The 56,431-nt window shown below is 67.5% G+C and carries 51 protein-coding genes and 1 tRNA gene (2 of these 52 cut by a window edge); 29 read left to right on the top strand and 23 right to left on the bottom strand.

Annotated features, from left to right (window positions below; translation table 11 throughout):
• The 4 genes in view from sctV to FHS28_RS09130 are tightly spaced (at most 5 nt apart) and all read left to right on the top strand, a layout consistent with a single transcriptional unit that may run on beyond the window.
• Positions 1-137 carry the 3' end of a type III secretion system export apparatus subunit SctV gene (sctV, locus tag FHS28_RS09145; protein WP_088450562.1) on the top strand. The gene continues 2,095 nt to the left of window position 1, outside the view, so only the last 137 of its 2,232 coding nucleotides appear in the window; its start codon lies beyond the left edge, outside the window; it ends in the stop codon at positions 135-137.
• Position 138: 1 nt separating this feature from the next.
• A complete protein-coding gene (locus FHS28_RS09140; protein WP_088450560.1) occupies positions 139-1,503 on the top strand; it encodes a hypothetical protein in 1,365 nt (454 codons plus the stop codon).
• A gap of 5 nt (positions 1,504-1,508) precedes the next feature.
• Positions 1,509-2,864 (top strand): FliI/YscN family ATPase, encoded by a 1,356-nt coding sequence (locus FHS28_RS09135; protein ID WP_088450700.1) that lies wholly within the window; start codon positions 1,509-1,511, stop codon positions 2,862-2,864.
• Positions 2,861-3,376, top strand: coding sequence for a hypothetical protein (locus FHS28_RS09130; protein WP_184294434.1), 516 nt, complete (start codon positions 2,861-2,863; stop codon positions 3,374-3,376). Before FHS28_RS09135 ends, FHS28_RS09130 begins: the two co-directional genes overlap by 4 nt.
• Before the next feature lie 82 nt (positions 3,377-3,458).
• Here FHS28_RS09130 and FHS28_RS09125 read toward each other — a convergent pair whose 3' ends face one another.
• The 9 genes from FHS28_RS09125 to FHS28_RS09085 form a co-directional block, all read right to left on the bottom strand.
• Complete coding sequence (locus tag FHS28_RS09125; protein WP_088450556.1) at positions 3,459-4,658, bottom strand: EscU/YscU/HrcU family type III secretion system export apparatus switch protein; 1,200 nt, start codon at positions 4,656-4,658, stop codon at positions 3,459-3,461.
• Positions 4,659-4,671: 13 nt separating this feature from the next.
• Positions 4,672-5,466: an EscT/YscT/HrcT family type III secretion system export apparatus protein gene (locus FHS28_RS09120; RefSeq protein ID WP_088450554.1), complete on the bottom strand. Its 795-nt coding sequence runs from the start codon at positions 5,464-5,466 to the stop codon at positions 4,672-4,674.
• On the bottom strand, positions 5,457-6,074 hold the full coding sequence (locus FHS28_RS09115; RefSeq protein WP_088450552.1) for a GNAT family N-acetyltransferase: 618 nt from the start codon (positions 6,072-6,074) through the stop codon (positions 5,457-5,459). Before FHS28_RS09115 ends, FHS28_RS09120 begins: the two co-directional genes overlap by 10 nt.
• Before the next feature lie 13 nt (positions 6,075-6,087).
• On the bottom strand, positions 6,088-6,819 hold the full coding sequence (locus FHS28_RS09110) for a hypothetical protein (RefSeq protein ID WP_088450550.1): 732 nt from the start codon (positions 6,817-6,819) through the stop codon (positions 6,088-6,090).
• Between the two features lies 1 nt (position 6,820).
• A complete protein-coding gene (sctJ, locus tag FHS28_RS09105) occupies positions 6,821-7,837 on the bottom strand; it encodes a type III secretion system inner membrane ring lipoprotein SctJ (protein ID WP_088450548.1) in 1,017 nt (338 codons plus the stop codon).
• Positions 7,834-8,220, bottom strand: coding sequence for a hypothetical protein (locus tag FHS28_RS09100; RefSeq protein ID WP_088450546.1), 387 nt, complete (start codon positions 8,218-8,220; stop codon positions 7,834-7,836). Before FHS28_RS09100 ends, sctJ begins: the two co-directional genes overlap by 4 nt.
• Positions 8,217-8,789: a hypothetical protein gene (locus FHS28_RS09095; RefSeq protein ID WP_088450544.1), complete on the bottom strand. Its 573-nt coding sequence runs from the start codon at positions 8,787-8,789 to the stop codon at positions 8,217-8,219. The genes FHS28_RS09100 and FHS28_RS09095 overlap by 4 nt, the downstream gene beginning before the upstream one ends.
• A 119-nt stretch (positions 8,790-8,908) precedes the next feature.
• Entirely contained in the window at positions 8,909-9,124 is a 216-nt protein-coding gene (locus FHS28_RS09090) for a hypothetical protein (protein ID WP_184294431.1), read from the bottom strand.
• An 89-nt stretch (positions 9,125-9,213) separates the two neighbouring features.
• Complete coding sequence (locus FHS28_RS09085; protein ID WP_184294429.1) at positions 9,214-9,657, bottom strand: hypothetical protein; 444 nt, start codon at positions 9,655-9,657, stop codon at positions 9,214-9,216.
• Here FHS28_RS09085 and FHS28_RS09080 point away from each other — a divergent pair.
• From FHS28_RS09080 to FHS28_RS09060, 5 genes are all read left to right on the top strand, one after another.
• Positions 9,638-11,071 carry a high affinity choline transporter 1 gene (locus FHS28_RS09080; RefSeq protein ID WP_088450538.1) on the top strand — a complete coding sequence of 478 codons (1,434 nt, stop codon included), beginning with the start codon at positions 9,638-9,640 and terminating at the stop codon, positions 11,069-11,071. The two genes, FHS28_RS09085 and FHS28_RS09080, sit on opposite strands and share 20 nt — an antisense overlap.
• A gap of 119 nt (positions 11,072-11,190) precedes the next feature.
• Positions 11,191-11,568 carry an FmdB family zinc ribbon protein gene (locus tag FHS28_RS09075; RefSeq protein WP_088450536.1) on the top strand — a complete coding sequence of 126 codons (378 nt, stop codon included), beginning with the start codon at positions 11,191-11,193 and terminating at the stop codon, positions 11,566-11,568.
• 21 nt (positions 11,569-11,589) lie between these two features.
• Positions 11,590-12,279 (top strand): DUF502 domain-containing protein, encoded by a 690-nt coding sequence (locus FHS28_RS09070; protein WP_088450534.1) that lies wholly within the window; start codon positions 11,590-11,592, stop codon positions 12,277-12,279.
• 133 nt (positions 12,280-12,412) lie between these two features.
• Positions 12,413-14,206, top strand: a complete 1,794-nt coding sequence (aspS, locus tag FHS28_RS09065) for an aspartate--tRNA ligase (protein ID WP_088450532.1) — start codon at positions 12,413-12,415, stop codon at positions 14,204-14,206.
• An 18-nt stretch (positions 14,207-14,224) separates the two neighbouring features.
• Positions 14,225-15,568 (top strand): hypothetical protein, encoded by a 1,344-nt coding sequence (locus FHS28_RS09060; RefSeq protein ID WP_088450530.1) that lies wholly within the window; start codon positions 14,225-14,227, stop codon positions 15,566-15,568.
• Positions 15,569-15,572: 4 nt separating this feature from the next.
• Here the strand turns inward: FHS28_RS09060 and FHS28_RS09055 are convergent, their stop codons facing one another.
• The 4 genes from FHS28_RS09055 to FHS28_RS09040 form a co-directional block, all read right to left on the bottom strand.
• Positions 15,573-22,217 (bottom strand): Ig-like domain-containing protein, encoded by a 6,645-nt coding sequence (locus tag FHS28_RS09055; protein ID WP_184294427.1) that lies wholly within the window; start codon positions 22,215-22,217, stop codon positions 15,573-15,575.
• A 378-nt stretch (positions 22,218-22,595) separates the two neighbouring features.
• Positions 22,596-23,285, bottom strand: coding sequence for a flagellar basal body L-ring protein FlgH (locus tag FHS28_RS09050; RefSeq protein WP_088450525.1), 690 nt, complete (start codon positions 23,283-23,285; stop codon positions 22,596-22,598).
• A 90-nt stretch (positions 23,286-23,375) separates the two neighbouring features.
• Positions 23,376-24,017, bottom strand: coding sequence for a cell division protein FtsI (locus FHS28_RS09045; RefSeq protein WP_184294425.1), 642 nt, complete (start codon positions 24,015-24,017; stop codon positions 23,376-23,378).
• Positions 24,017-24,556: a hypothetical protein gene (locus tag FHS28_RS09040; protein ID WP_088450521.1), complete on the bottom strand. Its 540-nt coding sequence runs from the start codon at positions 24,554-24,556 to the stop codon at positions 24,017-24,019. Before FHS28_RS09040 ends, FHS28_RS09045 begins: the two co-directional genes overlap by 1 nt.
• Positions 24,557-24,871: 315 nt before the next feature.
• On the opposite strand from FHS28_RS09040, the gene nudB reads away from it, so the two are divergent.
• From nudB to clsB, 3 genes are read left to right on the top strand one after another with little or no spacing between them, the layout of a single operon-like run.
• A complete protein-coding gene (gene nudB, locus FHS28_RS09035; protein WP_246409765.1) occupies positions 24,872-25,405 on the top strand; it encodes a dihydroneopterin triphosphate diphosphatase in 534 nt (177 codons plus the stop codon).
• Complete coding sequence (locus tag FHS28_RS09030; protein ID WP_088450516.1) at positions 25,402-26,229, top strand: endonuclease/exonuclease/phosphatase family protein; 828 nt, start codon at positions 25,402-25,404, stop codon at positions 26,227-26,229. Before nudB ends, FHS28_RS09030 begins: the two co-directional genes overlap by 4 nt.
• Before the next feature lie 16 nt (positions 26,230-26,245).
• Entirely contained in the window at positions 26,246-27,520 is a 1,275-nt protein-coding gene (gene clsB / locus FHS28_RS09025; protein WP_088450514.1) for a cardiolipin synthase ClsB, read from the top strand.
• A gap of 4 nt (positions 27,521-27,524) precedes the next feature.
• On the opposite strand, the gene FHS28_RS09020 is transcribed toward clsB, so the two are convergent.
• From FHS28_RS09020 to hutU, 3 genes are all read right to left on the bottom strand, one after another.
• A complete protein-coding gene (locus tag FHS28_RS09020) occupies positions 27,525-28,904 on the bottom strand; it encodes an alpha/beta hydrolase-fold protein (protein ID WP_088450512.1) in 1,380 nt (459 codons plus the stop codon).
• Positions 28,905-28,922: 18 nt separating this feature from the next.
• The gene (hutH, locus tag FHS28_RS09015) at positions 28,923-30,473 is read right to left on the bottom strand and encodes a histidine ammonia-lyase (RefSeq protein ID WP_088450510.1); all 1,551 of its coding nucleotides are present in this window, start codon (positions 30,471-30,473) and stop codon (positions 28,923-28,925) included.
• A gap of 102 nt (positions 30,474-30,575) precedes the next feature.
• Entirely contained in the window at positions 30,576-32,258 is a 1,683-nt protein-coding gene (hutU, locus tag FHS28_RS09010) for a urocanate hydratase (protein ID WP_088450508.1), read from the bottom strand.
• Between the two features lie 102 nt (positions 32,259-32,360).
• Here hutU and hutC point away from each other — a divergent pair, with 102 nt between their 5' ends.
• The 6 genes from hutC (at position 32,361) to FHS28_RS24595 (ending at position 38,801) form a co-directional block, all read left to right on the top strand.
• Entirely contained in the window at positions 32,361-33,077 is a 717-nt protein-coding gene (hutC, locus tag FHS28_RS09005; RefSeq protein WP_088450506.1) for a histidine utilization transcriptional repressor HutC, read from the top strand.
• The gene (locus FHS28_RS09000) at positions 33,074-33,664 is read left to right on the top strand and encodes a HutD/Ves family protein (RefSeq protein WP_088450505.1); all 591 of its coding nucleotides are present in this window, start codon (positions 33,074-33,076) and stop codon (positions 33,662-33,664) included. Before hutC ends, FHS28_RS09000 begins: the two co-directional genes overlap by 4 nt.
• Positions 33,661-34,878, top strand: coding sequence for an imidazolonepropionase (gene hutI / locus FHS28_RS08995; protein ID WP_088450503.1), 1,218 nt, complete (start codon positions 33,661-33,663; stop codon positions 34,876-34,878). The genes FHS28_RS09000 and hutI overlap by 4 nt, the downstream gene beginning before the upstream one ends.
• Positions 34,868-35,707: an N-formylglutamate deformylase gene (hutG, locus tag FHS28_RS08990; RefSeq protein ID WP_088450501.1), complete on the top strand. Its 840-nt coding sequence runs from the start codon at positions 34,868-34,870 to the stop codon at positions 35,705-35,707. The genes hutI and hutG overlap by 11 nt, the downstream gene beginning before the upstream one ends.
• Positions 35,708-35,720: 13 nt before the next feature.
• On the top strand, positions 35,721-37,082 hold the full coding sequence (gene hutF, locus FHS28_RS08985; RefSeq protein ID WP_088450499.1) for a formimidoylglutamate deiminase: 1,362 nt from the start codon (positions 35,721-35,723) through the stop codon (positions 37,080-37,082).
• A 162-nt stretch (positions 37,083-37,244) separates the two neighbouring features.
• The gene (locus FHS28_RS24595; RefSeq protein WP_088450497.1) at positions 37,245-38,801 is read left to right on the top strand and encodes a methyl-accepting chemotaxis protein; all 1,557 of its coding nucleotides are present in this window, start codon (positions 37,245-37,247) and stop codon (positions 38,799-38,801) included.
• A 6-nt stretch (positions 38,802-38,807) separates the two neighbouring features.
• On the opposite strand, the gene FHS28_RS08975 is transcribed toward FHS28_RS24595, so the two are convergent.
• Complete coding sequence (locus FHS28_RS08975; RefSeq protein WP_088450495.1) at positions 38,808-40,493, bottom strand: GGDEF domain-containing protein; 1,686 nt, start codon at positions 40,491-40,493, stop codon at positions 38,808-38,810.
• 176 nt (positions 40,494-40,669) lie between these two features.
• Entirely contained in the window at positions 40,670-41,920 is a 1,251-nt protein-coding gene (locus FHS28_RS08970) for a sugar MFS transporter (protein ID WP_088450493.1), read from the bottom strand.
• A 403-nt stretch (positions 41,921-42,323) separates the two neighbouring features.
• Between FHS28_RS08970 and FHS28_RS08965 the strand changes: the two genes are divergently transcribed.
• From FHS28_RS08965 to FHS28_RS08950, 4 genes are all read left to right on the top strand, one after another.
• Positions 42,324-43,031 (top strand): response regulator transcription factor, encoded by a 708-nt coding sequence (locus FHS28_RS08965; RefSeq protein ID WP_088450491.1) that lies wholly within the window; start codon positions 42,324-42,326, stop codon positions 43,029-43,031.
• Positions 43,028-44,560: a sensor histidine kinase gene (locus FHS28_RS08960; protein WP_088450489.1), complete on the top strand. Its 1,533-nt coding sequence runs from the start codon at positions 43,028-43,030 to the stop codon at positions 44,558-44,560. Before FHS28_RS08965 ends, FHS28_RS08960 begins: the two co-directional genes overlap by 4 nt.
• On the top strand, positions 44,557-45,408 hold the full coding sequence (locus tag FHS28_RS08955) for a DUF429 domain-containing protein (protein ID WP_088450487.1): 852 nt from the start codon (positions 44,557-44,559) through the stop codon (positions 45,406-45,408). Before FHS28_RS08960 ends, FHS28_RS08955 begins: the two co-directional genes overlap by 4 nt.
• Positions 45,409-45,592: 184 nt before the next feature.
• Positions 45,593-46,504 (top strand): ketopantoate reductase family protein, encoded by a 912-nt coding sequence (locus FHS28_RS08950; protein WP_088450698.1) that lies wholly within the window; start codon positions 45,593-45,595, stop codon positions 46,502-46,504.
• Between the two features lie 197 nt (positions 46,505-46,701).
• Here the strand turns inward: FHS28_RS08950 and rocF are convergent, their stop codons facing one another.
• From rocF to FHS28_RS08935, 3 genes are all read right to left on the bottom strand, one after another.
• Entirely contained in the window at positions 46,702-47,622 is a 921-nt protein-coding gene (gene rocF / locus FHS28_RS08945; RefSeq protein WP_088450485.1) for an arginase, read from the bottom strand.
• A gap of 5 nt (positions 47,623-47,627) precedes the next feature.
• Positions 47,628-48,515, bottom strand: a complete 888-nt coding sequence (locus FHS28_RS08940; RefSeq protein ID WP_088450696.1) for an LOG family protein — start codon at positions 48,513-48,515, stop codon at positions 47,628-47,630.
• An 82-nt stretch (positions 48,516-48,597) separates the two neighbouring features.
• Positions 48,598-49,362: a HesA/MoeB/ThiF family protein gene (locus tag FHS28_RS08935; protein WP_088450483.1), complete on the bottom strand. Its 765-nt coding sequence runs from the start codon at positions 49,360-49,362 to the stop codon at positions 48,598-48,600.
• A gap of 211 nt (positions 49,363-49,573) precedes the next feature.
• Here FHS28_RS08935 and FHS28_RS08930 point away from each other — a divergent pair, with 211 nt between their 5' ends.
• Positions 49,574-50,005 (top strand): hypothetical protein, encoded by a 432-nt coding sequence (locus FHS28_RS08930; protein WP_184294423.1) that lies wholly within the window; start codon positions 49,574-49,576, stop codon positions 50,003-50,005.
• A gap of 11 nt (positions 50,006-50,016) precedes the next feature.
• The gene (locus tag FHS28_RS08925; protein WP_088450480.1) at positions 50,017-50,532 is read left to right on the top strand and encodes a type II TA system antitoxin MqsA family protein; all 516 of its coding nucleotides are present in this window, start codon (positions 50,017-50,019) and stop codon (positions 50,530-50,532) included.
• Between the two features lie 144 nt (positions 50,533-50,676).
• Here FHS28_RS08925 and FHS28_RS08920 read toward each other — a convergent pair whose 3' ends face one another.
• Positions 50,677-52,128 carry a S41 family peptidase gene (locus FHS28_RS08920; RefSeq protein ID WP_088450478.1) on the bottom strand — a complete coding sequence of 484 codons (1,452 nt, stop codon included), beginning with the start codon at positions 52,126-52,128 and terminating at the stop codon, positions 50,677-50,679.
• Positions 52,129-52,422: 294 nt separating this feature from the next.
• Between FHS28_RS08920 and FHS28_RS08915 the strand changes: the two genes are divergently transcribed.
• The 5 genes from FHS28_RS08915 (at position 52,423) to FHS28_RS08895 (ending at position 56,001) form a co-directional block, all read left to right on the top strand.
• Positions 52,423-52,497, top strand: a tRNA-Arg gene (locus tag FHS28_RS08915).
• Positions 52,498-52,534: 37 nt separating this feature from the next.
• Positions 52,535-52,900: a hypothetical protein gene (locus FHS28_RS08910; RefSeq protein WP_088450476.1), complete on the top strand. Its 366-nt coding sequence runs from the start codon at positions 52,535-52,537 to the stop codon at positions 52,898-52,900.
• A gap of 62 nt (positions 52,901-52,962) precedes the next feature.
• Positions 52,963-53,946 (top strand): hypothetical protein, encoded by a 984-nt coding sequence (locus FHS28_RS08905; RefSeq protein ID WP_184294421.1) that lies wholly within the window; start codon positions 52,963-52,965, stop codon positions 53,944-53,946.
• Positions 53,947-54,022: 76 nt separating this feature from the next.
• Positions 54,023-54,724: a YceI family protein gene (locus tag FHS28_RS08900; RefSeq protein ID WP_246409762.1), complete on the top strand. Its 702-nt coding sequence runs from the start codon at positions 54,023-54,025 to the stop codon at positions 54,722-54,724.
• A 344-nt stretch (positions 54,725-55,068) separates the two neighbouring features.
• The gene (locus FHS28_RS08895) at positions 55,069-56,001 is read left to right on the top strand and encodes a DUF2968 domain-containing protein (protein ID WP_184294419.1); all 933 of its coding nucleotides are present in this window, start codon (positions 55,069-55,071) and stop codon (positions 55,999-56,001) included.
• A gap of 52 nt (positions 56,002-56,053) precedes the next feature.
• Here the strand turns inward: FHS28_RS08895 and FHS28_RS08890 are convergent, their stop codons facing one another.
• Positions 56,054-56,431, bottom strand: partial view of a translocation/assembly module TamB domain-containing protein gene (locus tag FHS28_RS08890; protein WP_088450468.1) — the 3' end only. It continues 4,308 nt past the right edge of the window; only the last 378 of its 4,686 coding nucleotides appear in the window; its start codon lies off the right edge, out of view — the gene reads right to left on this strand; it ends in the stop codon at positions 56,054-56,056.

Below are 56,431 nucleotides of genomic sequence, written 5' to 3'. Positions count from 1 at the left end.
TGCGCAAGCTGCTGGCGGAACGTATTCCGGAGATGTCGGTCATCGGCATGTCCGAGCTCCCGCCGGATTACCGGGTGAATGTGCTGAGCGTCGTGTCCGCACCCAACGGTTACTCCGGCTATTCAGATCAGTACTGACATGGAAACCCTTGATGATTCGGAGGTCGCGGTGCTGGACCACGATCCCCCCTCGGACCTGGCCCTGGAACTGCGCGTCCTGACCGGCCTGCAGGCCGGCGCGGCCTTGCCGTTTGACCAGTCGTTGCTGGTGGGTCGTGCGGACGACTGCGACCTGCTGCTGCTGGACGATCGGGCTCCGCCGCATCTGCTGGAGATCACGCCCGGCGAGGGTGGTGAGTTCATTCTGACGCCGATGCATGACGGCCTCATGATGGCGGATGGCATCGCCTTGACCGACCCGGTGTCGCTGCGGCCGGGCGAAGCCTTCGGCATCGACGGTCTGTGGCTGGAAGTGCAGGCGTCCGAGGCGCCCTGGGCGCCGACGTCGGAGCTCGCCGGTCATGCACTGACGCCTCAGGAGGCCGTCGAAGGAGATCGATGGCCAGCCGACAACGACGCTGCGCCGGCCTCGTCGCCGGACGGTGATTTCCCGCTTGGAGAGCCGGACGCGGCGACGAGACACGGAGAGTCCGGGGATGCCGTGATCCCACGACCGGACCCCCGTGCCCGCGCCGCCAGTGATACGCGCGATGGCGCGGTGGACTTCGGCGACTGGATGAAAGACGCCGATGAGGACGACTCCCCCTGGCGCGTGGACCCCTCGGAACGGCGGGCGCCCAAGTCGCCGACCCTCGACTCACGCACAATCGCCAGACGTCAGCGGTGGAAGACCTGGGGCGTCATGGGCGTCGGCGCGCTGCTGACGCTGAGCGGCCTGGCCGCGATGGCGGTGCAATTGGGCATCGGGAAAGGGCGGCTTGAACCGTCGTCCGATGCATCGTCCCCGGGCAACGTAACTCTGGCTGCGACCGAGTTGACTGACAGCGTGGGGGCGTCGATCACCGCCACCATGGACGCCCCGACCGCCGCCGCGACTGCTCCCCCAAGCGCTGCCGCGATCGCCGCACCGTTCGCCTCGCCAAGCAGCGCAGATCTGAACGCCCCGACGGCCAGCCCCGAGGCAGGCAGCCCAGCAGACCTCGTCCCCGGCCTGCCAGGCGACCGAAGTGCCCGCGCGCCGGGCCCCGCCCAGGCGGTGGGCGCCCGCGCCGCCACGGCGCCGGCCCCTGACACGCTCAGCGTGCCACCGGAGCGCCCCGGACGGGTGCGCGTCACCGGTGGTGTCACCATCGTCCGCGCGGACACCGACATCGTTCTGCCGTTTGAAGTCCGCGAGGTGGTGCTCGGCGCCCGCAGTCGCGTGATCCTGTCCACAGGACAGACGCTGCTGCCGGGCGACGCCGTCGGCCGCTGGCGCCTGATGGACATCAAGCCTGGCATCCTTGTTTTTGAAGGACCGCAGCGCGTGCTGCTGCCCTGGTGATCGCCATGGTGCTTGAACCAACCCTTGTGGAATCCCAGGCCAACGTCCTGCGCTCGGCCATGGCCAAGGTGCGCATGACCACCCTGCTGGGCAAGGTCCACCGTGTCACCGGCATGCTCATTGAAGCGCGCATGCCCGGCACCAGCGTGGGCGAGCTGTGCGAGGTCTTCGACCCCGCACGGCCTGCGCGTGTCTGGCGCTGCGAGGTGGTGGGTTTCCAGGGCACCCAGGTGCTGCTGTCGTCGCTGATGCCCTTGGAAGGCATCTCCGCCGGATGTTTCGTCCGTCCGCTCGGGACGACCCATCAGGTGGCCGTCAGCCCGGCACTGCAGGGCCGCATCCTGGATGGCTTCGGCCTGCCGCTCGATGGCAAACCCCCATTGCTGCCGGGCCAGCCGGGCGTCGTCATGCGACCGGTCGTTGCGGACGCTCCGCCGCCGGTCGAGCGCTGGCGCATCAAGGACTGTTTCCCCACCGGAGTGCGCAGCGTGGACGCCCTCATGACGCTCGGCCAAGGCCAGCGGGTCGGCCTGTTCGCCGGTCCGGGCTGTGGCAAGACGACGCTGATGGCCGCGGTGGGCCGCGGCAGTCCGGCGGATGTCATTGTGGTGGGTCTGATCGGCGAACGCGGACGGGAAGTCCGCGAGTTCACCGAACATGAGTTTCCTCCTGACCTGATGGCGCGGACCGTCATGGTCTGCGCGACGTCCGACCGAACTTCCATCGAACGGGTCCGGGCGGCGTTCACGGCCACCGCCATCGCGGAGGCCTTGCGGGACCAGGGTCTGAATGTGCTGCTGATGATCGACTCGCTCACCCGGCTGGCGCGAGCCCAGCGGGAGATTGGTCTGGCAGCCGGTGAAGCACCGGCCCGTGCGGGCTTTCCGCCCTCGGTGTATGCATTGCTGCCGCGCCTGATTGAGCGCGCCGGCAATGCCGCCGGCGGAAGCATCACCGCGCTTTATACGGTGCTGCTGGAAGGTGAGTTGCGCTCCGACCCGATTTCGGAAGAAGCAGTCTCGCTGCTCGACGGCCACATCGTGCTCTCTCGCAAGCTGGCGGAGCAGGGCCAGTATCCCGCGGTGGATGTGCTGGCCAGCCTCAGCCGGGTGATGTCCAACATCGTGCCGCGGGAACACAGTCAGGCGGCCGCGCGGTTGCGCCAGGTGCTCTCCGGCTATCGGGACATGGAACTGATGGTCAAGCTGGGTGAATACCGCAGCGGCCAGGATCCGGAGACCGATCGCATCGTGGCCGACTATCCCAAGGTGATTGACTTCCTGCGCCAGGACACACGCACCCCGGCAGCGATGCCGGACAGCATCGCGCGGATGATGGCGCTGGCGCGCGGGGCGGCATGAGGGCGATGGCTGGCGGGGATGGGCACTCGGGCGAAGGCGCCCTGGGGGACCGCCCGGCGCGCTGGCCGCATGAAATCGCCCCCGATCCGCCGCCCGACGCGCGGCTGGGGCCGCTGCGATCACTGGAGTCCCTGGCCGACCGGCGAGCCCAGCTGGCCGAAGCGGCGCTCGCCCGTGCGCGGCATGCCCGCGCGCAGGCTGAGCTGGCCCTCCAGGAGGCGCATGAGGCATTGGCCGCGCAGGTCAAGTTCGTGGAGGTGGAGCGGATTCGTCTGCGTGAGGCCTGTCAGACGTCTACGGATGGCGCCCAGGCGCTGCGACGTTGGCGGGAGGATGACCAGCGCCTGATCGACAGCATTCCGCCGTGCCGGGAGGCCGTCAAAGCGCGGGAGCGCGGACTGGAGGCGGCCAACGGCGCGCTGCTGCGCGCGCAGCAGGAGCATCGGCAGCGTACCCGCCGACACGAGAAATTCGACATGCTGATTGAGCAGATGGTCGAAGAGGCTGGTTGAGGCACATGGTCACCCGGCGGGTGGGGCACGCCGTCACCGGACGGAGCCGTGGTGCCGGGCGCCCCGTGCTCAGGGAGCCGTCTTACGCCTGTTCAAACATGGCATCACCCAGCTCATCGTCCACCTCCGCCAGCGGGGCAAACGGCAGGGCTTCGCTGTCGTCCGGAATGTGCAGATCGTCCCCGTCGTCGGCAGCCAGCACATCTCCCAGGTCCAGCGGCGGGCACAGCAGCTCCGGCGCGAGCCGCTCGTATTCTTCAATGACCTTGAACAACAGCGCCGCCCCGCGGCAGGTGTGGTCCGGAATCGGTTCGCCGGGCTTGCCGCTCGCCAGCAGGTGCCTCGCCAGCGCCACATACTTGACCATCGGAATGCCCTCCACCCGCGCCCGACGGCGCCAGGCCCGCGCCTCGTCGTCGGTGGCGGCGGCCATCATCACCGGCATCAGCATGTGCTCAGGCTCATACAACAGGGCCACGGCAATGTGCGCCGGGTTCACCACCAGGGCGCTGGGCCGCTGCTGCTCCTTGGCCGGCGGGCCGTCCGCCAGGACAATCTCCTTCGCGGTCTGCTTGCGCATGCCCTTGAGCATCGGGTCGCCTTCCGCCTGCTTGTAGTCCTGCTTCATTTCACTGTGGTCCATGCGCAGCTGCCGCCACACCAGATACCGCTGCAGCAGGATGTCCGCAATCATCAGGATGATCAGCACCACCACACAGCGCATCACCAGCGCGTGCATCAGTTCCATCGTCATGGCCCAGCCCTGCGCGGGACTCGCCCGATAGGCCAGGCCGATCTGCGGAAACTGCTGCTCGATTTCCAGGTAGATCACCCAGATCAGTGCCCCGCCCTTGATCGGGCCCAGCAGCGGAATCAACAACTTCTGGGGTGACACCAACTGCTGCAGGTTGTTGCCAATGTTGAGCTTCTCGAAGCCTTTTTCCAGCGCCTTGGGTGCCACGTTGAACTTGGTCTGGGCCAGGGTGGTGAGGGTCGCCAGCAGCATCGGCATCAGCGCGAGCACGAAAAGCCCGATCACCGCCGGGAACAGCGACTTCAGGCTCAGCGTCAGATGGACGGCGTGGTGGGCCGATGCGGCCTGGATGGCGGCATCCAGGATTTCGGACAGCAGGCGGCGCCAGTGGGGCTCGGTCGCGAAGACGATTTCAGATACCACCAGCAGCTTGATGATGCGGGTGGCCTCCTCGCTGACGCCGAGCTGGCCATCCTCACGCGCCTGCTGCAGGCGCTGCGGGGTCGGGGGTAGGGTCTTTTCTCCCATGTCGGTCCCGGGCTCAGCGGGAGGCGCCCAGGCCCAGCGTTTCCGCGATGCCTTCCTGCCACCATCGCAGCGCTTCCTTGGCGTGGGTGTCCATCACCGGCGCGAGTACCAGCACCAGCATGACGAGCGCCAGCAGGGTCTTCACCGCCATTGCAGACGAATACACATCAAAGCCCTGCACCGCCGTACTGATCAGCGCCAGGCCGAGTTCCACCACCAGCAGCAGCATCAGCACCGGCCCGGCAGCGACCAGCGCCTGGCCCACCATGCCGGCCAGCGCCGAGAAAATCCCGTGCTGTCGCGCGGAGAGGTCCGGCAGCATGTTCAGCACCTGCCAATGGTCGTGGCTGTCGGTCAGCACGGTAAAGACCGTCTGCAACAGGCCCCATTGCACCAGCAGGGCCACAAAGCCTCGCTCCGCAAGCTCACCAATCAGCGTGGCGTCCGCCTGCAGGGACGGGTTGACCTGCTGGGCTGCATTGGCGCCCCGCTGGTTGTCGATCAGCGTGCCCATGCCCCGGATGACCCAGAACGGCACGGCCGTGAGGGCACCCAGCAGGCAGCCCAGCAGCACTTCCTTGACCAGCAGCACCAGATAGAGTTCAGGGGTGGGCGAGGCGGTCACCAGTGGCGCCCACAGCCCGGCGGCCACCGGCAGGCTGAGGCCAAGCGCCAGGGCACCACGAATCATCACGCTGCTGTTGGTGTGGGACAGGAACGGTGTCAGCATCAGCATGCCCAGGGTCCGGGCCATGGACAGCAGCATCGCCTGGATGAACACCAGCACGTCCGACTGCATCAGAGACATGACGGCTCCGCCTGCGCGGCCTCAAGCGCTGCCTTGGCTTCCAGCCGGCGGTAACGCTGGTCCAGACGTCGCATGTAGCGCTGCCATTGCGGGTCATCGGCGCGCACGCCCCAGATCTCCAGGTCATTGACACGGTCCCCGTAGCGCACCACCTGCGGCAGGCAGGCCCAGCGCTGCAGACGGCAGGCCCGCACCAGGGCCAAACTCGCGCGATTGCTTCCCAGGACCCAGCAGGTGACGATGTCAAAACCATGCGGCAGCAGTTCGGGATGCACCCGGCGCAGCATCTGCATCGGGATGCCCTTGCGGTGCCACGCCTTCGCCACATACAGCCAGATGTCACCCACGTTGCCACAGGCCGCGCCGCCCCAGGCGATGCGGCGGACATACGCCCACCCGACCAACTCGTTGCCATGGGCCAGCACCCAGAGGGGCCAGCCGTTGGTGCGGCTTTCCTTCATCAGGTGAGCCAGGCCCTGCTCCGACGCATCGCACAGGGCCGGGCTGTGGCCGCCGCCATCGACGGATTCGTTGTAGATGCGGGTGAGGGCAGGGACGTCTTCGGGGTGGGCGCGTCGCCAGGTGAAAGGGGGCAGGGCCGACATCATGAAACTCTCAGGACTAAGGGGTCGTCGCGGCCGCCCGCCAGATGCGCCAGGCCTGGCGCTGAAGGGCCGGCGAGTACGCTGTCGGGGCAAGCGGGGCCAGGGTGAAACACTGGGGGTCCACGCGCAGGCGCAGACGGGCCCAGGCGCCGGGGACGGCGTCTTCAATCAGACGGGCCATCAACGGCAGTGCCCAGCGCTGCAGGTCCAAGGCGCCCCCCGCGGGGGGCGGCGCATGGGTGTCCGCCACTGTGAGCGGTCGAGCGCGTGCCTGCCTCAGTGCATCGCGCCAGGCGTCGGCATCCCCCGCCGTCTGTGTTTCCTGTGAAAAAAGCCGCGCCAGGCCCTGACGCGAGGAGGTCAGACAATGGCTCGCATAACCGACGCGGCCGAGCGCCGTGGCCGCTGCGACCAGATCGGCGGGCGCGAGCGGCAAGGCCGGCAGCGTCACGCCGGCGGCACCGGGGAAAGGGCGGGGATGGGGCAGGGCGGCGTCGATGCCGAACTGCCGGCAGAACCAGCGATGGCCCAGTCGGCAACCGGGGCCGGGGCTGGCGAAGAGCGACAGCAGCCCTTGTGTACATTCGGCGACGGCGTCGTCCTGTGGCGCCCCCTGCGTCGCTTCGTTCAGGCTGTCGCCGGCCCCTGCTGCAACGGTCCACCACCCTGGATGCGCATCGCGCCAGGGCTCATGCCAGAGCGTCCACCAGGCGTCCATCGCCTGGGGATCCAGGGGCAGGGTGTCCATCTCACACGCCCTCGGCGCGGGCGCTTGAGGCCGCGGCGGCATCGTCGCGCGACGCGGTGCCTGCGGCGGCGGTGGCGGACGATGACACGGCGCGGGCGGCGCGGCGATGCCACCACAGCCAGGCGGACGGGCCGCCGACGCCGATGATCACGGCGGCGAGGCCGATCAGCCATCCCTGCCAGTGTCCGGCGCCTGACGAATTGGCGGCACGAAGACCCGCCGCGCTCGACAGGTTGGCGCCGGCCATCATGGAGGTGGTGGAGGGGGGCGCACCGGTGGCGGCGTTCGCTGCCGATGCCCCGGTGATGATCCCGTGGCTCGCGGCGACGGCGGCGCCCGCGGCCATGCCGCCCTGGCCGCCGCTCGCGATCGCCTCGCGGGTCATCTGACGCAGCGACAAGGCCTCCGAGGGTACGAACACCACCGCGACTTTCTCCGGCGTATCCGCCAGACCGGGAATGCTGGCCAGCACCAGCTTGCGGATGCGGGTCTCATAGGCTGCTGTATCCCAGCCCGGGATGTGTTTGATCAGCACCGAGCACGAACTGGGCAGCACCGGTTCGCCGGGCACAACACGTTCCGGCAGCACCGGATGCACCCGGGCCAGCACCACGCCGTCAATCTGGGAGAGTGTGCTTTCGAGCTCCTGCGACAGCGCATACAGGAAACGGGCGCGCTCCTCGGTCGGCGTGGAGATCATCCCGTCCTTCTTGAAGATGTCGCCCATGCGGGTGAAGGAGCTGTTGGGCAGGCCCACCGCATGCAGCAGCGCCACCGAGCGGCTGAAATCAGACGTCGGCACGCTGACGGAAAACATCTGCTTGCCCTGGGCGGACTTGCTGGCCTGGATGCCGTGGTCGCTCAAGGCGGCCGTGATGTCGTTGGCGTCTCGCTCACTGAGGCCGCCGTACAGCTCGGACGATGAATTGCAGCCGGCCAGCACCAGCACCAGGGCCGTGGTGGACAGCCAGCGGGAGCCGCGCAGCAAGGACCGGCGCTGAGGCGTCAGGGCGTTCACTGCATCTTGACGATCTGGTCAATGCCAGAAGTCGTCTTGGTGAGGACGGTCGCCATCACGTCCTGGCGTGCATTGGCGTCCTGGATGCGCATGACGAGCTTGGGCATCTGCTGCAGGTCGCCGGTATGGACGATGCGCCGCAACTGATGGGCCATGGAGACGCGTTCAGCCGTCATGTCCCGGGCGATGGACGACACGTCGGCCAGCGCTTCCGAGAAGGGGGTGCGACCGGCGCTGCCGCCGATGCCTGCGGCACCACCAAGGCCCGTAGAGCGGCCGGAGACATTGCCGGCCAAACCGGACGACGCGCCGGAAGGCATCCGCGACGGCATCTCGGTCGTCGCGGGCAGGACCAGGCGGGAAGGGAAGTCGAGCGGATTCATGACTGCACACCCAGGGCGTAACGCACATCGATGAGGGTCACTTCCTTGGCGGTGTCCACCAGGCTTTGCATGAAGGGGCTGGTCACCGGCACGTGGGCGAAGCCAGCGTCGATGGCATTGGAGATTTCGTCGCCCTGGGCCACGCCATTGGCCATGCAGTTCTTGTAGAGCGACATCGCACGGGCCATCACCTGCACGTCGTCCGGGGCGGCGTCCGGGGCCGCCAGCGCCTGCACGGCGGTGTCGGGTTCCAGGTCGCCCATGCCTTCCTGTTCCGCACGCTGCAGCATGGCACCCAGGTCGGCGGGCTCGGGAATGCCTTCCTGGGCAATGCGCATCACCTGCACCAGACGGCCGATGGCCATGTTCAGGGTGAGCAACTCCGGCTCGGTCGGCACGCACAGTTGCTCGACGAAGTCGGACCAGGTGGCGGCCGAGGTGGGCCGGCTGAAGGTTTCGGGATGGCGATCCATCAGGGCGGCAATGCACAGACGCTTCTGCGCGTCCGGGCCGTCCAGGGTCGGGCCGTCGGCGTCATGGGCGCCGCGTTCTCGTTCAACGGTGGTCATGGGAACTCCTGGGTGCGCCTGCGGAAGGCGCCAGAGGACGTGTGAGACGTCCTGCAGATCAAGGGAATGAAAAAACCCCGCCCCCGGGGCACATACGGATGGGGGCGGGGTCAGGAGCTTCAGAAGAAGCCGGGATAGCGGCCGAAGCCCATGCCGAAGGGAGGGAAGCCCATCATGCTGCTCATCAGGCCGCTGGCCATGCCGCCGCCGATGCCGGCCATCATGCCGGCCATCATGCTGCGACCGAAGCCGCTGCCCATGCCGCCGCCCATGCACTGCATGTGGGGCTGATGAGATTCCATGTGATAGTGAACTTGAGGGGTGCTTCCAGACATGATGTGCTGTCCTTGTCAGTGAAATGAATGGGAGTGAAAAACGGAAACTTGGAAGAGGAAACCAAGCGGAACAATGAACGCAGGGCCGGTCACTGGCCGAGGTTGATCTTGTCCGGCAGGTGGCTGTAGTACTGCGTCTTCTCGATCATCGCGGTGGTGCGTTTTTGGTTCGCCTCTTCCATCATCTTTTGAACCATGGTCTGCGTGTTTTGAGCGCTGGACATGGCCGAGGCCATGTCCAGTTGCTGCTGGTTCTGCTGTGACTGGAAGGCGGCCATACCGCCGCCTCCGCCCATGCCACCCAAAATTGATCCCGCCATGGGAACTCCTGTTCGATAAAGAATGAATTTGTCAGTGCCCTGAGCGCGCGCCCTGGTCCCGATCAGTGACCTCGGTTTCGTGGCAAGTTCGATGAATTCGGGCAGACCCGAAGGGGGAGGGGCGCCGATCCAGGGATAATCCGCGCGCTTTTTCAAACCCCGCATCCCCGCGAAAGTTCCCAAGGCCGACGCCATGCTTTTGACCCTGGTCATCCTTTACCTGCTTGTCACCATCGCCATCGGCCTTTGGGCCGCCAAGCGGGTGAAAAACACGGCCGACTTCGCGATCGCCGGGCGTCATCTGCCGCTGGTGATGATCATCACCACCACCTTCGCCACCTGGTTTGGCTCTGAAACGGTGCTGGGCATCCCCGCGAAATTTGTCCAAACCGGACTGAACGGGGTGGTGGAAGACCCGTTCGGGGCGGGCTCCTGCCTGATCCTGGTGGGCCTGTTCTTCGCGGCCAAGCTCTACCGCATGACCCTGCTGACCATCAGCGACTACTACCGCGAGCGCTACGGCCGGGTGGTGGAGGTGATCTGCAGTTTCATCATCATCCTGTCCTACCTGGGCTGGGTGTCCGCGCAGGTCACCGCCCTGGGGCTGGTGTTCAACCTGCTGTCCGGCGGGGCCATCTCCATCCCGGTGGGCATGGTCATCGGCACCGCGTCCATCCTGGCCTACACGCTGTTCGGCGGCATGTGGTCGGTGGCGGTGACGGACTTCATCCAGATGATCATCCTGGTGGTGGGACTGTCCATCATTGCGTGGTTCGCCGCCGACAAGGCCGGCGGGGCCGACAAGGTCATTGCGCTGGCCACCAGCCAGGACATGTTCAAGTTCCTGCCCGAGCCCACCTTCCATGATGTGGTGTTTTTCGTGGGCGCCGCCATCACCATGATGCTGGGATCCATCCCCCAGCAGGACGTCTTCCAGCGGGTGATGTCCGCCAAGGACGAGCGTGCCGCCACCCGCGGCCCGGTGATCGGGGGCCTTTGCTACATCCTGTTCGCCTTCGTGCCGATGTTCATCGTGGTCAGCGCGCTGATCATCATGCCGGACGAGGCCAAACAGCTGATTGCCGAAGATCCGCAGAAGGTGATTCCCACGCTGGTGATCGAGCGCATGCCGTTCGTGATGCAGGTGCTGTTCTTCGGGGCCCTGCTGTCCGCGCTGAAGTCCACCGCGTCAGCCACCTTGCTGGCCCCCTCCGTGACCTTTGTGGAAAATATCTGGCGTCAGTTCTTCCCGCGGGTGTCGGATAAGCAGGAATTGCGCACCATGCGGATCGCGGTGCTGATCTTCTCGGTCTGCGTCTGCGGGTATGCGATCGCGCTGCAGGGCACGTCCATTTATGAAATGGTGTCGGCGGCCTACCAGATCACCCTGGTCGGGGCCTTTGTGCCGCTGGTGTTCGGCCTGTACTGGAAGCGGGCCACGACGCAGGGCGCGCTGTTCGCCATCGCTTTGGGGGTGGTGGCCTGGTTGCTGTTCCTGCTGACGCCGGCCGGCGAACAGTTCCCGGCCCAGTTGGCCGGCTTCCTGGCGGCTTTCGCCGGCATGCTGATCGGCTCCCTGGGCCCGCAGGCGATCCGCAACTCGCACGGATCCCACCACAAGATCTGAGGCGAAAGCGCCACGGCGGCACCGCTTTGGCCGGCGCTTCGGGCACTGCAAGCGGCCCCGCCCGAAGGCGGGCCGCCGCTCCTCTATATAATTTCGGGTTTTTGACCCAGGGCGATACCATGCCGATCTACGCTTACCGTTGCGGCATCTGCGGCCACGCGAAGGACGTGCTGCAGAAGCTGTCCGATGCTCCGCTGACCACCTGCCCGGCCTGCGGCGCGGAATCCTTCAGCAAACAGGTCACGGCCGCCGGCTTCCAGCTCAAGGGCTCGGGCTGGTATGTCACTGACTTCCGCGGCGGCTCGGGGGGCACCAGTGCACCCGCGGCCGCCGGTGCTGGTGCTGGTGCCGGTGCCGGTGCCGGTGCCGCGGCGGCCGGATCCACTTCGGCGGACACCGGTTCCTCCACCGCCAGCAACAGTGGCGGCGGCGAATCGTCGTCGGGCTCCTCCGGATCTTCCGGCACCTCCTGTGGCGGCGGCTGCGCCTGCCACTGACCGACAAGGCCGGACCCAGGCATGAGAAAGTACATCATCACCGGCCTGCTGGTCTGGCTGCCCCTGGCGATCACCATCTGGGTGCTGCTGTGGGTGCTGGGCATCATCAACGGCGTCTTCGCCTGGCTGCTCTCGGCGGTGGGCGCGGTGCTGCCGGCATCGGCCAGCGCCTCGGTGCGCGACCTGCACGACGTGCCGGGCCTGGGCGTGGTGGTGCTGGTGGGTGCACTGATGCTCACCGGCATGTTCGTTGCCAACATGTTCGGCCAGTGGTGGCTGCATCAGTGGGATCGGCTGCTCTACAAGATCCCCATCGTCAAGAGCATCTACAGCTCGGTCAAGCAGGTCTCGGACACCCTGTTCTCTTCCAGCGGCAACGCATTCCGCGAAGCCGTGCTGGTGCCCTATCCCCATCCGCATTCCTGGACCATCGCCTTTGTCACCGGCAAGCCGGCCGGCGAAGTGGCGGACCAGCTCGGCACCCTCAGTGGCGCCGCGGCGGACGAGCACGTGAGCCTGTACGTGCCCACCACCCCCAATCCCACGTCCGGTTTCTTCCTGATGATGCCCCGCGCGCAGCTGAGGCCGCTGGCCATGAGCGTGGACGAAGCCCTGAAGTACATCATCTCCATGGGCGTGGTGGCGCCTGCGCCCGGGGAGGGCACCCACCCGGTCACGCTGCCCGCCGCCCCGGAGAGCGCCCGAAATTGACCGGGTTGAGCGCCTCGGCAAGCGCTCAGCCCTGAGGGTCGTCCAGGCCCCGCCAGTGCCCATCAGACCCTTTTTTTAGGGTGCGCGCCCCTGTGAGCGTGCCCCGTCGACACCCGATTTCCGGAGAGTTTCCATGCGTACCTGTTATGCCGGCCAAGTCAGCGAAAAGCTGCTGGATCAAACCGTGACCCTGATGGGCTGGGCCCATCGTCGCCGCGACCACGGCGGTGTGATCTTCATCGACCTGCGCGACCGTGAAGGTCTGGTGCAGATCGTCTGCGACCCCGACCGCCCCGAAATGTTCAAGGTGGCGGAAGGCGTGCGCAACGAGTTCTGCCTGAAGCTGGTGGGCAAGGTGCGCGCGCGTCCGGCCGGTACCGAAAACGGCAACCTGGTCAGCGGCAAGGTGGAAGTGCTGTGCCACGAGCTGGAAGTGCTGAACCCGTCGGTGACGCCCCCGTTCCCGCTGGATGACGAGAACATCTCCGAAACCACCCGCCTGACGCACCGCGTGCTGGACCTGCGCCGTCCGTACATGCAGAACAACCTGATGCTGCGCTATCGCGTGGCGATGGAAGCGCGCAAGTTCCTGGACGAGCATGGCTTTGTCGACATCGAAACCCCGATGCTGACCAAGAGCACGCCCGAGGGCGCGCGCGACTACCTGGTGCCCTCGCGTGTGCATGACGGCATGTTCTTCGCGCTGCCGCAATCGCCCCAGCTGTTCAAGCAGCTGCTGATGGTGGCCGGTTTCGACCGCTACTACCAGATCACCAAGTGCTTCCGGGACGAAGACCTGCGCGCCGACCGCCAGCCCGAATTCACCCAGATCGATATCGAAACCAGCTTCCTGACCGAAGAAGAGATTCGGGCCATGTTCGAAGGCATGATCCGTCATGTCTTCCGCAAGGCACTGAATGTCGAGCTGGGCGACTACCCGGTGATGAAGTATGCCGAGGCGATGTTCCGCTTCGGTTCCGACAAGCCGGACCTGCGGGTGAAGCTCGAATTCACCGAGCTGACCGACGTGATGGGCGATGTGGACTTCAAGGTCTTCTCCGGCCCTGCCACGACCCCCGGTGGCCGTGTGGTCGCGCTGCGCGTGCCGGGCGGTGCCCAGCTGAGCCGAGGCGAGATCGACAGCTACACCGAGTTCGTCAAGATCTACGGTGCCAAGGGCCTGGCCTGGATCAAGGTCAATGAAGTGGCCAAGGGCCGCGAAGGCCTGCAGTCGCCGATCGTCAAGAACCTGCACGACAAGGCCGTGGCCGACATCCTGGCCCGCACCGGCGCGCAGGACGGCGACCTGATCTTCTTCGGTGCCGACAAGGCCAAGGTGGTGAACGATGCCATCGGCGCGCTGCGCCTGAAGGTGGGCCACAGCGAATTCGGCAAGACCAGCGGCCTGTTCGAAGACCGCTGGGCGCCGCTGTGGGTGGTGGACTTCCCGATGTTCGAGCAGGACGAAGAAAACAACCGCTGGGCGGCGGTGCACCATCCGTTCACCGCGCCGAAGGACGGCCATGAGGACCTGATGGTCACCGACCCGGGCGCCTGCATCGCCAAGGCCTACGACATGGTGCTCAACGGCTGGGAACTGGGCGGCGGCTCGGTGCGTATCCACCGCGCCGATGTGCAGGCCAAGGTCTTCGAGGCCCTGAACATCAGCCCCGAAGAGCAGCGCATCAAGTTCGGCTTCCTGCTGGACGCCCTGCAATACGGCGCGCCTCCGCACGGTGGCCTGGCCTTCGGCCTGGACCGTCTGGTGACGCTGATGACCAAGGCGGAATCCATCCGCGACGTCATCGCCTTCCCCAAGACCCAGCGTGCCCAGTGCCTGCTGACCGGTGCACCGTCGTTCGTGGATGAAAAGCAGCTGCGCGAGCTGCACATCCGCCTGCGCAACCCGGCAGCGGCGGCTGAGTAAGCCCGTCGGCGGGCCTGCATGCCGGTGCCATCGCCGTCCCTGAAGGTGGGTGCGTCCGTCGCATCCACCGGCCGGGACGCGGCCCGGTGGGAGCGCCTGCTGATGCGCCGCCCCGCGCTGGCCCTGCCAGTGCTGCAGCGGGTGGTGAACCACGGCGGGGAAGACCCGCCGGATCAGGCCCTGCTGGGCCTGTTTTTCATTCTGGAACGCTGCGGCCGCGGGCCCGAGCTGCAAGGGGCGCTGGAAGCAGCCCTCGCATCGGCGCTCGACCGGGCGCAGCATCGGGCGGACGTTGCCGCGCGGGAACAGGCGGCGGAACTCAGTGAAGCGCTGGGCCGGCTGCATTACCAGCGCGGCGACTACCTGCAGGCCTGCAATGCCTGGAGCCAGACGCTGGAGCTGACCCGCGACGACACCCGATGGGCGTGTCTGGCCCGCATCGGTCTGGCCCATCTGTGTTTTGCGGTCGGCGACTGGGCGCGCGGCGGCCGGGTGCTGGACCAGGCAGAGCGCCACTATCCGGGTTTGAGCGGTGACGCCTACCTGCGCGCCAAGATCGGCCTGAACCGGGCGGCGGCCAGTCGTGCCACGGTGGGGCCTGAAGCAGCCATTCCCTTGCTGGACCAGGCGCAGCGCGCAGCCCGTCAAGCCGGACATCGCGATTACGAGGCCGAGACCGGCTGGCACCGCGCCCGGGGCGCCCGTGACAGCGGCGATCCCGGCCAGGCGCTGCTGCTTGCCCGCGCGTCTTTGCAACTGGCGCGTCGCTGTGACTATCGCTGGCTGCAGGCGCAGTGCCTGCTGCTGCTGAGCGAGCTGCAGGACGAAGAGTCCCTGGTCCATGCGCAGGAAGCGCTGGCGCTGGGCGAAGCGCTGCAGTCGCGCGCCGTCCAGGCGGCGGCGCATGCGCGGCTCAGCCAGCTGATGGCCGACCGTGGCGCGCTGGGCCCGAGCTGGCATCACCAGCAGCAGCGGCAACGGCTCGAGGCGGTGCTGGGCCAGTCGGCGTTGCCGGCGCGCCTGGAACAGCTGGCCCGATTTGATCAGCCCCTGCCGTCGGGCAGCATGCCGGGGGATATGACCCAACTGGCGCAGGATGCGTCGGCGCTCAGTGACGCACTGGCGGCGCTGTCAGCGCGGGCGCAGTCGGGAGCGACCCCGGAGGCCATTCGCCGGGATCTTCAGCGGCTGTCCGCTGTCGCCGCGGCGCTGGCACAAGCTGCGCAGTCAGCGCAATCAGCTCCATCTGTTGCCTCGGCGGCCTCGTCGCAGCCGGCAACAGCGGCAACGGCGGCAACAGCGGCACCACCAACGCAGCCGTCATCACCGACCGCGCCACCCCGCCGTCCCGCCGCCCGCTGACGGATCAGAGCGTCGCCACCCCGTACTGGGTGACGATGGAGATCGAATCCGCCGGATGGGCCGAGCCGAGCAGGATCACCAGGTCCGGAGCCTGGAAGTGTCCGCGGCCGTCACGGTCCACCAGCAGCATCACTTGCCCGTTGGCATCGAGCTGGCGGTTGAGGTAGAGATCTTCCCGCCCCGCCGTCATGCGCTGCAGCAGCAGGCTCAGGTCCAGACGGTCGCCCTGGGCGTCGCTGAAATCCAGGACCGTATCCACACCGCCTTGCTCCGCACGCCAGGTGAAGGTGTCCGCGCCAGCGCCGCCGCGCATCACATCGTTGCGGTTGGTGCTGAACAGCACCTCGTCCCGGTCCTGCCCGATCACCAGCGTCTGCAGGCGGTCCTCGTCGTAGTCAAAGCGCTGGCCGTTGAGCACCACGCTGTCGCCTTCACCCATCACCACCGTCAGCGGCATGCTGCCGTTGGCGGCCAGGGTGGCGGTGGTCAGGGTGAGGGTGTTGGCGCGGTCGTTGTCCATCCACACCTGGGCCAGGCCGCGCACACCGCCGCTGAACTGGCCGAAGTCGATGTCCGTCGCGCCGGACAGGTAGAGGGTGTCGTGGCCCGCCATCCCGTCGATGCGAAGCAGGCTGCGCTCGCCCGAATAGGTCAGCACGTCATCATTGGCCGTCCCCAGCAGCGATTGCATCTCCGGCGTGCTGTTGGCCGTATCGAGATAGACCATGAACTCGTTGTAGATGACCTGCTGGTAATACGCACTGTCGGTGCCGTGCATGGCCAGGCGCCACTGGGTGGAGGTGGGGAAGGTGGCCGCCAGGGTGCTGTCCGAAGTCACGCGGACGCCGTTTTCGTAGATGGCCTGCGCCGAGTCGGTGTAGTTGAGGCTGGCGGTTCCCGCCGTGGTGTTGCCGGAATGGGCTTCAAAGACGATGTCGTTGGCCAGGCCCACGAGCGCCGAGTTCCCGCCTGAGACGGCGCGAGACAGTCGGCCCGTGGCATCGTAGTTGTTGACGTCGAACACGTAGCCGCGACTGCCCTCCGGATAGTGAGCACTCAGGCGCCCGCTCTGGCTGGTGCCCAGGTTGAAGAGCGAGCCATCGCGGGAGCCCTCCGACTGCACCTTCGCGTAGATCAGTGCGCTCGTCCAGTCCTTACCGGCCAGGCCGTTGGCCATCATGAAATCGTCCGAAGTACCGTTGCGGCTGTTGAAACTGATGCCCACGGTTCCATCTGCCCGCGTCACCACCACGCCGCCATCCACGACCACGCCCTGCTTGGACGCAACGCTCTGCACCATGTCCCGACCGTGGCCCGACTGGTCGTACCAGGTGGTCACGAATCCGCGATCGGTGCTGCCGCGCCCCACAAAATTCAGCAAGGCTGTCCGGTCCAGGAGGCCGTTGGCATCAAAGCCGATGTCCATCTCCTGATCGTCGGAAGAGCGCCGGACCCGGATGGACGCGGTGTTGAGATTCGGATTCAGGTTGCGCATGCTGTAGGCGGCCTGCATCCGGTCGATGTCGACTTCATAAATGGTGCCGATGCCCAGACCATCGCCAATGGTCCCGCCCTGGGCATCTTCCAGATGCACCATCAGGCGTTCGTTCACCTCGCGGTAGTAATCGCCCGCAACGGTGAAGCGCACCAGCTGCTGGGTTTCGCCGGCAGCAAACTGCACCCGGCCCGACGCCGCGCCGGAGAAATCGAGGTCGGACAGCAGGCCGTTCGGGTTGTTGGTGGCCGAACTGCGCAACAGGTCCAGCGACCAGTCCACGCTGCCTTCGCTGCTGAGGTCCCCGCTGCGGCTGACCATGAACACCAGCTCCCGGGTCCCGTCCACGCCTTCCACCACCTGCGCATCGGAGAGGTTGAAGACCGAGGCAATGGCGGGGGCGGAATCCTCCCGGACGGTCGTATTGCCCGCCATGTCAAAGGTGGTCACGCGGGTGTTGACGGTGGCGCCGTCCCGGAAGGATTCGAAGCTGCCCCACACCGGCGTCGCAAAACGGGTGTCGATCTGCCATTGGCCGGCGGCATCGGAGCGGGTTTCATACCGCAGCTCATAGCCGTTGAGCAGGTTGTTGTCGGTGTCGATCTCCACCAGCACCCGCTCGAAGGCGTCCGACACGCCAAACAGCACCGGCGACAGCGCGACCGACGCACCCATGTCGTAGGCACTGGCGGGCGGCCGGGTGTCCACCGTCATCGTCAGCGCCGGGGAGGTCAGGCCGGCGACCGCATCCACGGCGATGAACTGGTAGCTGCCGTCGGCCAGCGCGTTGGCCGGCAGCTGAAGTTCCCAGCGGCCCTGAGCGTCGCACACCACCGTGCCGACCTGCTCGGCCAGCGTACCGACGCCATCGCGGTCAGCGTCCAGATACACCAGCAGGGTCGCTCCTGGGCGGCCGGCGCCGCGCAGCCGCAGGGGCGCCGCCGCAGAGCCATCCAGACGGGTGATGCTGTCGGAGTGGTAGGTCCCGCTGTCACTGTCGGGATGGAGGAACACCATCGGGGTGCCTTCCGGCAGCACCTGAATCTGCGACAAGGTGGGCGTCGCCGAGGTGTTGCCGGCGACATCGGTGGCGGTGACCGCCACGGTGCGGCCGCCCAGGGCCGCATTCGCGTCGCCCTCGAAGCGCAGCCACTGCAGCAGCTGGGAGGCCTGTTCGGCGGTGAGGGGCGCATCCGCGCTGATGACCAGCGTCGGCTGGGCCGCATCGGCGGACAGCGTCAGCGTGATGGTGCGCCCGGGAATCAGTCGATCGTTGATCAGTGTGCCGCCCAGGCCGAGCACCAGCGCGTCCGCCATGCCATCGGTGTCGTCGCCGTCGGACAGGCCGATGCGCTCCTGCTGGCCGGCGGCCGTCTGGAAGGCATTGCTCAGCGCCGACGAGAAGGTCAGCGTCAGGAGCGTGATGGGGCTGTCGTCGGTGAGGGACGCAGTGGCCGGATTGAACACCGGCAGCATCCAGCTCACGCCGGCGGCGACCTGGGTCGCATGATCCAGACCGTCGGCCAGGCCGTTCAGGTCCACGATGGGGGCGATGTGGTCCAGCACCACCGAGCCTTCGGCGCGGCCGGAGTTGCCGACTTCGTCGGTCAACACGACGGTGAAGCGGCGCTCGCCCTGACCCGGGTCGACCGAATCATTCATCAGGCGCAGCGATTCGAGCAGCGCGGTCACGGCCTCCTGGCTGGCCAGGCTGCCATCGGCCGTGGTGAAGCTGTAGCGGGTGGAAACGCGGGTGACCGTCCACACGGTCTCGCCGAGCTGCCACTGCAGGCCGTCCTCCAGAGTGATCAGACCGAGCGCCGTCTGGCTGCACAGCTGGTCGTCCACGCTGGTGCCGCCACCAAAGCCGCGCACGGAGATGAGGGAGTAACGCGCGTCGGGATTGTCGTGGGTGATGGTCAGGTCTTCGGCAAACACCCGGACCGGCGTGGCCAGCGAGCCGACATGGGTGAGGGGCTCCACACCGTCCAGTGCACCGTTGAGGTCCAGACTCGGGGCGCGGATGTCAATGGTGACGCGGACGGTGGACGGTGCGCCCACATTGCCGGCGAGGTCCTCGCCCCAGATGGAGACGGTCCGTTCGCCTGAAGTCGGCACGGTGCCGAGGCTGGTCAGTCGCAGCGCATTGGCCAGGGTGCTGGCTTCCATCCCGGTGAGGGTGGTGCCATCGGATTTCTGGATGACCAGCAGTCGGGTGGTGGCGTCGTAGCGGAGATCCAGGCCGGGGATGTCGAGCAGTGTGAGGTCGGTGGCGGACAGGTCCCGATCCAGCACGGGACCGTCGTGGAAGCTGAACTGGTCGTCGGCGGCGAAGCCGGCGTCGATGCGGATGTAGAGCGTGCGCAGCTCGGCGGTGCTCAGTTCCGCGGTGGTGCTCACCAGGCTGACACCTTGTTGAGCCGCGTTGATGCCAACGACGACGCGGGTCTCGTCCTGCAGGCCGGCATCGGTCAGCAGGTCGATGGTCGGCGCGTCCAGGAGCACGGTCAGGTCGATGCGGGTGATCTCGCTGATGTTGCCGGCACGGTCGCTCTGGCGGATCTGCACCGTGTGGTGACCGGCGCCCGCGACGGCGGCCAGGTCGAGCGAGCTACCCTCGCCCTGGGTCCAGGTGAGGCCGTCGTCCAGGGAGAACGCCCAGGTGGCGCCGGGTTCCAGATCATTGATTTCCAGCAGGCCGTTGCGTGTGACGTGGTCGGTCGCCGAGGCGCCGCTGTCTTCGGCCAGCGTGACGCTGGGCACCGACACCGCGGTGTCGATCACGAAATCGAGCTGCGCCATGGCACTCGAGTTGCCGGACACGTCGGTCTGGCGGACCAGCAGCTGGACGTTGCCATCCGGCATCGCCGAGAGATCCAGCGAGGTGCCGGTGCCGGGCAGCCAGGTGACGCCACCGTCGGTGGAATAGTCCCAGGTGGCATCGGTTTCCAGGCCTTCGATCTGGATCTGGCCGACCTGGGTGATGAGGTCGGTCGCGTCGCTGCCGGTGTCGGTGTGCAGGGTGAGGGTGGGGGCGTCGCTGGTGGTGTCCAGCACGAGATCGAGGGAGGTGACGCCGCTGACGTTGCCGGCGATGTCGGTCTGGCGGACCAGCAGTTGGATCGGGCCGGAGGTGATGTCCGCCAGATCGAGGATCGTGCCGCTGCCGGCGGTCCAGGTGAGGCCGCCGTCGAGGGAATAGTCCCAGGTCGCGCCGGTTTCCAGATCGAGGATCTGCACCCGTCCGTCGCGGGTGATCCCGTCGGACGCGGAGGTGCCGGTGTCCTGCAGCAGCAGCAGGGCGGGGGCGGTCACGGTGGTGTCGAGCACGAAGTCCAGCGAGGCGGCCTCACTGGCGTTGCCCGCCACATCGGTCTGGCGGACGAGGAGTTGCACCTCGCCGTCGGGCACGGCCGAGAGATCCAGGGTGGTGCCGGAGCCGGCGAGCCAGGTGGTGCCACCGTCTACGGAATAGTCCCACAGCGCGCCATCTTCGAGGCCCTGGACGGTGATGCTGGCGTCGCGCGTGACCCGGTCGGCGGCGGAGGCGCCCGTGTCGAGTGTCAGCGTGGGGGAGGGAGGCGCGGCGCTGGTGTCCAGCACGACATCCAGTTGCGACGCGCTGCTCACATTGCCTGCGAGGTCCGTCTGGCGGACCAGCAATTGCACGTCGCCGTCCGGCAGACCGGAGAGGTCCAGGGAGGTGCCGGTGCCCACCTGCCAGGTGTTGCCACCATCGATGGAATAGTGCCAGGTGGCCCCGTCCTCCAGACCTTGGATCGCCACACGGCCGTCGGACGTGACGCCGTCCGTCGCGGACACGCCGCTGTCCACCATCAGCGAGAGTTCAGGGGCGGCCGCGGAAGTGTCCAGCACAAACCCGAGCTGGCCGATGGCACTCACGTTGCCGGCGATGTCGGTCTGGCGCACCCATACTTCTGTGGGGCCTTCCTGCAGGTCGCTGAGGTCCACGGCGCCGCCTGTGCCGATCTTCCAACTCAGGCCCCCGTCGATCGAATACTCCCAGGTGGCGCCCTCCTCCAGTCCGGAGACAAGCGCCTGGGGGCTGCTCGTGACCCAGGTATCGCCAACCGACACCGGTGTCCCTGGCAGCGAGAGCACCGGCACTGCCACCTCCCGGTCCAGGAAGAAGGCGAATTCGCCGATCTCACTGGCGCTGCCGGCGTCATCCGATTGACGCACCAGCACGGTGTGGCTGCCGGAGTCGGAAAAGCAGGTGCCGGGGATCTCGCCGTCGGTGCCCGTCACCCAGGTCTGGCCACCGTCAAGACTGAACTCCCAGCGGTGACCCGGCACCACGCCCTCGACCCGGAGCGTGCCGTCCGAGGTGATGCGGTCGATGGAAGAGTCCCCGGTGTCACTCACAAGGACCAGCGTCGGCGCTGGCGTCGGCGGGGGCGCGACCGGCGTCGTCAGGTCCGGCATCTCGTCGGTGGCGTCGCCCGCTTGGGTCTCGTCCGAGGGCGGTGCGGGGTCCGGTGGCGTGGCGGACGGGTCAGAGACTTCCGAAGGGTCAGGCGCTTCAGAAGCGTCCGACGATGACGCGCCGGAAGATCCGGATGCATCGCCAGCGTCTGATGCGATCCCGGAATCAGAAGGGGCGTCGGCCTCCGACGAACCCGCCGCATCGGACGGTGCGGCCGCATCGGAAGAACTCGCCGAATCGGACGGGCCAGCCGCATCGGACGAACTCGCCGGATCGGACGAGCCATCCAAACCCTCCGAAGTCGAGGCACCCGAGGCCCCAGGCACACCGGAAGCGCCAGACGTATCGGAAGCATCCGCGCCAGCAGGGGGTTGACGGTCATCCCGGCCGCCACCGCTTCCGCCCGCCGCCGCGACCAGGCCCGCCGCAGCCCCGAGACCCAGCAGACCCAGAGCGCTCCCGCTTCCACCCAACAGCCAGAAGGCGGCAGCGTCATCGTCCTCTTCTTCTTCCGGACCACCGTCGTCCAGCGTCTGCAGCGCCTCTGTGCTGGCGGCGTCTGCCTCGCCGGTGGCCTCGGCGGCAGGTGCCCCGCCGTCCACCGCGGCAGATGCCGCTTCGTCCGCGAGCCCGGCGTCCGTCTCAGGCGGAACGGATGCCAGCGAGCCGGTCCCTTCGTCCTCGTCGTCCGCCGGACGTCGGGACACCTTCCCAAAGCCCCGGGCTCCAGTCGCATCCGGCAGGGCCGCCTCACGGCCCATGACGGACGCGCCGACGCGGACGGGGGAGCCCGATGCGAGGGGTGCGCCCGATGCCGCCGATGCGCCCGACAAGCTCACACGAGCGCCAGCCGGGGTCGGCGATGACAGGCCAGCAGCTTCTTGCGCGGGGACTGACCGGACGGTGTGGGTGGGTTGCTTCATGGTGACTGCCTTTGCTGGGGAACACCGACAGTCTCCAACCCCGAGGCGCTGCGCGCGCCTGCCTAAATATGCTGACTTGTTTGGGTTAACTAGCTCAAAGTTGCTATCCGCGCCCACCCACCAAGAGTCTCACCACGCGGAGGGATGCGTCCCTCCCGCCGGTCACCAGATCGACAGGCTGCTCGCCAGCACCCGCTGCAGCCAGCTGCGATGGGACGCATCCGCCACTTCGCCGCGCCCCACCAGCTCCATCCGTGCATTGACGATGTCTGACGAGGTGACCTGATTGCCGCTGCGGATGTCCTGCGGGTTCACGATGCCGGAGAAGCGCAGGGTGTTCATGCCGCCATTCATCGCGACGCTCCGCTCGCCGGCCACCACCAGATGGCCATTGGGCAGCACATTGATCACCGACACCGCCATCTGCCCGTTGAAGCTGCTGCTGTTCTGGGTGCTGCCGTCGCCTTTGTAGGAGTCACTGCCGGACGCGGAGGCGTCGGCCTTGAGCAGCTTGTCGATCAGGCCGACATTGCTGGATCCACCGGGGCCCTTGACCGCCAGCGCGTTCTCCCGGCTGGTGTCGGTCTTGGTCTTCTGATTGGCGTTCAGCGATTCGCTGATCACCACCTTGAGCGAGTCGCCCACCTGACGCGCGCGGCGTTCGGTGGTGAAAAGCGAGGCCGCTGCCATGCCAGGCTGGTAGATGGCGCCGTTGTTGGTGCGCTCGACGTAGGCGGGTTCCGCGGGCGGCATCACATGGACGGGGTCCTGCACCAGGATGGGGTCGCGCGAAGCGCAGGCCGTGGCCAGCAGGGAAACGATCAGCAGTGCGGTGGCGGTGAGTCGGGACATGAGGTTCTCGCGGTGGAATTGGGAATGCGATTCGGTGGAAGCGAAGCGGTGAAGCGAAGGCGCAGATCGGTGCCGTTGGCTGCGTCGCCCTCAACTCTGGAACCCGGTCAGCAAGGCGGTCACGACCGGCGCCAGCTTGTTGCGGGTCGACCCCCACTTGCCCAGGCCCATCACCGCTTCTTCACTTTGGTAGCTGCTGGCCGACATCAGGCGTCCGCCGGCGTCATGCAGGCTCAGCGTCGCCTGCGCCAGATAGGGACGCATCTGGTCCGACAGCGGCGGTTTGTCCCACTGCTGCAGGCCCTGGTAGTGCAGCCAGGCGGGGCATTCGTCGTCCCCCGGCCGCACACCCACATCAAACACCCGCGCCGACACGTCATGCGCCTTGAGTTCGGCCATCAGCGCCGGCACGAAGTCCGCCATGGCCAGCGACCGGTTGTATTCAATGCAGACCCGCGTTGGCACCGCATTGCCCTGGAAGACGGTGTTGCTGGCCTTGTTGGGGCCCTGGCCGATGGCCACGGTCGCCGCGCTGGCACTGGCTTTGACCAGCTCGATCGTTGGCAGCGGACTGAACAGCGAGCATCCGGTGAGGCCCGCAGAAAGCGCGAGAACCAGGGCAAGCGCGTGCAGGCTGCGGCGTCCGTGGTGAGCAGGAGTTGGTGGCCGGTGCGGGTGCCCGTTCAGGTGCCGGGGCCGAAGCCAGCGCGGCCATGTGTGTCGGGGCTGCATCACAGCAGCTCATCGATCAGCGCGCGCCCTGCCACGGCGCCCGCCGACACGTAACCAGCCACCGTGCTGCCGACGTCTTCGACTTCGTCCACCACGGCGCTGACGCCGTGGGCCAGACTGTGCGCACCGCTGACAACGGCGTTCTTGACCGAGGCGGCGCCATGGCTCAGAGCGTCGGCCACGGCAGTGGCGCCATCGCCGATGGCCTCGCCCACGGACGACACGGCGTCACCCACCGCACCGGCCCCTTCGCTGAGCGCATGGCCGACCGACACTGCCGCGTCGCCCAGGGCATCGGCGCCTTCGCTGAGCGCGCTGCCGACGCTGCTGGCGCCGTGCTCCAGCGCCTGCAGGCCTTCTTCGCTGAGGGAGACGATGGAGGACACCGCGTTGTCAGTGCCTTGATAAAGCGCCTGGCCCAGCCCGATGGCCGATGCCGCCATCGTGCCGTACTCGCGGGCGTTGATCTCATAACTGCCGCTGGGGCGGGAGGTCAGCTGCCGCGAAGCGACCAGAGATGCGTTGGGGATCGAGGTCATGAGGCCCTCCTGGGTGCCGGTTGCGATGAACAGAATTTTGCGAATTCACCGCGGCGGCCATCGGCCGAATACCGGCCCATCCGCGCGCGTCAGAAAGCGTTGCTTCCGTCCAACCGGACATCTGACCGACGCCAGATGCCGCCCAGGTAAAGCTTGATTGCTGGAGGGGGCTGTCGATGTGTCGAATGGCGGAGGTCGCCCGTGTGTGTCATGGCATGTCATTCGCCAGCAAAACGCATGATGGAAAGATTTCCCGCAACTCCCGGCTCGACCTTGCGACCTGGCGGACATTGGCGCTGCGATATGCTTTCGCCCATGAGCGATGTCCTGAAGCCGCATCCCCACAAAATTCCTGAATCGGTGCTGGTGGTGATCCACACGCCGACGCTGGACGTATTGATGCTGGAGCGGGCGGACCGCCCGGGTTTCTGGCAATGCGTGACCGGTTCCAAGGACCAGCTGGACGAGCCGCTGCCCGGCACCGCCAGCCGTGAAGTGCTGGAAGAAACCGGGATCGACGTCGCCGCGCTGCCGCCGCAGGCGCTGAAGGATTGGGGCCTGGCCAACGTGTACGAGATCTATCCGGTCTGGCGGCACCGTTATGCGCCGGGCGTCACCCACAACACCGAGCATGTGTTTGGCCTCTGTGTTCCTGAAGGGACCCCGGTGACGCTGGCCCCCCGCGAGCACCTGCAGTACCGCTGGCTGCCCTGGCGGGAAGCGGCGGACCTCTGTTTTTCGCCCTCCAATGCCGAAGCGATTCTTCAGCTGCCGGCACACCTGGGCGATGGGCTTGCGGGCGGTCGCGCGACCGGCGCCACGGCCGCCGCCTCCGGAGCTGCCCGATGACCCGCCCGACCCCCCGGCATGCGGCGGCCAGCAATTCCGCCACCACCGACACCAGCCCCGCCGAAAGCGCTGATCGCCTGCGGGTGGCCACCTACAACATCCACAAGGGCGTGCGCGGCGTGGGGCCCAGCAAACGGCTGGAGATCCACAACCTCGGCATGGGCGTGCAGGCCCTGGACGCCGACCTGGTGTTCCTCCAGGAAGTACGCCTGTTCCACCACCGGGAAGCCCGCCAGTTCGAGCGGACCTGGTTCGGCTGGCCGGAGCAGGGCCAGGCGGAATTCCTGGCGCCGGAGGGCTACGAAGTGGCCTACCGCACCAACGCCATCACCCGCCATGGCGAGCACGGCAATGCACTGCTGTCGCGCTACCCGATCGGCGATATCGGCCATCACGACGTCTCCGACCACCGCTTTGAACAGCGCGGCCTGCTGCACGTGCCGGTGCGTTGGCAGGGGCGCGAGGTGCATGCGGTGGTGGCCCATCTGGGCCTGATCCACGGCAGCCGGGTGCGCCAAGTGCAGCGGCTGGCCCGGTTCATCTCCGACCATGTGCCCACCGACGCCCCGCTCGTGGTGGCCGGTGACTTCAACGACTGGGGCGAGCGCCTGGACGGCCCGATGAAGGAAGGCGGGCTGCACCGCGCGCTGGTGCCCGGCCGGGCCCGTCTGCCCACCTTCCCCTCCCGCGTGCCGGTATTTGCGCTCGACCGCATCTATGTGCGGGGCCTGCGCTGCGTCGACATGAAGGTGCCGCGCGGTCCGAGCTGGGCCCGGATGTCGGACCACCTGCCGCTGCTGGCGGAGCTGGTGCTCGACCGCTGATGCGAAGGAGCGCTGCCTGAACCGCCCGCAGGACGCCCACTTTCCCTGGACCCTCAGCGCCCAGCCCAGTTTCAGCGGCGGCAATGCCGTCGAACTGCTGCGCGGTGGGGATGCGCTGTTTCCGGCGCAGATCGCTGCCATCGACCAGGCCCGTCATGAGGTCTGGCTGGCCACCTACATCTTTCATGATGATGAGGCGGGCCTCGCCACGGCCGACGCCTTGTGCCGTGCCGCCTTGCGAGGGGTGCGGGTGAGGGTGGTGGTCGACGGCTTCGGCTCCAAGTCGAGCCTGGCCTGGCTGCGCCAGCAGCTCGCCCAGGCGCCGGTGGCCCTGGCGGTGTTCCGTCCGATCGACCGCTGGTGGAACTGGCTGCATCCGGGGCAACTGCGGCGGCTGCATCAGAAGCTCTGCGTGGTGGACAGCGATGTGGCCTTTGTCGGCGGCATCAACATCATCGAAGACCGGGTGGACCTGCACCACGGCCGCACCGAAACGCCCCGGCTGGACTTCGCCGCCTCGCTGCGTGGCGCCGTGGTCCGACCGGTGGAGCAGGCGGTGCGGGCGGTGTGGACCCGCGCCTGGCTGGGCCATGACTTCGGCGATGAGCTGCGGGCGCTGGTGCGCAGTGCCGCGCCGCTGCGCCGGGCGCGTCGGCTGATGCGACGGGTTCGCATGCCTCGCGCCAGCCACCGGGCCGGCGACCCGCGCCGCCTTGCACCGGTGCGGGCTGCTTTTGTGCTGCGGGACAACCTGCGCCAGCGCCGCACCATCGAGCGGGCGTATGTGAATGCCATCCGCGGCGCCACCACCCGGGTGGACCTGATCACGCCGTATTTCTACCCGGGCCAGCGCTTCCGCCGTGCGCTCAAGGAGGCCGCCAAACGCGGCGTGCAGGTGCGCCTGCTGCTGCAGGGCAAGGTGGACTACCGCATCGCCGCGCTGGCGGCCCATGCGCTCTATGACGAACTGCTCGGCCACGGCGTGCAGATCTTCGAATACACGCCGGCCTTCCTGCATGCCAAGGTCTGCGTCGTGGACAACGACTGGGCGACCGTGGGCAGCAGCAACATCGATCCGCTGTCGCTGCTGCTGAACCTGGAAGCCAATGTGGTGGTCCAGGATGCCGGCTTCGCCGGCGATGTGGTGCGTGAGTTCGACGCCGCCATCGCCCAGTCACGCCGGGTGGAGCAGCCGGACGGCAAAGGCCTGCGCGGCATGCTGCGCCGCGCGCTGGTGGCCTGGGTGGCCTACGTCTACCTTCGGGTGGCCGGGGCGACGGGCCGATATTGAGCCGTCAGTTCCCGTGCCGCTCCGGCGAGCGGGGCATGTCCGGCGGGAACGGATCGTCCGAGCCTTTGGGCATGCGCGGTGTGGCCTGACCCGGCCAGACGGTGCGATCCAGGAAGATCAGCATCGGCGCCACGCGGGCCGCCCAACTCGTCTCGTCATGGGCTCCGCCGCGGGCTTCCAGGTAGTTGATGTCGTTGCGGTTCCAGCCGCGGTTCAGCAGCGTGCTGCGCAGCACCCGCAACTGTCGGATGGCGGTGCTGCCCTCTTCGCTGCCCATGTCCAGCCAGAGCTTGGGGCGCGGCGCGCCGGACAGCGGCGTGCGCACCAGGTCGCGCAGGGGGAATTCGTTGTCCCACCACAGGGACGGAGACACCACCAGCGCACCGCTGAAGACATCGTCATGATGCAGCACCAGCCACAGGCTCAGGATGCCGCCGAGCGACGAGCCGCCCACGGCAGTATGACCGGGGTCGGGCAGGGTCCGGTAGCGCTGGTCGATGGCCGGCTTGACGGTATGGATCAGGTAGCGCGCATAGTCCGCCGCCTTGCCGCCCTGAGCGACGCCGTCCAGGTCGATACGGGTGGCGGTGTAATCGTCCACGCGACGCGGGCCGCTGGCGACCGCCACGATGATCAGCGGCTGGATCTCGCCATCCACCACCAGGCGTTGGGCGGTTTCGTCGAAGCCCCATTCGGCGCCGGCAGCGGCGGCGTCGAAGACATTCTGGCCGTCATGCAGGTAGAGCACCGGGTAGCGCCGCTCGGGATGCTGGGCGTAGGCCGGCGGCAGCCAGACCTGGATGCTGCGAGGTGCGATGCGGTCGTCCCCCAGCGGTGGCAGCTGGTCGATCTGGCCGGCGCGGCTGATGGAGATGGGCGCGGCCGGCGCGCCGAAGGCCCGGGCCACCAGCACCCGGTCCGCCACCAGTTCCAGGCTGCGGTTGGGGCCGGGCTCCCATCCCTCGCTGCTGCCCTGGTTGGCACGTTCGATCCGGAATTTGTAGAGCAGGGCGCCGTTCAGGGGCACCCGGTCCACCGTCAGTTCCGCCGTCCAGAGGCCGTCGTCGGCGGACTTGCCGTCGGAGGCGGGACGCGCGGCGGTCGGGGCTGCCGGCGCGGGATAGGCGTACAGCGGACGGTCCCAGCTCAGCGGAGCACCGCCGCGGATGCCCACCCGGTCCTTGGCCGGATCAAAGCGACCGGCGCTGATCTCCTCCCGCATGTCGATCTCGAACGTCACCCGGGTGGCGGCGTGGGCGCTGGTCAGGCCCAGGCTCAGGAGTCCGAGCAGGACGAGCAGAAGCCGTGCAGTGATCAGGCCGGTGATCCGTGCGGTGAGCTGGGCAGCGATCTTTGTGGAAAGCGGGAGGATGGAGGTCTGCATGAAACGGTGTTGGCTGGATCAGTCCAGCAGCACCATAGCAGTTCTCTTGTTCAGCAATGTTGCCAGTTCCCCCGCTTGAACCAGGGCCGCCGCCCGTTCGATGTCAGGCGCGAGATAGTGGTCGTCCGGCATCGGCGGGCAGTGGTGACGCAGCAGGGCGTGCACCGCCTCCAGCGTGTCCGAACTGCGCAGCGGCCGCAGGAACTCGATGCCCTGGCCGGCCGCCAGCAGCTCGATCGCCACGATGTGGCCGGTGTTGTCCAGCATCGGGCCCAGCCGGCGGGCACCGAAGGTGGCCATGGACACATGGTCTTCCTGATTGGCGCTGGTCGGCAGGCTGTCTACGCTGGCCGGGTGGGCGAGGGACTTGTTCTCGCTGGCCAGGGCGGCAGCCGTCACATGGGCGATCATGAAGCCGGAATTCAGCCCCGCATTGGCGGTGAGGAAGGGCGGCAGGCGGGACACGCCGGTGTCGATCAGCATCGCGATGCGGCGCTCGGCGATGGCGCCGACTTCCGCAATGGCGCAGGCCAGGGCATCGGCGGCCAGGGCCACCGGCTCCGCATGGAAGTTGCCGCCGCTGATCATGGCACTGCGGCCGTCTTCGCCCGCAAACACCAGCGGGTTGTCGGTCACGGCATTGGCTTCCCGCAGGAGCACGTCGCGCACATAACGGGCCTGGTCCAGGCAGGCGCCCATCACCTGCGGCTGGCAGCGCAGGCAGTAGGGGTCCTGCACCCGGTCGTCGCCCTCGCGGTGGGACTGGCGGATGGCGCTGCCCACTAGCAGCGCCCGGTAGGCCGCAGCGGCTTCGATCTGGCCGGGCTGGCCGCGGACTTCATGGATGCGGGGATCGAAGGGGCCATCGCTGCCGCGCGCAGCATCCAGGCTCAGGGCGCCGGTCACGATCGCGCTCGCATAGACGGTCTCGAAACGCAGCAGGCCTTCCAGCGCCAGCGCGGTGGAGGTCTGGGTGCCGTTGATCAGCGCCAGACCTTCCTTGGCCTCCAGCACCAGCGGTGCAATGCCGGCCCGCGCCAGCTCGGGGCCGGCCGGACGGCGCTGACCGTCCACCAGCATTTCGCCTTCACCCATCAGCGCAAGCGTCATGTGGGACAGCGGCGCCAGGTCGCCTGAAGCACCGACCGAGCCCTGCGCCGGCACATATGGCACCAACCCGGCATTGAAGGCGTCCAGCAGGGCCTGGACCACGACCGGCCGCACGCCGGAGAAGCCGCGCGCCAGCGAAGCGGCCTTGGTGGCCAGCATCAGCCGCACCACCGGCGGTGCCAGCGGCGCGCCCACGCCCACGCAGTGCGAGCGGATCAGGTTGCGCTGCAAGGCGGCCAGCTCGTCCTTGTTGATGCGTTTGGAGGCCAGCTTGCCAAAGCCGGTGTTGACGCCGTAGACCGGGTCATCGCCGGCGGCCGCGGCCTGCACCACCGCCGCGCTGCGGGCAATGGCGGCGTGGGCATCGGCATGGAGGGACAGGCGCACGTCGCCATGGCGGATCTGGCGCAACGCGTCCAGCGTCAATTGACCGGGGATGAGTTCGAGCGTGGTGGTCATGCTGAAGAGGGAAGAGGTCTGGCGGCGTGAGCGGCGAGGGGAAGTCGCCGCGTCATCCGCCACAGGGTCGGTAGGGGGCCGTTGGGGTTGTGGCGTCAGCCTTCAGCGATCCAGCATCGGCAGATGCAGGCCGCGTTCCCGGGCGCACTGCTGGGCACTGGCATAACCGGCGTCCGCATGCCGCATCACGCCGGTGCCGGGATCGTTCCACAGCACCCGCTCGATGCGGCGGGCCGCGGCGTCGGTCCCGTCGCAGACGATCACCACCCCGCTGTGCTGCGAATAGCCCATGCCCACGCCGCCGCCGTGGTGCAGCGACACCCAGGTCGCGCCCCCGGCGGTGTTCAGCAGCGCATTGAGCAGCGGCCAGTCGGAGACCGCGTCCGAGCCGTCCTGCATCCGCTCGGTCTCGCGGTTGGGGCTGGCGACCGAGCCGGAGTCCAGATGGTCCCGCCCGATCACGATCGGCGCCTTCAGCTCACCGCTGCGCACCATCTCGTTGAAGGCCAGTCCCGCGCGATGGCGCTCGCCCAGGCCCAGCCAGCAGATGCGTGCCGGCAGGCCCTGGAAGCTGATGCGTTCGCGCGCCATGTCCAGCCAGCGGTGCACGCCGGCGTGGTGCGGGAACAGTTCCTTGATCTTGGCGTCGGTCTTGTAGATGTCCTCGGGATCGCCGGACAGCGCCACCCAGCGGAACGGCCCGCGGCCTTCGCAGAACTGCGGACGCACATACGCCGGCACGAAGCCCGGGAAGTCGAAGGCGTTCTTCACGCCCTGATCCAGCGCCACCTGGCGGATGTTGTTGCCGTAGTCGACGGTGGGAATGCCCATCGCCTGGAAGTCCAGCATCGCCTGGACATGCACCGCGCAGCCCTTGGCGGCGGCGTCGCGCAGTTCGGCATGACGGGCCGGGTCGGCGGCGGCTTCCTTCCATTGCGGCACCGTCCAGCCCACCGGCAGGTAGCCGTTGATCAGGTCGTGGGCGGAGGTCTGGTCGGTCACCAGGTCCGGCCGCAGCGCGGTGCCAGCCTTCACCCGCGCAGCCAGCGCAGGCAGCACCTCGGCCGCATTGCCCAGCAGGGCGATGGACACGGCCTTCTTCTCGGCGGTGTAGCGCTGCAGGCGGGCCAGGGCGTCGTCCAGGCTGCTGGCCTGTTCGTCCACATAGCGGGTCTTGAGACGGAAGTCGATGCGCGACTGCTGGCATTCAATGGTCAGCGAGCAGGCGCCGGCAAAGGTGGCGGCCAGCGGCTGGGCGCCGCCCATGCCGCCCAGGCCGGCGGTCAGCACCCAGCGGCCGGCCAGATCGCCACCGTAATGCTGGCGGCCGGCTTCGGCGAAGGTCTCATACGTGCCCTGCACGATGCCCTGCGAGCCGATGTAGATCCACGAGCCCGCGGTCATCTGCCCATACATCATGAGGCCCTTGCGATCCAGCTCGTTGAAGTGGTCCCAGGTGGCCCAGGCCGGCACGAGGTTGGAATTGGCCAGCAGCACGCGTGGCGCATCCGCATGGCTGCGGAACACACCCACCGGCTTGCCGGACTGGATCAGCAGCGTTTCGTCCTCATTGAGGTCGCGCAGGGTCGACAGGATGGCCTCGAAGCAATCCCAGTTGCGAGCCGCCTTGCCAATGCCCCCATACACCACAAGCTGGTCGGGATTCTCGGCCACCGCCGGATCCAGGTTGTTCTGCAGCATGCGGTAGGCGGCTTCGATCAGCCAGTTCTTGCAGTGCAGTTGCGTGCCGGTCGGGGCACGGACGGTGCGGGGCTGGGCGCTCATGGCAGGTCTCCTGATGTCGTTCGGTGAGGCCGATGGGGCGCGATTATGTGGAGCGATTTCCAACTTGTCTATACAAGTCTTCATCCAGTAGGATGCGCGCCCATGGTCGTCCCTTCCGGTCCCGCGTTTCACTACCTCAAGGTCAAGAACCACCTGCGCGAGGGCATCGCCAGCGGTCGGTGGCGGCCGGGCGAGCGGCTGCCGTCCGAGGCGGAGCTGACCGAAGCCTTCGGCCTGAGCCGGATGACGGTCAACCGCGCCCTGCGGGAGCTGCACCAGGAAGGGCTGGTCGAGCGGGTCCAGGGGGTGGGCAGCTTCGTGGCGCAGCTGCACCGCATCGCCTCCACCCTGACGGTGCGGGATGTGCACGACGAGATCGCCGCCCGCGGCCATCAGCACGAGGCGCAGGTGCATCTGCTGGAATCGGTGGCCGCGACGGAAGCGCAGGCGGCCGAGTTTCAATTGCAACCGGGTGCGCCGCTGTTCCACAGCATCATCGTGCACCGCGACAATGGCGTGGCGGTGCAGTGCGAGGACCGGCTGGTCAATCCCGCCTGCGCACCCGAGTACATGGCCCAGGACTTCACCCAGGTCACGCCCACCCACTATCTGCTGGAAGTGGCGCCCCTGTCGGAAGCCCGCTATACGATCGAAGCCCAGCGGCCCTCGCCGCTGGAAGCGAAGCTGCTGGGCATGCCGCGGGGCGAGCCCTGTCTGGTGGTGCGGCGCTGCACGCTGAGTCTGGGACAGGTGGTCACTGCCGTGCGTCTGACGCATCCCGGCGGCCGCTGGATGTTGCAGGGGAGTTTTCAGGCATGAGCGTGGATGCAAACCGCGTGGGAGAGGGTGGGATGAGCTGGATGCGGATCTGCGCGGACGATGTGACGCCGGTGCCCTGGCGCAACGGCGGCGGGCAGACCCGCGAGCTGCTGGCCTGGCCGCAGGTGAACGACTGGAAGCTGCGCATCAGCGTGGCGGACATTGACCGCGATGGCCCGTTCTCCGCTTTCCCCGGTGTGGACCGCTGGTTTGGGGTGCTCAGTGGCGCGGGCGTGGAACTGCTCGGTGCCCGCCGCCGCCCCGGCGACGGGCTGGTGCAATTCGCCGGCGAAGAGGCGCCCCACTGCCAGCTGATCCAGGGGCCCACCCGCGACTTCAATGCGATGCATCGCCGCGGCGCCGGACGCTTCCGGGTGCAGCCGGCGGACCGGCCGGTCATCCCTCATGAAATCGACTGGTTCGGGCTCTTCACCGAGCGCGGCGGTTTGTTGATCCATGGCGCCCGGGCGGTGCCGATGGCGCCGCATACCCTGGCATGGTGCGAGGCCCCCGCGGCGCAAAGCTGTGTCTTCGATGATGGAGATAGCCATGGACCTGCCTGGTGGCTGCTGTGGAGCGCCGAATGACCGCGGTCCGCACGCTCTGGCGGGGCGGCCATCTGGTGACCCTGGCGTCGCCGCAGGGCTGGGGGCTGGTGCCGGAAGGCGCTTTGGTGACCGAGGGCGATGCGATCCGCTGGGTCGGACCCTTGAGCGAGCTGCCGCCGTCGATGCGTGACGGTCTCAGCGCCGAGCACGATCTGGCCGGCGCGCTGGTGACGCCGGGCCTGATCGATCCGCACACCCATCTGGTCTACGGCGGTGAGCGGTCCGCCGAATTCGAGTTGCGTCTGCAAGGCGCGACCTACGAAGAGATCGCCCGCGCCGGTGGCGGCATCCGCTCGACCGTGGCGGCGACGCGTGCCGCCGACGAAATCAGCCTGCGCCACTCGGCCCTGGCCCGCGCCCGCGCCCTGATGAACGAAGGCCTGACCACGCTGGAGGTCAAGTCCGGGTACGGCCTGTCGCTGGAGGACGAAGCCCGCTGCCTGCGGGTGGCGCGCAGCCTCTCCGACCTGGGGCTGACGGTGCGGACGACTTACCTCGCTGCCCACGCCCTGCCGCCCGAATTCGACGGCCGGACCGACGACTACGTGGACGCCGTGTGTGCCTGGATGCCGCAGCTGCAGCAGCAGGGCTTGATCGACGCGGTGGACGCTTTTTGCGAGCGCATCGCTTTCAGCCCCGCGCAGACCCGCCGGGTCTTTGAGACGGCCCGGCGCCTGGGTTTGCCGGTCAAGCTGCATGCGGAGCAGCTCAGCGACCAGGGCGGTGCCGCGCTGGCCTCCGAGTTCCAGGCGCTGTCCTGCGACCACCTGGAATACCTCAGCGACAGCGGCATCCAGGCCATGGCCGATGCCGGCACGGTGGCAGTGCTGCTGCCGGGCGCCTTCTACTTCCTGCGTGAGACGAAGCTGCCGCCGGTGGCGGCGCTGCGGGCGGCGGGCGTTCCCATCGCGCTGGCCACCGATCACAACCCGGGCAGTTCCCCCGGCCTGTCGCTGCTGCTGATGATGAACATGGCCTGCACCTTCTTCCGGATGACCCCGGAAGAGGCGCTGCGGGGATTGACGGTGAATGCCGCCCGGGCGCTTGGCTTGCCGGACCGCGGCCAGCTGGTGGCCGGCCAGCGGGCCGACTTCTGCGTCTGGGACGCAGGTCATCCGCGGGAGCTGGCCTACTACTTCGGACGCAACCCCCGGCGCGCCACCGTCCTGCAAGGGAGACAGCATGAAGCATGAGGTGTATGAACTGCGGCCTGGCCGTACCCCGCTGTTGATCAGCATGCCGCACGTGGGACGAGAGATCCCGCCGGATCAGCAGGACCGCTACGTGGACCGCGCGCTGGGCAGCGAAGACACCGACTGGCATCTGGAAGGCCTGTACGCCCCGATCGCGGAAGCGCTGGGCGCCGGCCTGCTGATCCCGCGCTACTCGCGCTACCTCATCGACCTGAACCGCCCGCCGGAGGACACGCCGATGTATCCGGGCGCCTCCAACACCGAGCTGTGCCCGACGCGCTTCTTCACCGGCGAGCCGCTCTACAAGGAAGGCCGCGCGCCCGACGCTGACGAAAAGCAGCGCCGGCTGGAGACCTACTGGCAGCCCTACCACCAGGCGCTGCAAGGAGAACTCCAGCGCCTGCGGCAGGAGCACGGCCAGGCGTTGCTGTTCGAAGCGCACAGCATCCGTTCCCAGCTTCCCTGGCTGTTTGACGGCCAGCTGCCCGACCTGAACCTGGGCACTGTCGAGGGACAGTCCTGCAGGCAGATCACCCGGGACGCGATGGAGATCGTGCTCAATGCCCAGCAGGATTTCAGCTGGGTGGTGGATGGCCGCTTCAAGGGCGGCTACATCACCCGCCAGTACGGCCGTCCCGCACTGGGGCAGCAGGTGGTGCAGATGGAGATGTGCTATCGCTGCTACATGGTGGAGCAGGAGCTGGGGTACACCGGCTATGAGCTGGACGAGGCCTGCATGGCACGAGTGCGGCCGGTGCTGAGCCTGCTGCTGCAGGCCTACCTGATGGCCAATCCGTCACGCGCCGGCACTGCCGCGCCGTCGGCATGAGGATGCCGGCCCCATGAGCGCGACGACCGTGTTCCATGCCCCGCTGGCCTGGCTGGACGGGCGCTGGCAGCCAGACGTGCTGCTGCGCGTCGGGCCGGACGGCCACTGGCTGGATGTGCGGTCGGGTCTGCCCGCACCCGAAGGGGCGCGGCGACTGTCCGGCCCGGTGGTGCCGTCCCTGGTGGACGCGCACAGCCATGCCTTCCAGCGCGCCTTTGCCGGACTGGCGGAGCAGCGGGCAAAGGACAACGACGATTTCTGGTCGTGGCGCGAGCGCATGTATGGCGTGGCGCTGCGCATCACCCCGGACCAGTTGCGCGTCATCGCGACGCAGCTCTACACCGAGCTGCTGGCCGGCGGCTACACCCAGGTCTGTGAATTCCACTATCTGCATCGTCGCGAAGACGGCCAGGCCTACGACGACGAACTCGCGATGAGCTGGGCACTCGCCGATGCCGCGCAGGACGCCGGCATCGGCCTGACCCTGCTGCCGGTGCTGTATGCCCATGCCGGCTTTGCCGAGACCGGCCTGCGGGACACGCAGCGGCGGTTTCGCACCGATGCCGACTGGGTCTGGCGCGCCTGTCAGCGCATCAATGCCGCCGGGCTGCCGCTGGTGTCGGCGGGCGTTGCGCTGCACTCCCTGCGGGCGGCCCACGCGGACGACATCCGCCAGCTCCAGCACCGGGTGGGCACCGCTGCGGTGCCGATCCACATCCACGTGGCGGAGCAGCAGCAGGAAGTGCGGGACTGCCTGGCCGCCACCGGCCAGCGGCCGCTCGCAGCGCTGGCGGACTACGGCCTCGACGCTCGCTGGCAACTGGTGCATGCGACGCACAGCACCCGGGGCGAGATCGACCGGATCGGGGCCAGCGGCGCCGGCGTGGTGATCTGCCCCGGCACCGAGGCAAATCTGGGCGACGGCCTGGCTGATCTGGACGGCTGGCTCGCCGCCGGCGTGCCGATGACGGTGGGCTCCGACAGCCAGGTCACCCGAGGCTGGGTGGAGGAGCTGCGCTGGCTGGAATACGGTCAGCGGCTGGGCCAGCAGCGGCGCAATGTGGCGGCGCTGCCGGGACGACAGCCGAGCACGGCGGCGCGCCTGTTCGACGCCTGCCTGCAGGGCAGCGCCGCCGCTGCAGGGATGAAGACCTGGGGGCTGGTGCCCGGCGCCCGCGCCGACTTCCTGGTGCTGGACGTGCCGGGCTGCGGCCTGGCCGGCCTGCCGACCGCATCGCTGATGGACGGTCTGATCTTCGCCAGCCAGGGCCAGCCTTGGTCGGAGGTGTTTGTCGCTGGCCAGTCGCGGCCGCTGCGCGATGACGCGCGGACGCAGCGCTTCGCCGACGTCATGCAGGCGTGCTGGGGCACCTGAGGCCAGCGCCAGCCCGATTCCTGGCGCGATCGAAGGCCGACGGTTGCGCAACCATTGCCAATATCCCCTGAATGTTCGATGCGCATCGACCTCAGGGCCTATCCCGACTGACCCGACGTTTGCTACGCTGCCCAGACGGCGATTAACGTTGGGAAAAGAACTATGCGGTCCTTGCGCAACTTCACCATCCGGGCGCGTCTCATGGCCCTGGGCCTGCTGTCGGTGCTGGCGCTGCTGCTCATTGGCGGCGACGGCCTGTGGGCCATGGCCAAGACCAAGCGTGATTTCCAGCACTATGTCGGCAACGACGTGGAGTCGCTGGCACAACTTGCGGATGTCCGCGCGGGCGTGGGCACTCTGCGCCGGTTCGAGAAGGACATGATCATCAACATGGGCGAGCAGGGCGCCGTGAAGCGCTACCACGAGGAGTGGCAGAAGGCTTACGAGTCCACACTCAAAAGCCTCGAGGTGATCGAGGGCCTGGACGTGCCCCCCGAGGTCAAGACCATCCCCGGCGCGATGAAGACCAACATGGTCAGCTACAAAAGCGGCCTGGACGCCATCGTTGCCCGCATCCTGAATGACGACTTCACCGACTCGGCCGAAGTCAACCGCGCCACCGAACCCATCAAGGGTCCGATCCGCGAGATGGACAAGCAGCTCGCCGAGCTCACCAAGACCGTGGTGAATCGCGGGGCCAGCGAGGTGCAGCGCATGGATGCCGAGGAGCGGCATGTGCGCCTGGCGCTGACGGCGGTGATGGTGCTGGGTGCCCTGGGCATCGGTGTGTTCACCTTCTTCAACATCGGCTCCATCCTGACGCCTTTGTCGCAGGCGGTGCTCACCACGGAACGCATTGCGCAGCGGGACCTCAGCCAGTCGGTGGAGGTGCAGGGCAACGACGAGACCGCCGCCATGATGCGCGGCGTGCAGGGCATGCAGGTGTCGATCCGCGGCGTGGTTAGCGAAGTGCGCAGCGCCACTGACAGCATCGCCACCGCCTCCCGCGAGGTGGCGGCGGGTGCGCATGATCTGAGCAATCGCACCGAACAGGCCGCCTCCAATCTGGAGGAAACGGCGTCGGCCATGGAGCAGTTGACCGCGAGCGTCCAGCACAACGCGGACTCGGCGCGCCAGGCCAATGCGTTGGCCTCCGAGGCGGCTAACGTGGCGGAGCGGGGGGTCGCCGTCGTGGGCGACGTGGTGCAGACCATGGGTCGCATCAGTGCCTCGTCCGACCGCATTGCCGACATCATCGGCACCATCGACGGCATCGCCTTCCAGACGAACATCCTGGCGCTCAACGCAGCCGTGGAAGCGGCGCGTGCGGGCGAGCAGGGCCGCGGTTTTGCGGTGGTGGCGGCGGAAGTCCGCACCCTGGCGCAGCGCAGCGCCGAAGCGGCCAAGGAGATCAAGCAGCTGATCCAGACCAGCGGCGAGGCCGTCGCCAGCGGCGCCGAACTGGTGGAGCGCGCTGGCGGCACGATGCGCGAGATCTCGGAGTCGATCGGCCGGGTGTCCCGCATCGTGTCGGAGATCAGCCATGCCACGGCGGAACAGAGCAGCGGCATTCACCAGATCGGCACGGCCATTTCGCAGCTGGACCAGATGACGCAGCAGAACGCGGCGTTGGTGGAGGAGTCGGCGGCCGCCGCGCAGAGCCTGCAGCAGCAGGCGGATGCGCTGTCTCAATCGGTGTCGGTGTTCAAACTCGCCTGATCGGGGTCAGCAGCTCATCTGATGCACGCGGTTGCGCCCGCCATTCTTGGCGGCGTAGAGCGCCTGGTCGGCCGTCTCGACGAGCGTCTGCGGGTGGTCCGGTGATTCCGCCGTGGAAAGACCAATGCTGACCGTCAGCGTCAGCTTGGGTGCCAGTTCATTCCACGCATGGCGAGCAATCGCGGCGCGCAGCCGCTCGCAGATCTCCTGCGCCCGCGCGGACGGCACACCCACAAACACCAGCATGAACTCTTCGCCGCCGACACGCGCCAGCAGGTCGGCCGCGCGCAGTTGCTTGCGCAGGCACAGGGCCACCTGTTGCAGCACCAGATCGCCCATGCCGTGGCCCCAGGTGTCGTTGACCCGCTTGAAATAATCCACATCCAGGAGCCCCAGCGCGATCGGCCGGCGCTCCTGCCGGGCCCGCTCGAGCAGCAGCGGCAGGGCGAATTCGGCATGGCGCCGGTTGTTCAGACCCGTCAATGCATCCTCATGGGCCATGCGGCCCAGTTCGTCGGCCTGGCGCTTGAGCTTGCTGTGTTCCTGCTCGGCATGGTCGGCCCGCTCCCGCTCGCGACGCGCATCCTGCAGCGCATGTTCCGCCCGGGCCTGCGCCTGCTCGAATTCCTGCCGGATCAGCATGGCTTCCGTCTGAAGCGCCATGGCACTGCGGGCGGACTGACGCTCCAGGTCGGACAGCTGCTCGTGGGCGGCCAGGGCGCGGGCAAAGTCGTTGCGGGCCTTGCAGGCCTGATACATCGCCAGCGACATCTGCCGGCGCATCCGGGCCGGCAGCGGCGGCGGCTCCTGGCCGGAGAGCAGGCGCTGGATGGTGGACACCGCCGCCTCGACCTCGGACGGCCGACCCTTGAGGTTCATCAGCGCACGCTGCGCCTGCGCCTGCCGCTGCATGCCGGCGTAGCCGTGAAGGCGGGACAGCCCGTCGTATTCGTCAATGAGCGCAGCCGCCTGCGCATGTTCACCGGCCCCCAGCAGGTGCTCCACCTGGTTGGACAGGGTCACCGCAATGATGAACGGATTGGGCTCCCCCCGCACCAGCGTCGCCGCGCGCTCTGCATAGGGTCCCGCCTGCGCAAGCGCTTCGGCCGCAGCGCTGCGGTCGTTGTTGCGCAGGGCTTCGCCGTGCGCCTGCAGCCAGAAATGCGCGAGGTTGTTCAGGCAGGAGAGCAGCAGTTCCCGGTCTGCATCGGCACGTTCGCGGTCCACGCGCCCCTGCGCAATCTCCAGCGCCTGCAGCGTGTCCTGGCAGGCCTGCTCCGTCTGATCCATGGCCGCATAGGCCACCGCCAGCCGGTTCAGTGCCCAGGCTTCCCGCACCGGGTCCCGCGCCAGGCGTGCAGCGGCCAGGGCCTGGCCGGCCGCCTGCAGGGCGTCCCGGCCCATCAGAAACTGGGAATACACAAAGGAGAGTTCGGTCAGCGCTTCGGCCAGCCGGGTGTCGTAGCCTTCGCCCGGCGTTTGCCGGGCCAGGGCCACCGCCTCGCTGGCACGGCGCAGGGCCGCCTGGAGGTCCCCCTGACGGGGCAGGATATGGGCCAGCGCGGTGAGGGTGAGCACGCGCTCGCGGTCGTCGCTGGCGGCGGCGAGGGAGCGCTCCAGGGCGTCGGTGGCGTCGCGATAGGCGCCACGGCGGCTCAGATCAAGGGCACGGGCCAGCTCGCGTTGGAACATGCCCAAGCATTGGGCGACTTGGAGGCCGCGTCAATGCTGGCCCGCCCCAGGGCGGCCGCAACAAGCCCGCGCCATGGTGAAAAGTCTCGAATCGGGCGGACGGGTGTCGCCGATGCAGGTGGCAACAGCACCCACCGGGCAGCGGCTGGCCGCCCCCGGCGTCGTCCGCGTCAGGCTCAGGTCCGCACAGCGGCGGCTGCCGGCGTCGTCTTCGATGCCACCGGCACCACCCGGTGACCGCGGGCGGCGTAGTAGGCGATGTAGACGTAGCAGACCAGCGGCACCACGAAGGACGGCATCAGGCCGTGGCTGTCGGCCAGGGCGCCCTGGACCAGCGGCACCAGGGCGCCGCCGACGATGGCCATGCACAGCAGGCCGGAGCCCTGTTCGGTGCGGGGGCCCAGACGTTCCAGCGCCAGCGAGAAGATGGTGGGGAACATGATGGCGTTGCACAGGCCGACGGCCAGCAGGGCCCACATCGTCAGGTGACCGCCGGTGGCCATGGCCACTGCCAGCAGCACCACCGCCCCGACGGCGCAGCCCGTCATCAGGCGGGCGGCAGACATGCGCTTCATCGCCCAGGCGCCGATGAAGCGGCCCACCATCGCGCCCCCCCAATACAGGGCCAGGCGGTGACCGGCATCGCTTTCGGACAAACCAGCGACTTCCGGCGAACTCATCACGCTCACCAGGAAGCTGCCGATGGACACTTCAGCGCCCACGTACACAAAGATGGCCAGCACGCCCAGCACCAGATGGCGATGGCGCCAGGCCGGCGGGGTGTGATCCGCCACCCGGGTGTTGCCGGTGTCGCCGACCTTGGGCAGCTTCACCACCATCAGCACCACCGCAATCGCCAGCAGCGCGGCGGCCAGCCCCAGGTAGGGGCCGCGCACAGCGGTGGCTTCGGCGGCGGCGTTGTCGGCCGCAGCCAGGATCAGCGTGGCGCCGAACAGCGGGCCAACGGTGGTGCCGAGCGAGTTGAAGGCCTGCGTCCAGGTCAGGCGCCGCGAGGCTTCATTCTCCGGACCCAGCAGGGTCACATACGGATTGGCGGCCACCTGCAGCAGCGTCACGCCGCTGGCCAAAACAAACAGCGCGGCCAGGAACCAGCCATAGGTCTGGAAGGTGGCCGCGGGGTAGAAGAGGGCGCATCCGATGGCGGCGATCACCAGGCCGATCACCATACCGCGCTGGTAACCCCAGCGACGCACCACCTGCCCGGCAGGCAGCGACACCAGGAAGTAGGCGCCGAAGAAGCAGAACTGCACCAGCATGGCCTGCACGTAGTTCAGCGAGAACACGGCCTTGAGGTGCGGGATCAACACGTCGTTCAACGAGGTGATGAGACCCCATCCGAAGAACAGCGCCGTCAGCAACGGCATGCCGTAGCGCGGCGGGGAGGCGGGGCGAGACGAAGCGTTCATGTCCAATGGCCTGTAGTGAGCGGCTTGGGAATCCGAGCAGGCCAGCCGCTGACCCGAATGCGGGACAGCGATGCGCTCCTCGGCGGGGATTGAATCCCTCTCAACTTGAACGAAACTTTAAAACAAGCTGAACGAGAGTTCCCTAGGGTTACTACCTAAAACCATGCTAGGACCTTGGTTGATGCGCCGATTTGTTGGGCTATCCCACTGAACTCTTGCAGAAAAATTAACCGAAAATTAAACACTGGAAGCCAGTTAACATCAGGGTTCGTTAAGCCTGAAGGGGGCTGCGGCGGCACGGCGCGCCGTCCCGCGATGGGGCGCAGGCGCCCTGTCACGGTGCGGAGTCGGGAACCGATCAGTTACGCTTGCACGATTGCCATCCAGGCCCCTGTTGTTGCCCATGCCCAGACTCCTGATCGCCGAAGACGATCCCATGCTGACCGATGCGCTGGTGTCCCAGTTCCAGGGCGCCGGCTTCGAGGTGGAGCATGCGCCCAACGGGCCGGTGGCCGACTACCTCCTCACCCGGCAACCCTTTGATGTGGCCATCCTGGATCTCGGGTTGCCCTATGTGGACGGTATGGACGTGCTGCGCCAGGCGCGGCGCCAGGGCTCCCGGGTGCCGGTGCTGATCCTCACCGCCCGTGACCGGGTGGACGACCGGGTCAATGGCCTGAATGCCGGCGCGGACGACTATCTCGTGAAGCCGTTTGACTTCCCCGAGCTGCTGGCGCGTGTGAACGCGCTGCTGCGACGCGGTCAGGCGACCGCGCAGGAGTCCACCGAGCCGTCCCCCGGCCTGGTGCTGGACCGGCCCAACCGGCGCGCGCTGCTCAACGGCGAAGTCCTGGACCTTACCCAGCGGGAATGGTGTCTGCTGGAGCTGCTGACCTCGCGGCGGGACAACGTCGTGACCAAGGAAGAGATCACCGCGGCCTGGGCCGGTGGTGAAGGCGCATCGGATGGCAGCGGGTCGGTGGAGGTCTACATCCACCGGCTGCGCAAGAAGCTGGGCCAGAGCGGGCTGAACATCCGCACACTGCGCGGCCTGGGGTATCTGCTCGAAGCCGAACGCTCGGTGGAGCGGGCGGAGACCGCGTCGCGATGAACACCCGCGGGTCGGCCCCGCCGACGTTGTCCCTGCACCGCCAGCTGTTCCTGTGGCTGATCCTGCCGCAGATCGTGCTGTGGGCGGCAGCGGGCATCTTCACCTTCAAGCTGGCACTCTCGTATGCCAACCGCGAGATCGATGCTTCGCTCTCGACGGCGACGCGGGCACTGTCCCGTCGCATCCAGCCGCTGGAATCCGGCCTGTTGATCGACTTTCCGCGGGCGGCGCAGGACATCCTCGAATCCGATCCCAGCGACCCGCTGATGTACATGGTCAGCTCGCCGCCGGGGAACTTCGTGCTGGGCAATCAGCATCTGCCGCCGATCCCCGTGACGCAGCCCCAGCGCTTCGGCGTGCCGGAGTTCCACAATGGCGAGATGCGGGAAGGCAGCAAGGTCATTCCGGTGCGGCAGGCAGCGCTCTATGTGCGCATGGGCGGCGGACTCAACGGGCCGGAACAGGCGCTGCTGGTGCAGGTGGCAAAATCGCGCGCCAGCAGTGGTGCGCTGGCGCGGGGCATCCTGCTCGACACCGTCCTGCCGTTGTCCCTGCTGGGGGCGCTGCTGACGCTGGTGGTGCACTTCGGCATCCGGGCGGGCTTGTCGTCCCTGACCACGCTGCGGCGCGAAGTGGACGGGCGGGATCCTGAAGATCTGGCGCCGATCCGGCTGGACACCGCCCCGGTGGAAGTGCGCGGCCTGGCTGAAGCGGTGAATGCCCTGCTGACGAAGGTGCGGCGCAGCATGGAGGTGCAGCGCCGCTTCATCGACGATGCGGCCCATCAGCTGCGCACGCCGCTGGCGGGCCTGCGCAGCCAGACCGAGCTCGCCCTGCAGGCGGTGCGCACGTCGCAAAGTGAAGAGGCGGTGTCGCGGCTGCAGAAGGTGCACCAGAGTGCGCTGCACAGTGCGCATCTGGTCAGCCAGCTGTTGATGCTGGCGCGGTCGGGCCCTGAAGGCGCGTCGGCCTTGCCGGTGGAGCGGATCGACCTGGCGGCCCTGTGCCGGGCGGTGGCGCTGGCGATGGTCCCTCGAGCGCTGGCGGCGGACATGGACCTCGGCGTGGACGACACGGACGCGGACACCACCATCGACGGCCGGCCCATGCTGATCCGCGAGGCGCTGAGCAACCTGCTCGACAATGCGCTCCAGTACGCAGGACGCGGCGCGGCCGTCACCGTGCGAGTCTTGCGAGAGGCGGACCGGGTCTGCGTGCAGGTGGAAGACAATGGCACGGGCATGTCCGAGGCGGACCGTGAACGGGCCTTCGAGCGCTTCTACCGGGCGCGGCCGGATGCGCAGGGGTCGGGCCTGGGTCTGGCGATCGTGCGGGAAATCGTGGTGCTGCACGGGGGCACGGTGTCGCTCGAGGCGGTGCAGCCGCAGGGCACTGTGGTCACCATGGCGTTTCCGGCAGCGCCTGCGGTGCCTGTACCGTCCGTGGCGTCCGTGGCGTCCGTGGCGTCCGTGGCGACGGCTGCTGCCGCCGCGACCACCCCACAGACCTCGTATCCTCCGCGTCCATGACCCGTTCCTCCGCTCCCCTCACGCTGATCGGCGTGGACTTCTCCAGCGCGCCCTCGAACCGCAAGCCGATCCGGCTGGCGCTGGGGCGCCGCCAAGGCGCCGTGATCCGGCTGGAGAGCCAGCGGGCGATGACATCGCTGACCGACTATGCGGCCTGGCTTGCCGAGCCGGTGGCGCCAGGGCAGGGCTGGGTGGGCGGTTTTGATCTGCCCTTCGGACATTCGCGTGAGCTGGTGCTGGCGCTGGGATGGCCCACCGAATGGGCGCCGCTGATGGCGCATTACGCGTCCCTGAGCCGCGACCAGATCCGCGAGACCTTCGCCGCCTTCTGTGCCGCCCGCCCGGTCGGGAAGAAGTTTGCCCATCGCGCCACCGACGGACCGGCCGGTGCGTCGCCGAGCATGAAGTGGGTGAATCCACCGGTGGCCTTCATGATGCACGCGGGCGTGCCGCCGATGATCGACGCTGGCGTGAGCCTGCCCGGCCTGCATGCGGGCGATCCGGACCGGGTGGCGCTGGAGGCGTATCCCGGCCTGCTGGCCCGTGAGCTGATCGGCAATCGTAGCTACAAGAGCGACGACAAGGCCAAACAGACGCCCGAGCGGTTGATCGCCCGCAAGGACCTGGTCGATGCGCTGGAGCAGGGGCGCACGCGGCTGGGCTTGCGGCTCAAGCTCTCGCATGCCCAGCGCGACGAACTGGTGGATGACGGCAGCGGGGACAAGCTCGATGCGGTGCTCTGCCTCATGCAGGCGGGTTGGGCGTCGGAGCAGCCGGGCTACGGCATGCCGGCGCAGACGGATCCACTGGAAGGGTGGATCGTGAGTACACCGACACCGACGAGCTGAAGGTCCTACGATCGCAGGACGCCACGGGCAGACTCAGGGTGCGCCCGGCGCTGGACCCTGTCGATGCACCCCTCATCCACTCTGGAGATCGTTCATGAGCGCTTCCTCGATGGCCCCTGAATCCCACAAGGTCGCCGCCGCACCGGGCGTCGCTGGCAGCGGCTCCGGCGTGGCCACCTCGCCGCTGCGCATCGCAGTGATGGGCGCAGGTGCGGTCGGCTGTTATTTTGGTGGCGTGCTGGCGCGCGCCGGGCATGAGGTGACCCTGATCGGACGGCCGCAGCATGTGGAGGCCATTCGAAGCCAGGGGCTGCGCATGGAAACGGCGACCTTCGATGTGCAGGTGCCGCTGAGGGCCGACACCGAGCCGTCCGCCGCACACGGTGCGGATCTGGTGCTGTTCTGCGTGAAGTCCACCGACACACTGACAGCCGCGCAGGCGCTGCAGCCCTTTCTTGCACCGCAGACGCTCCTGCTGTCGATGCAGAACGGTGTGGACAACGCGGAGCGGCTGCGGGAGGTGCTGTCGCAGCCGGTGTCGGCAGCGGTGGTCTACGTGGCCACCGGCATGGTCGGGCCGGGGCATGTGAAGCACTATGGCCGGGGCGAGCTGGTGATCGAGCCCGCCGACGGGGCCGAGCGCGCCGCGCAGGCCTTTATCCAGGCGGGTGTGCCCACCGACGTATCCGACAACGCCCGCGGTGCGCTGTGGGCCAAGCTGCTGATCAATTGCGCCTACAACGCGATGTCCGCGGTGACGCAGCAGTCCTACGGGCAACTGGTGCAGGGCGAAGGCGTCTGGGCGGTGCTGGAGGATCTGGTCAACGAGGGGTTGGCGGTGGCGCGCGCCAGCGGAGTGGAAGTGGCCGGCAATGTGCATGAGGCGGTGCGCAAGATCGCGCAGACGATGCCGGGCCAGCTGTCGTCTACAGCGCAGGATCTGAGGCGCGGCAAACCGACCGAGATCGACCACCTCAATGGCTATCTGGTGCGGCGAGGCGAGGCGCTGGGCGTGCCCACGCCGGCCAACCGGGTGATGCATGCCCTGGTGAGGTTGATGCAGTCACCGGCGGTGTCGGTCGCTGAGAGTCGCTGAGAGTCGCTGAGGCGCAGCCAAGCTGAGGCGATGCCAGGCTGAGACGCTTGCGCGCATGTCTGCTTGCGCGCGGGTGTGCTTGGGCGCGGGTGTGCTTGGGCGCGTAGGCGTTTCGCTGCGTCCCGGGCGGCGGCGTTCTGCGCGCCAGCGCCGCCGCGTGACCTCATTCCCAGTTCACTCCCACGCCCGTTGGGCGCTCACTTCCGCATCAGCGTCGACTTGCCAAACAGCGACTCGATCAGGTCCACCGCCACCAAGGCCGTCTTGTTGCGCACGTCCAGTGCGGGATTCAGCTCCATCACGTCCAGCGAGGCCAGCCGGCCGGTGTCGGCGATCATCTCCATGCACAGCTGCGCTTCGCGATAGGTGGGACCGCCGGGGATGGTCGTGCCCACACCCGGAGCGACGTCCGGGTCCAGGAAGTCCACATCGAAGCTCACATGCAGATGGGTGTTGGCGTCCATCGTGGCCAGCGCCAGTTCCATCGTGTGGCGCATGCCCATTTCGTCGATGTAGCGCATGTCGAAGACTTCCAGACCCACTTCGTGCACAAAGCGCTTCTCGCCCGCATCCACGCTGCGGATGCCGATCTGGCGCACCCACTTCGGGTCAATGGCCGGCACATGTCCGCCGATCTCCACCAGCTCCTTGGGACCATAGCCGCACAGGCAGGCCACCGGCATGCCATGAATGTTGCCGCTGGGCGTCAGCAGGCTGGTGTTGAAATCCGCATGGGCATCCAGCCACAGCACGCGCAGCTTCTTGCCCGTGTCCCGGCAATGGCGCGCGACGGCAGAGATGGAGCCCAGTCCGAGGCAGTGATCGCCGCCCAGCAGGATGGGCATGCGGCCGCTGCTCAGCTCGCCATACACCGCGTCATGCACCGCCTGGTTCCAGGCGGTCACTTCTTCGAGATGGCGATAGCCGTCCACTGGATCGAGCCAGGGGTTGGACGGACCCTGCAGGTTGCCGCGGTCCAGCACCTCGGCGCCGTGGCTGCGCAGGGCCTGCGCCAGGCCGGCCACGCGCAGGGCTTCGGGGCCCATGCTGGCGCCTCGGGCGCCGGCGCCCACATCGGTGGGGGCGCCGATCAGGCTGACTTGCTGGGTGCTGCTCATGGGGTTCACTCCTGTTGAGGGGCGGCGGAGGCGGGCAGGCCGATGTCGTATTCCTTCTTCAGCAAGGCCCATGCCTCTTCGGCGGTTTCGACGTAATGGAAAAGTTGTTCATCCCCGGGGCTGATCATGCCGGTGTCCAGCAGCAGGTCGAAATCGATCAGTCGCGACCAGAAGTCCTTGCCAAACAGCAGGATGGGGCGACGGCGGCACTTGCCGGTCTGGATGAGGGTGAGGGTCTCGAAGAGCTCGTCCAGCGTGCCGAAGCCGCCGGGGAAGGCCGCCAGGGCCACCGAGCGCATCAGGAAGTGCATCTTCCGCAGCGCAAAGTAGTGGAAGCGGAAGCACAGTTCCGGGGTGATGTATTCGTTGGGGCGCTGCTCATGGGGCAGCACGATGTTCAGGCCGATGCTGCGGCCGCCCACCTCGTGCGCGCCACGGTTGCCCGCCTCCATGATGCCGGGTCCGCCACCGGTGACGACGTACAGCGGATGGCTGTGTTCCAGGGTCTCCGCGGTGATGAGGGCGGCGAAGCGGCGGGCTTCTTCGTAGAAACCGCTCATCAGCAGTCGCCGCTCGGCCCGCTGCAGCGCCACGGTGTCGCCGCTGGCGCGGGCGGCTTCGAGCGCCTCTTCGGCGGAAGCGCGGTCCGGAATGCGGGCGCTGCCGAAGATCACTACGGTGGACTGGATGTTCAGTTCCTGCTGGATCAGCTCCGGTTTGAGCAATTCCAGCTGCATGCGCACCGGACGCAGCTCCGGCCGGACCAGGAAGTCGGTGTCGGCAAACGCCAGACGGTAGGCGTCCGGCGGGTTCGTGTCGAACGCGGTCGGCTGGCTGACTTCCTCCTGAGCGGTGGGGAAGTTGCGGGCGGTGAGCTTGTCGGATCTGATCATGATGCGGTGGCCCGCGAGCTTACGGGCGTCTTCACTTAATTTCTGTTCGTCGTGATGCGCTTCCGGACGGAGGCGCGGCGATTTATTGCGCGGCGGACGCGGCACTGCCGCAGCAGGGGCATTCCGGGTCGCGCAGCACCTGCAAGTCGGTCCATTCCATGCGGCGGCCATCGAGCATGAGCAGGCGGCCGGGCAGGGCGCTGCCCATGCCGCTGAGCAGCTTCAAGGCCTCGGCGGCCTGCATGCTGCCGATGATGCCCACCAGCGGCGCCAGCACGCCCATGACGGCACAGCGCTGCTCTTCCGGCGGCTGGTCCGGGGGGAAGAGGCAGGCGTAGCACGGGAACCGGCCGCCGCGGCTGTCGTAGACGCTGAGCTGGGCGTCAAAGCCGAGGGCAGCGCCGGAGACCAGCGGTTTGCCGTGGCGCACGCAGGCCGCGTTGATGCGATGCCGGGTCTGGAAGTTGTCGGTGCAGTCAAGCACCACATCGGCCTGGGGCACCCATTCGTCCAGCAGTGCGTCGTCTGCGCGGGCGACCAGCGAATGGACCCGCGGCTCCGGGTTGATGGCATGGATGCCGGCGGCCGCGGACGCAGCCTTGGGCTGGTCCAGGCGGGCCTGGGTGTGGGCGATCTGGCGTTGCAGGTTGGTCAGATCGACATGGTCATGGTCGACCAGGGTGATGCGGCCGACACCAGCCGTGCCCAGGTACAGCGCGGCCGGAGAGCCCAGGCCACCGGCGCCGATCACGAGCGCATGGGCGTCCATCCAGCGCTGCTGACCTTCAACACCGATGTCGTCCAGCAGGATGTGACGCGAGTAGCGCAGCAGTTGCTCGTCATTCATGGGGCAAGCATAGCGCTCGTGGTGGAGGCGGGGAGAAGACGGCGCGGGGACGGGGCGGCGGGAGGTTCACTCGGACAAGTCTGGGTCCTGCCGGGTTCCAGTGGGCAGGCGGCGGAGGTTGGCATGCATCGGCAATCGCGGCCACGAGCGCGGGAGTCGAACATTTGGGCTTCTGAACAGCCCTTCGTTCGCTACCTTTAAGGTATCATCCGTGAGCTTTGAACTTTGGAAGCCATCTCCCCCGACGAGGCCGATCCAGTCGTGCTCGGACGCCGACCGCAAGATCGGACGTCGCTGCTGGAATTTGTCTGCCGTGCAACGGGCGGTCGTAGTCGGCGGTCTGACCGTGCAACTGTCTCGCTCCGCTCAAGCGTCGGCGGAGGAGGAACTGGCGTGGTCGAGGTCGGACATCCTCCGCTTTATCGGGTGTTTACATCAAGCACGCTACAACGATTCAGAGTGGTGTCTTCCCGGTGGCAAGTCAAATCAGCGTCCGATGAAGGCGGATGCCTACTTGATGGGCTTCAACCGGTTCCGAGGCGTCGAGCATCCCGCGCATGAACCGTGGATCTACTTCAAGTTCACGGTCCGTGAAAACGCGCTCACTCTTCTTGTGTTGTCTCTCCATCGAAGCATCTATTAACGGAGTTCGCCATGTCGCTCAACTGCCCCTTCTGTGAAGCCGAAGCGCTGACCCAGGTGACCTATACCCATGCAGTCAGAGCGGGGCGTCGCATGGTCGAAGTGCCTGATTGTCAGCAGATGGTCTGCGGCAACTGTGGAGAAACCGTTGTGCCGTTGACGCTGTACGAGCACAACCACGAGCGGATTGAATCTGCCTTGGCCAGCACGCCAGCAGCGGTGTCACGAGGATTGCTCAAGCGCTTGAGAGAAGCCTACAACCTAAGTCAGCGAGACGCATCCCGGCTCTTTGGGGCCGGCGAAGCAGCATTTGCGAAATGGGAGTCGGGTCAATCGGAAATGAGCGATCCGGCCGCGCTGCTGGTGCAGTGTGCGCTGCAGGTGCCTGGCGTCATGGATCACCTGGCTGCACTCGCTGGTATGCGGCTGCATACACCCTCCGGGGGGCGACATGAAGCCGACGCGCTTGGCCGTGTGCAGAGACGGTCGGCGCCGGTGCGCGCGGAGGCGGAAGTGCTGGCGAAATAGAAGAGCCCCAGAGGGCCGCAAAAAAGGCCCCCGAAGGGCAGACAAAGAAGAAGGGCCCCGAAGGGCAGACAAAGAAGAAGGGCCCCGAAGGGCCCTTGTCTACCAGCCAGCGCGACGCGCTGACACCAATCCTTCCGCGGACGATCAGTCCTTGGAGGTCTTGGCCTCCGCCTTGCGCTCCACCGCGGACTTGGACACCACCACCGGCTTGCCCTTGAGCTGGTTCAGCGCCTGCTGCAGCGGGAAGTCCTCATTGCTGCCGAACTCCGGCAGCGGCTTCAGCGGTTCGCCGCGCTTGGCATATTCGGCTTCCAGCTTCTGGCGACGCTCCTCACGCAGCTTCTCCAGTTCCTTCACCCGGGCGTCGTCCGCCTTCTCGTTCGATCCGGCCAGATGCTTTTCCAGGTCGGCTTCGCGCATGCGCAGCTCGGCGAAGACATTGCCTTCCGCCGTCTCGTCCAGCGCCACGTCTGGCACGATGCCCATCGCCTGGATCGAGCGGCCGCTCGGCGTGTAGTAGCGCGCCGTCGTCAGCTTCACCGCCGTGTCCGGACCCAGCTGGCGCACCGTCTGCACCGAGCCCTTGCCGAAGGTCTGCGCACCCATCACCGTGGCACGCTTGTGGTCCTGCAGTGCCCCGGCGACGATCTCGCTCGCCGAAGCCGAGCCCTCGTTCACCAGCACGACCAGCGGCACATTCTTCAGCGCGTCCGGCAGCTTGCGCAGCGGATCACCGGAACCACGACGGGCATAGAACTCGGGATTGGCCTTGTAGCTGGCCTTCGATTCCGCGATCTGGCCGTTGGTGGACACCACTTCCACGTCCTTCGGCAGGAAGGCCGCAGAAATGGCCACCGCGCCTTCCAGCAGGCCGCCCGGGTCGTTGCGCAGGTCCAGCACCACGCCCTTGATCTTCGGGTCCTGCTTGTAGAGGTCGGTCACCTTCTGGGTGAAGTCTTCCACCGTGCGGTCCTGGAACTGGCTCACCCGAACCCAGGCATACCCCGGCTCAACCAGCTTGGCCCGCACCGACTGCACGCGGATTTCTTCGCGGGTGATCGTCAGCGGGAAGGTGCGGCTCTCCGACTTGCGGTAGATGGTCAGCGAGACCTTCGTATTGGGCTCGCCGCGCATGCGCTTGACGGCCTGGTCCAGGGTCAGGCCCTTGACTGCCGTGTCGTCGATCTTGCTGATCAGGTCACCGCTCTTGAGGCCGGCGCGGAAGGCGGGGGACCCTTCAATCGGGGAGACGATCTTGACCAGACCGTCTTCCATGCCGATTTCGATGCCCACGCCGACGAAGCGACCCGAGGTGCTCTCGCGGAATTCTTTGAAGCTCTTCTTGTCGAAGAACTGCGAATGCGGATCCAGGCCGGCCACCATGCCGGAGATGGCGTCATTGATCAGCTTCTTTTCGTCGACCGGTTCCACGTAGTCGGACTTGACGATGCCGAAGACCGCAGCCAGCTGCTGCAGCTCTTCCAGGGGCAGTGGCACAGCCGTGCTGCGCGCATTGGCCTGCAGCTGCATCGTGGTCAACACGCCGGCCATCGCTCCCAAAGCGACCCAGCCCGCAACTTTCAGTTTGGCGCCCATGATGCGAAAAATCCTTTTTGGTACAGCAGTGGCCGATCCGAGTGGCGCCATGCAGGCATGCCGGACACACTTCAGCCTTGTGCCAGTATAGGCCCGGGGCAAAATCCCGGCCCGGAGAGAGGGGGCGGTTTACCCCTTATTTACGAGCTTTCGTGAGGAGATGGCGCCCGCTGGGTTCCAGGGTTCCTGACTCATGTTCAAGCACCTCCGACCGCACCGGCGTTCGCAGATGGCAGGCAGCAGCTTTGAGTGGCTGTGGCCGTCCCAAGCCTTGAGGCACAATACCGCCCGCGTGGCCCTATGGTTCAATGGATAGCACAGCCCCCTCCTAAGGGGCAGATCCAGGTTCGATTCCTGGTGGGGCCACCACGCCTGCTCCCACGCCTGCTACCGCTTCCCCCGCGCCATGACGAGTGATCACTCGAAGACCCCCATCACCGCCCCTGGCACTGCGCCCGCCACGCCGGCGCGGGAAGAGCGCGGCGGCGTCCTCGGCTTTGCCCTCATCTGCGTGCTGGCCTTTGTCACGGTCGCGACCCTGCGGGCACCGGCAGCGACCAAGGATGTGGTGGTCGGCACCTACCTGATCACGTGGGGCTGCATGTTCATTGCGGCGTACTTCTTCAGCCACAAGACCTTCTTCCTGCGCGGCCTCCTGTGGTTCTGCACGCGGATGTCCTGCCCGTCCACACCGAAGATGGCGTTTTTCTACGGGTTCATGGCCATTGGCATGGGCACCGTCTCCATCCTCGCGGGCAACGGTTTGTTCTGAAACCGATCTGGATCTGCGCTAGGACGCGACGCAGGCCCCTCCGCATCAGGACCGTCCAGGCCATGCCCCGATCGCATTTGAGCCCCGCCGCCTGGGCCGACGTCTTCCAGGGCCAGGAGATCGTCGGTGTCGCCATCCGCAACCGCCATACGCTGCAGACCCTGTCCAGGCATGCCATGCCGCAGGATCAGGCCAGCCGTCTTCTGGATGGGCAGATTCCCACACGGGTGGCAACGATCTTCCTGAACGACTCTTCCGACGAAAACGTCGGCTTCCGGGATCTCTCCGGCATGACGCACCCTCGGCTGGGCGTGTCGCGCGCATCCTTCCATGATGGCGTCCTGGTGGCGTCAATGGACCGTGATGGCGATGTGTATCCCGTCGGCGGCGGCTTCGACGGGCCGTTCGAAAAGATCCACCCCGGTGGCTGGCCCGGCGTCCAGCGACTGCGTTGCATCGGGGACCAGACCTTTGCCGTCACATTGGCGCGAGGGCTTTATCAACGGGTGACGGTGGGCCAATGGGAACGCCTCCCGGGCATTCCTGTGTCCCGCCGGGAAGAAGAGCTGCAGGCCGCAGGCTTCCGAGATCTGGATGGGTTCTCCGCGGCCGAGATGTACGCCGTGGGCGGCCATGGGGACGTCTGGCGACTACACGCCGGCGAATGGCGCCAGATGGCGTTTCCGACCCGCGATGCATTGGCCACCGTGACCTGTGGCGGTGACGGGAACGTCTACATCACGGGGGAAGGCGGCAGCCTTTGGGTTGGTGAGCGCGGCACCTGGCGACGGCTGCATCAGGGCGACTCCGGCGTCCTCTGGAACGAGACGCGCTGGTTCAACGGCCAACTCTGGCTGGCCTCGGACGATCGGCTCCGGGTCTGGGACGGGTCCAGACTCCTGGCGCCGGAGCATGCGGGCATTCCCATCCTTGCATCCGGCCATCTGGATGCCCATGATGGGCTGTTGGCCGTGGCGGACCTCTGGACGGTCTCGACGTTTGATGGCCACAGCTGGCGCCAGGTGGTGACACCCTTCAAAGACTGAGGGGCGACAGGCCTCCCTGCGCAAGCGCACGCCGCCACGCGCGTTGTTCCAACACCCAACTCCGCAAGGATTGCCGATGAAATCGTTGTCGTTCATGTTCGCTCGAACCTCTGCCGCCGCCACGGTCGCGTCTTTGTCCGCCGCCCCGGCCGCTGTGGCCGCTGCCGTGCGGTCGGCCCGGGCGGCTGCCCGCAATATCCCCCTCACGCCGGCCCGCCTGTTGATCCTGGGCGCCGCGCTGCTGTCTTCGGCCGCCCACGCCGCGGCGGTGACCTACGACATCGACCCCTCCCACACCTTTCCCAGTTTTGAAGCCGACCACATGGGCATGTCCTACTGGCGCGGCAAGCTGAACAGGAACGCTGGCACCATCGTCTACGACAAGGCGACGGGCACCGGGACGGTCGATATCCAGATGGAGCTGGCCAGCATCGATTTCGGTCTGGACGCCATGAACACCTGGGCCACCGGCAAGGACTTCTTCGATGTGGAGAAGCATCCCACGGCGACCTTCAAGGGTCGCCTGGATGGGGTGAAGGCCGGTGCCCCGACGCAAGTGGTGGGTGAGCTGACCCTCAATGGCAAGACGCAGCCAATGACGCTCACGATCAATCAGCTCAAGTGCATGCCCCACCCCATGCTCAAGCGCGATTTCTGCGGGGCCGATGCTTCGGGCAGTTTCAATCGTGACGCTTTTGGGTTGAGTGCCGGCAAGGACTGGGGATTCAAGATGGATGTGAATCTGCGAATCCAGGTGGAGGCGGTGGCAAAGCCGTGAGCGAACCGGGGGCGGGACGGCGGTTCCGCGCTCGCTCCAATCGTTGTTTAAACACGGGTTTTGCGACGGCCGCTTACATTTCGGCGGGGCTTCTGTCCAAAATCGGATCTTGTCTTGCCCGACACTTCGGCGCCCCAAGATCCTCCTTGAACTGAAGCTCCGTCATGTTGCTGCTGCCACGCCCGCCTCGCTTGCGCGCGCGCCCCTTGTGGGCGGCCGTCGGGCGCCTGGCTGCAGCGTGTATGGTCCTGCTGGCGACTGAGCCCGTGCGCGCTGCTGAGGTCCAGCACCCCATCCAGGCACGGAAGTCCGGAGCGGCCAGCGGCGTGAACGGCGCGAATGGCATGAGTAGCGCGAATGGTGCGAATGGTGCGACGGCCGGCCTGGCCTCCGGCGTACGGGTCGCAGACGGCGCTTCAGCGGGCACGCGCCGGTCCGCCCAAGTGGAAGCCGCCAACATCGCCGAGCTGCGCAGCCGGATGAGCAGCCGCGATCTGGCCCTGCTGCGTCGTGCCGACATGGGCGACGCACGCATCGATGTGTGGTTGTATGCGCCCACCCGGCAGTATTACGTCAGTGTCTCCTTGCAGGGTGCCTTGCGACGCACCCTCAAACCCGTCAACGAAGCCGAAGCCTGGCTGAACTTCGACAGCTTCCGGCGCGTGGCCGCGCTGGGGGAGGTGGGGCGTCCGGTGTTGCTCGGGCAGATGACGGCTGCAACTAATGGCAGTGGCAGTGGCAATGGCAATGGCAATGGCAATGGCAATGGCAATGGCAGCGGGGCTTCATCCGGTGCATCGCCTGAAGGCGGCACCCGCCTGCCACCAGGTCAGGACCTCAAAAGCGTCCCTGTTCCGAAGGAACGACTCGCCGCCGCCAATGATGTGGACGACATGGATCTGGAGCAGGTCCGCCGCGCACGCGAGGCCGTGGCGTCCACCGCCGCTGTTCCCGTTGCAGCGACGGGCGCAATACCGGTCGCTCCGCCTGCCACCGCGCGTGCCGCTGCACCTGCAACTGCGCCTGCAACTGCGCCGGTGGCAGACACCTCGGCCGCAGTGGGCCAGGCGGTGGAGACCTTGAGACGGGAGCGCATCGGTGACGAAGTGGCTCGCCTGGTCTGGAGTGCGGATTCAGGGCAATTCACCGCCTCGCTCACCCGGGAGGGCCGGGTGGTGGGCATGCTTCGCAGCCCCGATCGGCGGGTGGCCCTCGCCGCCTTCGACGACATGGTCAGTCAGTCCCGGGCACGCGCCGTGGCCAGCGCGGCCCACTGAGCGATCCACCGGCCGCCATCCATTTGCAGCAAACTGCAGGGATCCCGCCCGCTTATTCCCACTTCCAGATCCAGATCAGATCCAGCCCCTGCTGGTCTTCGCCGGCCTGCGCCCGCAAGGTGAATCGCTGGGCCAGCTTGTAGATGAGCTGCCAGTTGCCGGTCGTGGCATTGAGCCCGCGCTCATAAGCGACGAACACCCCGCGGCTGATCTGTTTGCCCAGACGCACCACCGTGCCCCGGGCGTCATCGCCTTCGCCACTGAAGGACAGCTCATCCAGCCCGATGCGGTGAATCAGCTTGTCGCTGGCGCTTTCGCCGTCGCCGCTGATCAGCGCCATCGCCGCGCGCTGCATCAGTGCCGTGTCGCTGCGACCGAGGTTGTCCGGAGACCGTCCCAGCACCAGCCATGACAGCTTGTTGGTTTCGCT

Source organism: Roseateles terrae (assembly GCF_014192155.1).
In the GTDB taxonomy this organism is placed as follows: domain Bacteria; phylum Pseudomonadota; class Gammaproteobacteria; order Burkholderiales; family Burkholderiaceae_C; genus Roseateles; species Roseateles terrae.
This window is presented reverse-complemented; position numbering and strand designations above follow the sequence as displayed.

Excerpts from the sequence above, each read along its gene's own strand:
- FHS28_RS09140 (WP_088450560.1), top strand. The coding sequence starts at position 139 with ATGGAAACCCTTGATGATTCGGAGGTCGCGGTGCTGGACCACGATCCC.
- FHS28_RS09135 (WP_088450700.1), top strand. The coding sequence starts at position 1,509 with ATGGTGCTTGAACCAACCCTTGTGGAATCCCAGGCCAACGTCCTGCGC.
- FHS28_RS09130 (WP_184294434.1), top strand. The coding sequence starts at position 2,861 with ATGAGGGCGATGGCTGGCGGGGATGGGCACTCGGGCGAAGGCGCCCTG.
- FHS28_RS09125 (WP_088450556.1), bottom strand. The coding sequence starts at position 4,658 with ATGGGAGAAAAGACCCTACCCCCGACCCCGCAGCGCCTGCAGCAGGCG.
- FHS28_RS09120 (WP_088450554.1), bottom strand. The coding sequence starts at position 5,466 with ATGTCTCTGATGCAGTCGGACGTGCTGGTGTTCATCCAGGCGATGCTG.
- FHS28_RS09115 (WP_088450552.1), bottom strand. The coding sequence starts at position 6,074 with ATGATGTCGGCCCTGCCCCCTTTCACCTGGCGACGCGCCCACCCCGAA.
- FHS28_RS09110 (WP_088450550.1), bottom strand. The coding sequence starts at position 6,819 with ATGGACACCCTGCCCCTGGATCCCCAGGCGATGGACGCCTGGTGGACG.
- FHS28_RS09100 (WP_088450546.1), bottom strand. The coding sequence starts at position 8,220 with ATGAATCCGCTCGACTTCCCTTCCCGCCTGGTCCTGCCCGCGACGACC.
- FHS28_RS09095 (WP_088450544.1), bottom strand. The coding sequence starts at position 8,789 with ATGACCACCGTTGAACGAGAACGCGGCGCCCATGACGCCGACGGCCCG.
- FHS28_RS09090 (WP_184294431.1), bottom strand. The coding sequence starts at position 9,124 with ATGTCTGGAAGCACCCCTCAAGTTCACTATCACATGGAATCTCATCAG.
- FHS28_RS09080 (WP_088450538.1), top strand. The coding sequence starts at position 9,638 with ATGCTTTTGACCCTGGTCATCCTTTACCTGCTTGTCACCATCGCCATC.
- FHS28_RS09085 (WP_184294429.1), bottom strand. The coding sequence starts at position 9,657 with ATGACCAGGGTCAAAAGCATGGCGTCGGCCTTGGGAACTTTCGCGGGG.
- FHS28_RS09075 (WP_088450536.1), top strand. The coding sequence starts at position 11,191 with ATGCCGATCTACGCTTACCGTTGCGGCATCTGCGGCCACGCGAAGGAC.
- FHS28_RS09070 (WP_088450534.1), top strand. The coding sequence starts at position 11,590 with ATGAGAAAGTACATCATCACCGGCCTGCTGGTCTGGCTGCCCCTGGCG.
- aspS (WP_088450532.1), top strand. The coding sequence starts at position 12,413 with ATGCGTACCTGTTATGCCGGCCAAGTCAGCGAAAAGCTGCTGGATCAA.
- FHS28_RS09060 (WP_088450530.1), top strand. The coding sequence starts at position 14,225 with ATGCCGGTGCCATCGCCGTCCCTGAAGGTGGGTGCGTCCGTCGCATCC.
- FHS28_RS09050 (WP_088450525.1), bottom strand. The coding sequence starts at position 23,285 with ATGTCCCGACTCACCGCCACCGCACTGCTGATCGTTTCCCTGCTGGCC.
- FHS28_RS09045 (WP_184294425.1), bottom strand. The coding sequence starts at position 24,017 with ATGCAGCCCCGACACACATGGCCGCGCTGGCTTCGGCCCCGGCACCTG.
- FHS28_RS09040 (WP_088450521.1), bottom strand. The coding sequence starts at position 24,556 with ATGACCTCGATCCCCAACGCATCTCTGGTCGCTTCGCGGCAGCTGACC.
- nudB (WP_246409765.1), top strand. The coding sequence starts at position 24,872 with ATGAGCGATGTCCTGAAGCCGCATCCCCACAAAATTCCTGAATCGGTG.
- FHS28_RS09030 (WP_088450516.1), top strand. The coding sequence starts at position 25,402 with ATGACCCGCCCGACCCCCCGGCATGCGGCGGCCAGCAATTCCGCCACC.
- FHS28_RS09020 (WP_088450512.1), bottom strand. The coding sequence starts at position 28,904 with ATGCAGACCTCCATCCTCCCGCTTTCCACAAAGATCGCTGCCCAGCTC.
- hutH (WP_088450510.1), bottom strand. The coding sequence starts at position 30,473 with ATGACCACCACGCTCGAACTCATCCCCGGTCAATTGACGCTGGACGCG.
- hutU (WP_088450508.1), bottom strand. The coding sequence starts at position 32,258 with ATGAGCGCCCAGCCCCGCACCGTCCGTGCCCCGACCGGCACGCAACTG.
- hutC (WP_088450506.1), top strand. The coding sequence starts at position 32,361 with ATGGTCGTCCCTTCCGGTCCCGCGTTTCACTACCTCAAGGTCAAGAAC.
- FHS28_RS09000 (WP_088450505.1), top strand. The coding sequence starts at position 33,074 with ATGAGCGTGGATGCAAACCGCGTGGGAGAGGGTGGGATGAGCTGGATG.
- hutI (WP_088450503.1), top strand. The coding sequence starts at position 33,661 with ATGACCGCGGTCCGCACGCTCTGGCGGGGCGGCCATCTGGTGACCCTG.
- hutG (WP_088450501.1), top strand. The coding sequence starts at position 34,868 with ATGAAGCATGAGGTGTATGAACTGCGGCCTGGCCGTACCCCGCTGTTG.
- hutF (WP_088450499.1), top strand. The coding sequence starts at position 35,721 with ATGAGCGCGACGACCGTGTTCCATGCCCCGCTGGCCTGGCTGGACGGG.
- FHS28_RS24595 (WP_088450497.1), top strand. The coding sequence starts at position 37,245 with ATGCGGTCCTTGCGCAACTTCACCATCCGGGCGCGTCTCATGGCCCTG.
- FHS28_RS08975 (WP_088450495.1), bottom strand. The coding sequence starts at position 40,493 with ATGTTCCAACGCGAGCTGGCCCGTGCCCTTGATCTGAGCCGCCGTGGC.
- FHS28_RS08970 (WP_088450493.1), bottom strand. The coding sequence starts at position 41,920 with ATGAACGCTTCGTCTCGCCCCGCCTCCCCGCCGCGCTACGGCATGCCG.
- FHS28_RS08965 (WP_088450491.1), top strand. The coding sequence starts at position 42,324 with ATGCCCAGACTCCTGATCGCCGAAGACGATCCCATGCTGACCGATGCG.
- FHS28_RS08960 (WP_088450489.1), top strand. The coding sequence starts at position 43,028 with ATGAACACCCGCGGGTCGGCCCCGCCGACGTTGTCCCTGCACCGCCAG.
- FHS28_RS08955 (WP_088450487.1), top strand. The coding sequence starts at position 44,557 with ATGACCCGTTCCTCCGCTCCCCTCACGCTGATCGGCGTGGACTTCTCC.
- rocF (WP_088450485.1), bottom strand. The coding sequence starts at position 47,622 with ATGAGCAGCACCCAGCAAGTCAGCCTGATCGGCGCCCCCACCGATGTG.
- FHS28_RS08940 (WP_088450696.1), bottom strand. The coding sequence starts at position 48,515 with ATGATCAGATCCGACAAGCTCACCGCCCGCAACTTCCCCACCGCTCAG.
- FHS28_RS08935 (WP_088450483.1), bottom strand. The coding sequence starts at position 49,362 with ATGAATGACGAGCAACTGCTGCGCTACTCGCGTCACATCCTGCTGGAC.
- FHS28_RS08925 (WP_088450480.1), top strand. The coding sequence starts at position 50,017 with ATGTCGCTCAACTGCCCCTTCTGTGAAGCCGAAGCGCTGACCCAGGTG.
- FHS28_RS08920 (WP_088450478.1), bottom strand. The coding sequence starts at position 52,128 with ATGGGCGCCAAACTGAAAGTTGCGGGCTGGGTCGCTTTGGGAGCGATG.
- FHS28_RS08910 (WP_088450476.1), top strand. The coding sequence starts at position 52,535 with ATGACGAGTGATCACTCGAAGACCCCCATCACCGCCCCTGGCACTGCG.
- FHS28_RS08905 (WP_184294421.1), top strand. The coding sequence starts at position 52,963 with ATGCCCCGATCGCATTTGAGCCCCGCCGCCTGGGCCGACGTCTTCCAG.
- FHS28_RS08900 (WP_246409762.1), top strand. The coding sequence starts at position 54,023 with ATGAAATCGTTGTCGTTCATGTTCGCTCGAACCTCTGCCGCCGCCACG.
- FHS28_RS08895 (WP_184294419.1), top strand. The coding sequence starts at position 55,069 with ATGAGTAGCGCGAATGGTGCGAATGGTGCGACGGCCGGCCTGGCCTCC.